Below are 57,053 nucleotides of genomic sequence, written 5' to 3'. Positions count from 1 at the left end.
CTCAGGCCGACCCGGGGGTCGGTGGTGCTGGACGGTGAGGACATCGTCAGGCTCAGGACCAGGGACGTGGCGAAGAAGCTCGGCCTGCTGCCGCAGTCGCCCGTCGCGCCGGAGGGCCTGACCGTGGCGGACCTCGTCGCCAGGGGCCGGCACCCGCACCAGAGCTGGCTGCGGCAGTGGTCCTCCGACGACGCCTCGGTGGTGGAGCGCGCGCTGGCCATGACCGGGGTGTCCGACCTGGCCGACCGCCCCGTCGACGCGCTGTCCGGGGGTCAGCGGCAGCGGGTCTGGATCTCCATGACGCTGGCCCAGGGCACCGATCTGCTGCTGCTCGACGAGCCCACCACCTACCTGGACCTCGCGCACGCGGTCGACGTGCTCGACCTGGTGGACGACCTGCACGAGTCGGGGTGCACCGTGGTCATGGTGCTGCACGACCTCAACCTGGCCGCCCGGTACAGCGACAACCTGATCGTGATGAAGGCGGGTTCGGTCCTGGCGCAGGGTCACCCGCGCGACGTGGTGACCCCGGAGCTGCTGCACGAGGCGTTCGGCCTGCGGGCCGAGGTGATCGACGACCCGGTGGGTGACCGGCCGCTCGTCGTGCCGATAGGCCGGACCCATGTCCGGGGACGGGGCGGGCGGGAAGCCGGAGCTTCAACTTAGGCTAGGCTCACCTCATCACCCCAAACCAAGGCTCACCTGCCGTCATGCGGGGTGTCGGACAGCACGACAGCAAGGGATTCCGGATGCTCCTCGACCGAACGACACGAACGAACGCCTGGCGGCGGCTGGCGGCGGGCGTGTCCGTCGCGGCCCTCGGCGTGGGCCTCCTCGCCGGCTGTGGTTCCGACGCGGGGGACAAGAGCGCGAACGACAGCGCCAACGCCCCGGCCGCCACCGGCGCGTTCCCCGTCACCGTCGAGCACGCCTTCGGGTCCACGAAGGTCGACAAGGCGCCCAAGCGTGTCGTGTCCGTCGGCTACACCGACGACCAGACGATCCTCGCGTTCGGCGTTAAGCCGGTCGGCATGGTCGACCAGTACCCGAACCCGGTGGGGCAGAGCCCCGACATCAACACGCAGTGGCCCTGGGTCAAGGACAAGTGGGGCGACGCGCGTCCCGAGGTGGTCCTGAACAACGGCGACGCCGGCCCCAACTTCGAGAAGATCGCCGCCCTGCGGCCCGACCTGATCGTCGCGGTCTACTCCGAGATCGACCAGGCCGCCTACGACAAGCTCTCCAAGATCGCCCCGACGGTCGGCCGTACGAAGGCCGAGAAGGAGCCGTTCAGCGCTCCGTGGCAGGACAACGCGCTCCACATCGCCAAGGCGCTCGGCAAGGCCGACGAGGGTAAGCAGATGGTCCAGGGCATCCAGGACAAGCTCGCCGCGGTCAAGACGGCCCACCCGGAGTTCGCCACCCAGACCGCCGTCGCGCTCTCCTGGTACAAGGACTCGGTCACACCCTTCACCACCACCGACGTACGGGGTCAGCTCCTCGCCGGGATGGGCTTCAAGGGCCAGACCGAGATCGACAGGATCGCGGGGTCCGGGTTCTCCACGCAGCTCTCCCCGGAGCGCATGGACCTCGTCGACGTCGACCGTGTCTTCGTCATCAACGACAAGGTCGACACCGACGCGCTGAAGAAGTTCGACCTCTTCACCAACCTGAAGGTGTCCAAGGCCGGCAAGGTGTCGTACCTGCTGGACAGTGAGGGACCGGCGGTCGGCGCGGCGATGTCGCAGGCGACCCTGCTCTCCCTGCCGTTCGCCATCGACGAGCTCGCCAAGTCGGTCGGCTAGGGATCGTCGGACAAGCCCCGGGTTCGCTCCTCCGGATCACGTCGGAACAGAGGGTGGCGCGGCCGGCGGGATCCGACAGAGAGGACCTGGGTGTGAGCACCACGGGAACACCGGCCGCTCCGGCCACCCTGCGCACCACGGGCGGCCGTGAGGCAGCCCGATGGGTCGCCGCCCACTGCCGCGACACTCCGTGGCTGACGGCCGCCACCGTGGTCGGCACGGTGGCCGGGGCGGCGCTCCAGATGCTCCCGGTCCTCCTGCTCGGCCGCGTGGTCGACGGCGTGGTCCGGGGCGAGCCGGGCTCGTCCCTGCTCCCGATCGGCGCGCTGATGGTGGCCGCCGCGCTGCTCGGTGCGGCGGCCACCGCGGCGTCGACGTACCTGATCGGGAGGCTCGGCGCCGACCTGCTCGCGCACCTGCGGGAGGGCGCCGTCCGGGCCGTGCTGGGCATGCCGATCGCCCGGGTCGAGCAGGTGGGCCGCGGCGACGTCCTCTCCCGGGTCGGCGACGACGTCGCCGTCCTGTCCAGGGGCATCCGTTCGGCCGTCCCCACGGTGTTCTCCGCGGGCGTGCTGGTGGCCGTCGCCACGATCGGCATGTTCGGGCTCGATTGGCGGCTCGGCCTCGCGGGAGCCTGCGCGCTGCCCGCGTACGGGCTGGCGCTGCGCTGGTACCTCCCCCGGTCAGCCCCGCTCTACCGCAAGCAGCGCGCCGCCCAGGCCGACCGCGCGCAGGCGCTGATCAGCGGTCTGAACGGCATCGACACCGTCAGGGCCTACCGCCTGGAGGAGAAGTTCCGGGAGAAGGTCGCCGACGACTCGCAGCGGGTGCGGGACCACGGCGTCGAGGTGTTCCGCTTCTTCGGCCGGTTCGTCGGCAGGGAGAACCGCGCGGAGTTCATCGGCCTCGTCCTGATCCTCGTGGTGGGCTACGTCCTCCTGGAGACCGGATCCGCCAGCCTCGGCGACGTGTCCGCGGCCCCCCTGGTGTTCCACCGCCTCTTCACGCCGCTGGGCGCCATCATGTTCACCTTCGACGAGGCGCAGAAGTCGGGCGCGAGCCTGACCCGGCTCGTCGGCGTGCTGACGGAGTCCGCGGCGGAGCGGCTGGTGGGCGACTCGGCCCCCGCGCCGCAGGACGGCACCCCGTATCCGGTGACGGTGGAGGGGTTGACGTTCGCGTACCCGGGCGCCGAGAAGCCGGTCCTGCGGGACGTCACCCTGACGGTCCCGGCCGGTGGCTCACTGGCCCTGGTGGGTGCCACGGGCGCCGGCAAGACGACCCTGGCCGCCCTCGTCGCGGGCATCGAGACTCCGCAGACCGGGTCGGTCCGCGTCGGACCGGTCGACCTCGCCGACCTGGACGAGGTCGGAGCGAGGGCGCTGGTGAGCGTCCTGACCCAGGAGACGCACGTGTTCTCCGGCCCGCTCGCCGACGACCTGCGGCTCGCCGCGCCGGAGTCGACCGACGCCGAACTGATGGACGCGCTGCGCACCGTGGGCGCCGAGGAGTGGGTGGAGGCGCTGCCCGACGGGCTGTACACGGCGGTGGGCGAGGGCGGTGAACGGCTGGGCGGCACCGAGGTCGCCCATGTCGCCCTGGCCCGCCTGGTGCTGGGACGGGCGCCGGTGGTGGTGCTCGACGAGTCGACCGCGGAGGCCGGCAGTGAGGGCGCCGCCGAACTGGAGCGGGCCGTTCAGGCCGCCTGCGCCGGCCGGACCACGCTGTTCGTGGCCCACCGGCTGACCCAGGCGATGGCGGCCGACCGGATCGCCGTGCTGGACGCGGGACGCGTCGTGGAGCAGGGCACGCACGGGGAGCTGGTGGCCCTGGGCGGCCGCTACGCGCAGCTCTGGCGGGCCTGGAGGGGCGAGAGCCAGGCGATCCCACGTCAGGTCGGTCCGGCCTGAGTTCCCCGGGGCGAGCGCGGTGGGCGACCTCCCGTCCCTCGGGAGACACTCCACGCCGGCCGTACGTCCGGTCGGACTCCTGCGCCGGGAGTTCGGCCCCCTGATCACGATCCGTGATCTGTTCACCCTGCGAACCCCGGAAGCGATTGCCCCCACATCGATGACAACTCCTGACGTCCAGCGATCCCGCCGCCCGGGGTCCGACATACTCCGGACCGCGATCCGCCGCAACGCCGGTGCCATGGCCCGGGGCACCCTCCTCATGAGCCTCTACCAGGCCGGCGAGACCGCCTTCCCCATCGCGCTCGGTCTGATCGTCGAGCACACGATGCGCGAACGCAGCCCCGGATCACTCGCCCTGTCGGTCGCGGCCCTGGCCGTGATCACGACGACGGTGTCCCTGTCGTGGCGCTTCGGCATGCGCGTCCTGCAGAAGGCCAACACGACCGAGGCCCACCGCTGGAGGGTGCGGGTCGCGGCCTGCGGCCTCCAGCCGGTGGCCCCGGACACCGGCCTCAAGTCCGGCGAGGTGCTCACCATCGCCACCGAGGACGCCGACCAGACCGCCGACATCGTCGAGGTGGTGCCGATGCTGATCAGCTCCATGGTCGCGGTGCTGGTCGCGGCGGTGGCCCTGGGCACGGCGAGCCTGCGGCTCGGCCTGCTGGTCATGGTCGGGACCGTCGCCATCCTCTCGGTCCTCAGCGTGATGTCCCGGCGGATCGGCAGCAGCACCAAGGAACAGCAGGCGCGGGTGGCACGCGCGGGTGCGAAGGTCGCCGACCTGATCACGGGCCTGCGCCCGCTGCACGGTTTCGGCGGCAACCACGCGGCGTTCCGCTCCTACCGGAGGGTCAGCACGGAGGCGAAGGAGCAGGCGATCACCGTCGCCCGGGTGAACGGCGCCTACGCGGGCGCCGCGCTGGCGCTGAACGCGACCCTCGCGGCCTCGGTGACCCTGACGGCCGGATGGCTGGCCTTCGACGGGCAGATCGGCATCGGGGCGCTCGTCATGGCCGTGGGCCTGGCGCAGTTCGTCATGGAGCCGCTCCGGCTGTTCTCGGACATGCCGAAGTACGTGATGACGGCGCGCGCGTCGGCCGAGCGGATGGCCCTGGTGTTGTCCGCCCCGCCGGTGGCGGCCCCGGGGTCGGAGCAGCCGGCCCGGGGCGGGGACCTGGAGGTCGACTGCGTCCGGTACGGCTCCCTGCAGGGCGTGAAGTTCCACGTCCCGGCCGGCGAGTTCACGGCGATCGCGGCCTACCAGCCGCGGGTGGCGGCCGACCTCGCGTCCGTCTTCGCCGTGGCCGTCCCGCCGGACTCCTACGAGGGAGTGGTGCGGGTCGGCGGCCGGGAGCTCGCGGAGCTGTCGGTCGAGTCGGTCCGTGAGCGGATCCTGGTCAACCCCTATGACGCGGAGATCTTCGCCGGCACGCTCCGCTCGAACATCGACCCGTCGGGGACGAGCCGGACGGTGCCCGAGGCGGTCGAGGCGTCCATGCTGACCGACGTGGTGGCCCTGCACCGGCAGGGGCTCGACTACGAGGTCCGTGACCGCGGCTCGAACCTCTCCGGGGGGCAGCGCCAGCGGCTGTCCCTGGCCCGGGCCCTGGCCGCCGACACCGAGGTGCTCGTCCTGCGTGACCCGACGACCGCCGTGGACGCCGTCACCGAGCAGCTCGTCGCACGCAACATCGCGACGCTGCGGCGGGGCCGTACCACCGTCGTGATCACCAGCAGTCCGGCGCTGCTGGACGCCGCGGACCGGGTCCTCGTTCTGGACGGCGGGGTCGTCACGGCCGAGGGCACCCACCGCAGGCTGCTGGACACCGATCCGGCGTACTGCCTGGCGGTGACCCGGTGACCCGGTGACCGGGTCACCGGTGGCGGGGGCGGGCGCCGCTCCCGTGGGTGTCAGTCGGCGAGCGTGAGCCGGATGCCGACGGTGCCGCGGTTGCCGCGCCGCAACTGACTGCCGAGGACGGTGACCACGCCGAGCAGGCCGTACTTCTGCCGCAGCAGCGTCCGGTAGGCGGCGGTGCGCCCGGGGCCGAGGATCTCGGCGGTGGCCGGGTACGACTCGCCGGTCGGGTTGCCCCGCAGGTCGCAGGGGCCGACCAGGACGTCGGCGCGGTTCCGGATCCGCTTGACCTTCCAGGAGTCCGCGACGGTCCAGACGCCGAGTGCCTCCCCGTCCCGCACCACCCAGACGGGGGTCGGCACGGTGGTGCCGTCCTTCTTGTACGTGGTGACCAGCAGATAGCTGCCGGAGGCGAGGTGGACCAGGCGTTCGAGCCGCTGCTTCTGACGCTCGGCCGGGTCCTGAGGGTCCTGAGGGTCCTGAGGGTCCTGAGGGTCCTGAGGGTCCTGAGGGTCGTTCGGGCCGGAGGGCGGGGTGGGGGCGCTCATGGCGGGAATTCTAGGGCGCCGACCAGGGGGCTCTCGCGCGCCGGAGGCGGCACCGCGCACGCGGTGCCCCGCCGGTCCGGGGTGTCGCGAGGAGGAGCCCCGCCCCGGCCGGTGCCTCGGTGCCCGGGGTCAGACCCGCCGCCCGGTCCGGCCCGTGGTGAGCCGGGTCCGGGCCGACACGGCCAGCCCCCGGGCCCGGCGGGCGAGCCGGCGGCGTCCACGTCCGCCGACCGCCGTCGCGCCCGTGGCCCTGGCACCCACGGCCGTGGCACCCGCACAGGCCGCGCGCCCCGGCACGGCGGCGGGACGGAACCGGGGAGCGGCGTCGGGCCGGGCGGGGGTGCCCGGAGGGAACGCCGGGAGGGCGGGCGGGTGCGGAGCGGCGGGGGCGTCGGGCCCGGTGGGCGGTGCGACCGGGAAGGGGAACGCGCTCCACCGGGCGTATGCGGGGTACTGGGAGAACACCGTCGGAGCGGGGGTCGGCGCAGAGCCAGGAACCGGGCCCGGCAGGGCGGTGCTCGCGGCGGTCCTCGGGTGCAGACGCCGTCGGGTCCGGACCCGGGCCGCCGCCCAGAGCGCCAGCGCCCCGCACAGGGTGACCGCCGTCCAGCCGGCCGGCCCCAGTACGTGGTCGGCCTGCCGGATCGCGTGCGGCAGTACACCCGAGGCCGGCGCCTCGGCGGCCTCCGAGGCCGCCGCCGGGGCGGAGGCTCCCGCCTCCTCGACCAGGTGCCCGACCGGCTCGACCTTGCCCGCCGCCGCGAACCCCCAGTCCAGCAGCGCCGCCGCCTCGTCGTACACCTTGGTCTGCTGCTCCGGGTGCATGACCGTCACGAGCAGGGTGCGCCCGCCGCGTTCTGCGGCGCCGGTGAAGGTGGCCCCGGCGTTGGTGGTGTAGCCGTTCTTCACCCCGATCAGGCCCGGGTACCTGCCGAGCAGTCGGTCGGTGTTGGCGATGTCGAACGAGGAGCGCAGGCCGGTCGCCTTGTCGACCCCGCCCGGGAAGCGGGCGGTGCGGGTCGAGCAGTACGCGCGGAAGTCCGGGTTGCGCAGCCCGGCCCGCGCGAAGAGCGTGAGGTCGTACGCCGAGGAGACCTGGCCGTCCTGGTCGTAGCCGTCCGGCGAGACGACCCGGGTGTCGCGGGCCTGGAGGGCGTCGGCCCGGCCCTGCATCTGTGCGACGGTCCTCGCGATCCCGCCGTTCATGTGGGCGAGCACGTGGACGGCGTCGTTGCCGGAGGCGAGGAAGACCCCCCGCCAGAGGTCCTCGACCCGGTACGGCAGGTTCTCCTTGATCCCGACCAGGCTGCTGCCCGCACCCAGCTCCGCCAGCTCGGCCGGCGTCACCCGGTGCTCCAGGGCGCGGTCGAACCGGGGTAGCACGGTGTTGGCGAAGAGCATCTTGAGCGTGCTGGCGGGCGGCAGCGGCAGGTGCGCGTTGCGGGCCGCGAGCACCTCGCCGGTGGCCGCGTCGGCGATCAGCCACGATCGCCCGGTCAGCGCGGCGGGGAGGTCGGGCGCACCGGCGCGGAGGGCCACCTGGACGGCGGGGCGGCCGAGCCGCTCGCCGCCGACCACGGCGGCGGCGTCCTGCGCGGCACCGGCGCCGGGGAGGACGGTCCCGGACGCGGCTCCGGACGCTCGGGCGGTGGCGGTGGCGGTGGCGGTGGCGGTGGGCGCGGTGGCGGTGGGCGCGGTGGCGGCGGTGGACGCCGGCGTGGTGGGCGCCGTCGGAGCGGCGGGCCGGGCGGACGCCCGTGTGGGTGTCGCCGTGGCAGCTGCCGTCGTACGGGCCGCGGCGGTGCGCGCCGCTGCCGTGGGCGTCGTCGTGGGCTTCGCCGTCGAGGACGCCGCGAAGGCGGCGGCCGAGCCGGCTGACGACCCGGCGGCGAGGACGAGCGCGGCGACGGCGCCCGCCGCCGGCCTACCGGCGCGGGCACGTCTGCTGACGTGGAGTGACCTCTGCTGCACACCGCGAACGTACCCGGGCGCCCGCCGCCCCGCCCTGCCCGCTGCTCCGTCCGGGCCCGTCCCCGGAGCCGCCGGGCGCCGTCCGGTGCCGTCCGTGGACCCGTGGCGGTGCGGCCGGGGCGCCCACCCGTGGGCCCGCCGGGGTGCGCGGGACGCAAGCCCGGGTGGTGCTGGTACGGTTCGGAACCATGTTCGCTCCTCGTGCGTGACCGACCCGCCACGACCGCGCCCGTTCGACCGGCGCGGCGCTCCGGTGTCCCCGTACGCACCCGGGCCGAGGGCCGTCACGCCCCGCCCGGTTCTCCCGAGGAACGATCCCGTGTCCACGCCTTCGCCCGCGCCCGCGCGCACCCCGTCCGACGGCGCCTCCCGCCGTCCCTCCTACCGCGCCGTGCTCGGTGCACCGCACGCCCGCCGCACCTTCGCCGCCGCCCTGCTCGGCCGCCTCTCCTACGGGACGGTCCCGCTGGCGCTGCTGCTCGCCGTCCGCGACGCCACCGGTTCGTACTCGGCGGCCGGCGTGGCCATGGCCCTGTTCGCGCTGGCCAGCGTGCTCCTCTCGCCGGCCAGGGCCGCCCTGGTCGATCGGTACGGACCCCGGCGCGCCCTGCCGCCGATGGCCGGCCTGTACGCCGCACTGCTCCTGGCCGTGGCCGGCGCCACCGCGAGGCCGGGGGTCGAGCCGCCGGCCGTCGGGATCCTGGTGGTCGCCGCCGGGGCCTGCACGCCGCCGCTCGGACCGGTCATGCGGACGCTCTGGCGCCGGCTGCTGCCCGATCCGGCACTGCTCCGCCGCGCCTACAGCCTGGACGGGGTGGCCGAGGAACTGCTCTTCGTCACCGGGCCGTTGCTGGTCGGCGTGCTGCTCCCGGTCGTCGGCCCGGCCGGTGCCGTGGCGGTGGGCGCGGCCCTGGTCCTCGCCGGGACGCTGCTGCTGGTCGCGGCTCCGGCCGCTGCCCGTGCACCCTCGGCCGACGTACCTGCGGTGGTCCCGCCCGTCCCCGCCCGGACCGCTCCCGCCGTACCGCCGGCCTCCGGGCAGGTGGCCGCCGGTGGGGCTCGGGGCGGGCGGCCCGGAGGCGGGGGAGAGCTGCGCCGCGCGGTGCTCGCGGCAGCCGTGACCGGTCTCGGGCTCGGCGCCCTCGACCTGATGGTGGTCGCCTCCGCCGAGCAGCAGGGCCGTCCGGGGGCGGTCGGCTGGGTGCTGGCCGCCCTCTCGGCGAGCAGTGCCGTCGGAGGTCTCGCCCTCGGTGCGATCGACCGGCCGATGCCCAACGCGGCCCGGTTGCCGCTGTTGACCGCCGGGCTGGGACTGTCGCTGGCCGTCGCGGGGCTCGCGCCGAACCTCCTCCTGCTCGGCGCCGGTGTCGCGCTCGCCGGACTCTTCGTCTCACCCGCCGTCACCACCGCCTACCTGGTGGCGGACGAAGCGGTCGCACCCGACGCCCGGACCCGGGCCGGGGCCTGGGTGAACACCGCGCTCAACGCCGGTTCGGCCGGCGGTGCCGCGACCGTCGGCCTGCTGGTCGGACATCTGCCGCTGTCCCTCTGCTTCGCCCTCGCCGCGGCCCCGGCCCTCCTCGCCGTGCCGCTGCTCTCCGCGCCGGCCTTCCGCGGGCGCGACTTTGGTGGCGGCCGCCCGCTCCGAAAGTCGGATTCGGGTGACGACCTGGCGCTCTAGCGTCCGGGGAATGAAGAACCTGCTCGGATTCGTGAGCTTCGTCCTCGTGGTCGGAGGCATCAGCGGTCTCGTCTCGGACCACCTGTGGGGCTTGCACGTCTTCGGCTCCCTGCGCTACCTGATCCCGGCCGGGTACGAGACGGTGGGCTACCCGGTGATGATCGTCCTGGGCGCGGTCCTCGGCGGGGTGGTGGCCCTCCTCGACCGTGCGGGGCGCAACGACTGACGCGGACTCTCCGGTTCCCCGTTGGGCGAGGGGAGTGAAATTCGTTCGTGGGCATCCGAGCCGACGGCCCCGCCTGAGGGCGACGGCGCGCTCTGCCGCGCACGATCGGGCGAGGATCTCATCGGACGAGGGGTAAATATGATCAAGAAGATCGTCGTCGTCGCCGCTGCCGGCGGCCTGGTGCTCGCGGGTGCGAGCGCGGCCGTCGCAGGCTCGGGAGCCCACCACGGGTATGGCGGCCACGACCGGAAGCCCGTCGCCGGCTGCGCAGTCGGCGGGGACGCGGGCGTGGCGAACATCTGCGGCAATACGAACGTCTACAGCCCCAACATTCTGGGCGGCCTTCTCAACCTGCTTCCCCTGCCGCCGGTCAACGGCGGCGGAGGCGGGGGCAACAACGGCGGGGGCAACAACTGACCCCGACCGGCGCCGTCCCGCGCGCCCCCGGCCCGGGTGACCGGGCCGGGGGCGCGTCGGGCGTCACGTCCCCGCGGGCCGGGCCCGGGCCGCCGTCGGCAGTCCGGGCCCGGCCGCGTCGTGCTCACGGCCCGGGCGGGCGGTGGAGACCGCCGTGATGCCGTCGACCAGGAGATCGAGGCCGGTGCGGAAGGCCTCCCGGGTGCGGTCCGGGGTGGGGTCGCCGGTCGCGGACTCCGGGGCGTCGGCCTGCTGGAGCGCGGTCAGGAGGGGGAAGTGGGTGGCGAGGTGGGTGGCGAAGTGGGGTGCAAGGCCGACGAGTTCGGTGGACCGGTCCCGCCGGCACAGTTCGTCGGCCACGCCGGTGGCGGTCGCGGAGGTGCGGGCGTCGGCGGTGACCTGGGCGCTGCCGCGGACGAACTGTCAGAGTGTGGCGACCGCCCCCCGCAGGTGCCGGGGGTCGAGGGAGGCGGCCCGGAAGACTCGCAGCAGCGCCTCCATGGCGCCGAGTTCGGCGGGGCCGAGACCGGGCGCGCCTGGGAGACCTGGAGTACCCAGGGGTGGCGCAGGTAGCGCGCGTGGGCGTCCTCGGCCCAGGCGGCGACGGCGGGGCGTCAGTCCGGGGTGAGGTCGTAGGCGGTCGGCAGTTCGGCGCGGCTACTGGCGGCACAGCCCGACCCAGGACGACGCGCCGACGGCTGAGGACCTGGCGGACGCCCGGGAGGCGGTGGCCCGCGCCACGGGCGGCTGACCCGGTCCCCGAGTGGGCGGGCCGGGGCGGGGGGTTCCCGGGGGACGTCGCTGGGCAGGGTGAGGGCGAACGGTCGGGCGCCGTCCGTTCGATCCGGTGGCGAGCCGCGACCAGGGAGGGCCGCATGACCTTGCAGGCGTACGGGCACATCGCACACCGTCGGGTCGAGGTGAACGGAGTCCGGCTGCACGTCGCGGAACAGGGGGAGGGGCCGCTCGTCCTGCTCCTGCACGGGTTCCCGGAGAGCTGGTACTCCTGGCGGCACCAGTTCGCCCCGCTCGCCGCGGCGGGCTACCACGTGGTCGCCGTCGACCAGCGCGGCTACGCCCGCAGCGAGCAGCCCGAGCCCGTCGACGCCTACACGCTGCTGCACCTGGTCGGCGACGTCGGCGCCCTGATCGGCGCCCTCGGCGAGGAGCGGGCCGTCCTGGTCGGCCACGACTGGGGCGCCCCCGTCGCCTGGACCACCGCCACCCTCCGCCCCGACCTGGTGCGCGCGGTCGCGGGGCTGAGCGTGCCGCCGCTGCCGACGCTCGGGCTGCCGCCGCTGGCGCAGCCCCGACAGCTGTACGGTGACGGCTTCTACCAGATCTACTTCCAGCGCCCCGGCGTCGCCGACGCCGAACTGGCGGAGGACCTGCACTCCACCTTCCGCCGCATGCTCGTCGGAGGATCCGGTGACCGCCCCGGCTCCGAGCGGCCGCAGGCCTGGACGGTGCCCGAAGGGCAGACCCTGCTCGACACCCTCCCCGATCCGGAGAAGCTGCCCGGCTGGCTCTCCGAGTCCGACATCGAGGCCTTCGTCGCCGACTACGCCGAGCACGGCGAGCGCGCCTTCACCGGAGGCCTCAACTGGTACCGCAACATCGACCGCAACAACGAGCTGCTCGCGGGACTCGTCGGCCGCCTGGTCGAGGTGCCGGCCCTCTACGTGGTCGGCGACCGGGACATGGTGTCGGCGATGATCCCCGAGGAGGCGCTGCGCCGGCTGCTCGCCACCATGGCGCCCAAGCTGTACCGCCACGTCACGCTCCCGGGGGCCGGGCACTGGACGCAGCAGGAGCGGCCGGCGGAGGTGACGGCGGCCCTGCTCGACTTCCTCCGGCACCTGGACGGCTGAGCGCGGCGGCTCGTCGGACCGGCGGGCTCGTCGGACCGGTCGCGGGTGGGCGAGGAAGTCGCCCGGGCGGCGGGGGTTGCGGCAGGAGTGCCTCTCCGCCACCTCGGCGTACACGGGGGTGGCGGAGTCGCCGGTACCCCGGGGCGAGCGCCGCTCGGGATTCGGCCGGTGGACGCGGCCGTCCCCAATGGCCACCCGGCAGCGGGCGCCCGGTGCCGGGCCGCGGTGTTCGGGCCGCGGTGTTCGGGCGCCGCACGCCGCGCGCAGGTGCCGAGGGCCCTGCCGGGGGCGATCAGTTGATGTAGATGTGCGGGTTGCCGGGCACCGAGCTGTCGGTCACCGGCCCGTAGGTCGCGCTGAAGTACCCGGTCGCGAAACAGGTGCTCGGGCCGGAGACCTTCGGGAACGCCTGGGAGCCGAAGCCGATGGTCTGGCCGACGTTGCTGGTGGTGCCGGCGATGCTGCCCGGTGCGCGGTAGACGCAGGTGATGGTGCCGAGGACGGTCTTCAGCACCACCGTGGTCTGCAGCGGCCCGGCCGCGGTCGGGCTGAGGCTGACCGGGTTGCCGGCCGCGTCACTGACCGAGTTGGTGTACGGCAGGTTGTTGACCGTGATGCTCTGCACGCTGGTCACGCCGATCACGTTGGCGGTGCAGGAGCCGAAGGTGTGGCTGTTGAGCTGCTCGGTGGCCACGCCCGGGGCGGCCGGGTTGCTGGTCACGGTCGCGGAGAACGACGAGGTGGCGCACTTGATGCCGCTCGTCCCGGTCGCGCTGGAGTAGAAGGTGGCGTAGCTGCCGGTCACCAGGTTGGCGGTGAGGACGTCGCCGACGGCGACGTTCGGACCGCCGGGAGCGGTGTGAGTGAGCACGGCGGGGCCGGCGGCCTGGGCGGGGGAGACGGTGCCGGCGGCCAGCACCGCGGCGGCGGCGAGGGCGGCGGTACCGAGGGTTCGGCGGATGCGCATGAGGGTGTGCCTCTCTCCTGGCGGAGTCGGGTGGGGGGAGCCCGCGAGGTCGCGTGGGGGTGGCGTGCGGCGGTGGCCGGCCGAGGAGCGACCGCGACGGGGTGGTACGGGTGGTGGGGCACCGCGGACGGTGACTCGGCGGGCCCGGCGCCACGGGCCCGCCCGTACGGCGAGGCAGGTCGAGGTACGTGCCGGTACGGCGCCGTGGTACGGCGGGGCACCGGGCGGTACGTCGACGTACGTCGGGTACGGCGGCAGTACGGCGAGGAGGGTGCGGGTGGTGCGGATGACGCGCGAAGGGTACGGGTGGTGCGAGGGCACGCCGGGTGCACGTCGGCGGCTGCCACCGCCGGGCATGCGTTCGCCATACTGGACAGTCGGAACGCGTGCGGGTCTCCGGCGGCCTGGCCGCAGATTGGAAACCCGTCAGTGTTGTAAACCGGACGTCACGTCAATGTCAAGACAAAACACAGGAGTTGGCGATGAAACCGGAGTCAGCTACTCGTCGTGCGGACGTACTCCTGCCCGGCGCGCGCACCGGCCGGGACCCGGCCCGATCGATCAAACGCGGTCCGAGCCGGCTGCCGCCCGACGTGGTCGCCGCCACCCAACGGGAGCGGCTGCTCGACGGGTTGGTGCACACGGTGGCGCAACACGGCTACCAGCGAGCCACGGTGAGCGACATCTGCCGCGCGGCGGGGGTGACCAGACCGGTCTTCTACGAGCTGTTCACCGGCAAGGAGGACGCCTTCCTGGCCGCTCACCGGCACGGGACGGGGGTCGTGATCCGCCGGATGGCGGCGGCCTTCGCGGTGGCGCCGGACTGGTGCACCGGGATCCGCGAGGCGCTCCGGGCGATGCTCGAACTGCTGGCCGGGGTGCCGGCCTTCGCCACCATGGCGGTGATCGAACTGGACGCCGTGGGGCCGGCCGGGCGCCGCGAGCGGGACCAACTCCTCACCCGGTTCCGGGCCTTCTTCGCCGAGGTGCCGCAACTCCCCGACGGGGTGGCGGCAGAGGCGTTGGTCGATGCGGTCGTCGGCGGCGTCTACAGCATGCTCCAACGCTGCATCGACGCCGGGCGGACGGAGGAACTGCCGCGCCTGCTGCCGACGCTGAGCCTGTTCTGTCTGGCGCCGTTCCTCGGTCCGGAGGAGGCGGCGCGGCGCCTTGCGGCGGTTCCGGCACTGCCGGAGCCCGGTGCGCCGGAGCCGTCGTCCCCGACCGGGTCGGGCCCGGTCGGGGGTGCCCCGGACCGGGTCCGAGCGGTCGATGATCCTTCGTGCACCCGTATTGACCCCTTGAATACCGGGCAGTAGCTTCCCAGTTACCCACTGCGGATCCGACGGCCCGCCCCGCTGCCGAGAGGCGGTCCACCCGGCCGGTCCGCAGAACGCTGTCCGCGCCAGGACAACGTGCCTGTGCCTGCCCGTCCCACCGTTCGAGGGAGCACACATGGCCACGTCCGATGACGCAGCCCGCACCACCGAGACCACCGAGACCGCCGAGGCGCCCACCGGGTTCAGAGGACGGGTCCGGCTGAAGCGCACCGCGCTGATGGCCGTTCCCGCCGTCGCCGCCGGCGCCCTGCTGATGACCCTGACGGCACAGGGCGTGCTCGCCGCCCAGTTCGCCATCTCCGGCATGCCGTTCACCGTCACGGCCGACAGCCTGGACGGCGTCGGCTTCGAGCAGTTCGGCAGCCTGGACCACATGATCGAGAACAGTCCCAACGAGGGGGACACCGGCGGGCAGGTGCTGGTCGCCGTCTCCGCGATCAAGGAGGCCTCGCTCACCAGGCTCTGCCAGAGCGTGGACCTGGGCGGCATCAACCTGCTGATCAAGGCCGGGGACGCCGGGACGCCCGTCACCGCCACCGACCTCACGACCGACTCCGACCTGCTCTCGGGCGACGCGGAGTTCAAGAACATCGAGATCGGCGGCGACGCGAGCACCTACACCAAGGCCGGTGTCAAGGGCCTGCCGGGCGTCTTCGGGCAGCAGGCCGACACCGTGAAGATCCGCAACCTGCGGCAGCACAACTACGCCACCACGGCCGGGGCCTTCAAACTGCCCAACCTCCGGCTGACCTTCAGCTCGGAGGGCTGCTGACGGTGGCCGAGCCCGAACCCACCGCAGGACCCGCACCCGGGAACGCCTCCGCCGGGCAGGACGGCCGGCCGAGCAGCGACCAGGACGGCCGGCCGACCGCCGGGCAGGCCGTCGAGGAACGCCCCGCCCGGACCGGAGCCCGCCCCGGTCGGCGGGGCTGGCGGGGCCGACGGCCCTTCTGGGGCGGGCTGCTGGTCCTCCTGGGCGGCACGGAGATCCTCTTCACCCTCCGGGCCCCGCTGCCCGTCGTCCTGCACATCGGGCTCCAGGGACTGGCCGGCTACCTCGTCCCGTCGGTGATGACGCTCTGCGGCCTGCTGATCCTCTTCAACCCGGCCCAGCGGCTGTTCTACTCGATCGTCGCCGTCCTGGCGTCGCTGGGCAGCTGGCTCACCTCCAACCTGGGCGGGTTCCTGATCGGCATGCTGCTCGGCGTCGTCGGCAGCTGCCTGACCTTCGGATGGCTGCCCGACCAGCCCCCGCGCCGCCGCCTGCTGCGCCGGGGCTCCGGCCGCCGCAAGGCGGCCCGCCCGGCCGGGGCGTGAGCCGGGCGGGCGCCGTACCTGCGCCCCGCCCCCGGTGATCGGAGAGCACCGGGGGCGGGGATCCGGGTACCGGCTGCGCAGCCGGACCGCGCCGGACCGCGCCGCCGGACCGGGGAGGTCGGGACGGAGGCGGGGGACCGGGAGGTCAGATCGTCGCGGTGTCGATCACGAAGCGGTACCGCACGTCACTCGCCAGCACCCGGTCGTACGCCTCGTTGATCTGCTCCGCCCGGATCAGCTCGATCTCCGCGCCGATGCCGTGCTCGGCGCAGAAGTCGAGCATCTCCTGCGTCTCCGGCAGGCCACCGATCATCGAACCGGCCAGCGACCTGCGTCCGACGAGCAGCGCGTGCGCGTTGATCGAGACCGGCTTCTCCGGCGCCCCGACCTGGACCAGGGTGCCGTCGGTCCGCAGCAGCCCGAGGTAGCCGCTCAGATCGAGGTCGGCCGAGACGGTGTTGACGATCAGGTCGAAGGTGCCGGCCAGCTCGGTGAAGGTGGCCGGGTCGGAGGTGGCACGGTAGTCGTGGGCGCCCAGCTTCATCCCGTCCTCGCGCTTGCGCAGCGACTGGCTCAGCACGGTGACCTCCGCCCCCTTGGCACGGGCGATCTTCACCCCCAGGTGGCCGAGGCCGCCCAGACCGACGATCGCGACCTTGCGGCCGGGACCGGCGCCCCAGCGCGTCAACGGGGAGTACAGGGTGATGCCCGCGCAGAGCAGCGGCGCGGCGACGTCCAGCGGCAGCGCCCCGGGGATGCGCAGCGCGTAGTTCTCGTCGACCACCAGCTGCCTGGCGTAGCCGCCGTAGGTGGGCGCGCCGTCCCGGCCGACCGCGTTGTAGGTGAAGACCGCGCCGCTCCCACCGGTGCAGTACTGCTGGAGTCCGGCCCGGCAGCTGTCGCACTCCCGGCAGGAGTCGACGAAGCAGCCGACCCCGACCCGGTCGCCGACCGCCCAGCGGGTGACCTCCGGGCCGACCTCGCCGACCACGCCGGCGATCTCGTGGCCGGGGACCATGGGGAAGATCCCCGGACCCCAGTCCTCGGCGACCTGGTGGATGTCCGAGTGGCAGATACCGGCGTAGGCGATGTCGATCAGGATGTCGTGGGCGCCGAGCGCCCGGCGGGGGACGGTGGTCCGCTCCAGGGGGGCCTTCGGGGCCGGGGCGGCGTACGCGGCGACGGTGCTGCCGCCCGCCTCGGTGCGGGGGGCCTTGACGTCGCCGGCCTCGGCGTTCGTGTGGATGGTGTCCGTGACCGTGGTGTTCGTCATGCCTCAAGGCTCGGTCCGGCGGCCCGGGGTAGACAGACCAGTGCCTAACGTAGGCACGGCCTTCCTACCACCGGCAGTATCACCCTCCAGCACTCGCCGGGAGCCCGGTCGCACGCATACTGCAGACGTGGACCAGCGCACCGAACTCAGCGAATTCCTCCGGTCCCGGCGTGCCCGGCTCCAGCCGTCCGACGTCGGCCTGCCCGACTACGGCGGCCGGCGACGGGTCCCCGGGCTGCGCCGGGAGGAGCTGGCCCAGCTGGCGGGCGTGAGCACGGCGTACTACGTCCGGCTGGAGCAGGGCCACGGGGAGAACGTCTCGGCCGCCGTCCTGGACGCGATCGCCCGCGCCCTGCGGCTCTCCTCCGCCGAGCGCGAGCACCTGCGCCGCATCACCAAGCCCGCGCGCCGCCGCCCTGGTCGCGGCCGTTCCACCCGCCCGCAGCAGATCCGCCCCGAGTTCCAGCAGCTGCTGGACGCGATGGAGAGCGTCCCGGCCTACGTGCTCGGGCGGCGCCTCGACGTGATCGCGTGGAACCCGCTCGGCAACGCGCTGGCGGGGGACTTCGCGGCGCTCCCGCCGGAGCACCGGAACATGGCCTGGCAGGTCTTCCTCGATCCGGCCGCCCGCGAGCTCTACCTGGACTGGGAGACCAAGGCCGCCGACGTGGTCGGCATTCTCCGGCTGGACGCGGGCCGCGACCCGGACGATCCGAGGCTGACCTCGCTGATCGGCGAACTCTCCCTCAAGAGCGGCGAGTTCCGTCGTCTCTGGGCCGCGCACGACATCCGGGACAAGGGCCACGGCACCAAGGAGCTGCACCACCCGGTGGTGGGCCGGCTCACGCTGCGCTACGAGACGCTGCGCCCGGCGGAGGAGGCGGACCAGGTGCTCGTCGCCTATCACGCAGACCCGGGCTCGCCGTCGGCCGAGTCGCTCCGGCTGCTGGCCAGCTGGACCGCGACCGGGCCGGCACGGCCGTCCTCGCCGGCCGTCCGGCCGGACGGTGCGCCGCCGCCGGACGCCTCGCCGGTGCACGGGGACGCGGGGCGGCCCCCGACCCCGCCGGTGTAGCTCCCCGGGGAGTCCGGCGGCCCTGCCGGCAGCTCCCGCCCGGCCTGGCAGGCGTCGCCGCCCCCGCGTCCGGGCGTTGCCGGCGGCCGGGGCCCGTCGGGACGGCCGGGCCTCCCGGAAGCGTGCTGTCATGGCGGCACCCCGGTAGCCGCGCGGCCGCGGCCGTGGCGGCGATGGGTCGGGAGTCCTCTTTGTGGCGGGGTCGTTGGTCCGGTGGTCCCGGGAGGGCCGGGACCACCGGCCCTTTCCCGGTGGCGCGTCCTGCCGTCTACTGGACCGGGAGCCACCCCCGGGCCGCCGCCTGCCCGAAACCCGGTCGGGGCGGGTCTGTTGCCGGTCGACGGCGTGAACGGGCCTGTGCTGTCATGTAACTGACAGGTAGTTAGGCTGCCGGTCATGGAGATCAGCAGCACCACCACCGAGTACGACCGCCTGATCGCGCGGCACCATGCCATGCGCCTTCGCCGGCAGATCCTCACGCCGGCGTCGTCCCCGCTGGACTCCTTCCCCGACGCCCGTCCCGGCTCGCGCCCCGGCGGCGTCGGCCCCGGTGCCCTCGACGCCGGTGCGGGCGGGGACTTCGACGCCGCCGCCGACCAGCGGCTGATCATGGGAGCCCTCGGCCTGGTCGCCCCGTTCGCCGACCTGATCGACCACCTCTACGCGTGCATGTTCCGCCGCCGCCCGTACCTCCGGGCGCTCTTCCCGGACTCGATGGAGTTCCAGCAGGCCCACCTGGAGCGGATGTTCGACTACCTGGTCGAGAACCTGCACCGGCCCGCCCAGCTGTCCGCCACGCTCGCCCAACTCGGCCGCGACCACCGGAAGCTCGGGGTCCGGCCGGTTCACTACCGGGCCTTCGAGGAGGCCCTCTGCGAGGCGATCCGGCACCGGGCCGGATCCCGGTGGAGCGCCGGACTGGAGGACGCCTGGGTGCGGATGCTGCGGTTCGCGGTCGAGGCGATGGTGGCCGGCGCCGAGTCGGCGCTCACCGAACCCCCGTACTGGCACGCGGTGGTGGTCGGCCACGAGCGCCGCCGACCCGATATCGCCGTGCTGCGGGTCCGCACCGGCGAGCCCTACCCGTACCGGGCCGGCCAGTACGGGACGGTGGAGCACCCGCGGCTGCCGCACACCTGGCGGCAGTACTCGATGGGCTGTGCGCCGCGCGCCGACAACGAGTTGGAGTTCCACGTGCGCCGCACCGGCCCGGGCGGCGTCAGCGAGGCGCTGGTGGAGCACACGGCCGTCGGCGACCGGCTTCGGCTCGGGCCGCCGCGCGGCACGCTGATGCCGGACGACGACAGCCGGGACCTGCTGCTGGTGGCCGGCGGCACCGGACTCGCCCCGATGAAGGCGATCGTCGAGCAGCTGGTCGAGCACCGCCCGCGCGGTCGCCGGGTCCACCTCTTCGTCGGCGCCCGGGCCCGGGCCGACCTCTACGACTGGCCGTCGCTCGCCGAACTCGGCGGCCGTAAGCCCTGGTTGGAACTGGTGCCGGTGGCCGACGACGCGGCCGGCGGGCGACCGGGTGCCGGCCCGGGCCGCCGGCTCGCCGAGGCGGTCGGCCGGGCCGGCGACTGGTCCGAGCACCTGGTCTGCGTCAGCGGCCCGGCCGGCCTGGTGACCGAGGTCCGGACCAGGCTGGCCGCCGACGGCCTGCCGGCGAGCCGGATCCACCACGACCCGGTGCTCGGCCGGGTCTGACCGCCGCCGACGGCCAGGGCGACCGGCGGCGGGCCCTTCGGCACCGCCGCCGGAGGGCCCGCCAACGGCCGCGACACCCCTGCTCGGGGACCGCGAGCGGGACCGCGGCCAGCGACGGGGACCGCGACCGCCCGGGACTACCGGTAGCAGTACGAGTCCGAGGAGGCGTCCCCGCCCGCCAGGTGGGTCTGGTGCACGCGCAGCCCGCGGAACTCCTCGCCGTGCGGGAAGAAGCGCCGGTCCACGGTCAGCCCGCCCGCCTCCGGGTCGGCGTCCAGCTTGACGATCCACGGCTCGATCCCGTCGGGGTAGAACTGGTCGTCCCACGCCCCGTACAGCGAGTTGGTGACGTAGAGCCGCCGACCGTCCCGGCTGATCTCGACCATCTGCGGCGCCCCGCTCAGCGGTCGGCCGGGCTGGGCCGGGTGCGGCGTGCGGGCCGCGACCCCGCCGAGCCGCACCGAGGCCGTGAGCCGCGGGTGGAACGGGTCCGACACGTCGTACTGGAACAGCTCGCCGGTGCCCCAGGCCGAGACGTAGAGCCAGCGGTCGTCGACCGACAGGTTGATGTCCGTGATCAGCGGCGGCACCGCGCCGAACGGCTGGAGGGCCGGCGGCAGGTCCTCGGCCTTGGCCTCCTCGGCGGGTATCTCGATCACCTTCCGTGCCGTGAACGCCTCGCCCTGCCGGTACCAGAGCCAGACCGACGCGGAGAGGTCCTCCACGTTGGTGACCACCCCGGCGAACCCCCACTCCGCCTGCGGATCGTGCGCCGGGCGCAGCTCCAGCACCATCTGGTACTGGTCGCCGAGGTCGATCCGCTGAAGGTGCCGGCCCGAGTCGAGCTCCCAGAAGTGCAGCGCGTGCCCGTACTTGCGACCCAGCAGCAGCTCCGGGACGACGCCGTCCTCGACCATCCACGGGGTGCCCCACTCGCTGGTGACACCCACGTTGGTCCCGAGGTGCCACCACACGTCGTAGGCGAAGTTCTGCGGTCCGCGCTCGGTTTCCCAGGGGCGCAGCACCTCGAAGGTGGTGTGGTCGAGCAGCGCCACCCCGCCGGGCCCGTCCGCGCCCTCCGCCGCACCGAGGCAGGAGAGGAACACGCCGTCCGGTCCGCAGTGCAGCGTGTGCGGCCGCGAGTAGCCCGCTCTCTTCGCGAGCTCCTCCGCCTCGACGGTCTTCACCAGCCGTGGCCGCACCGGATCCGGTCGGGTGTCCAGCACGTGCAGCTTCGACGACCGCAGCCCGGGCAGCAGCAGGTACCGCCGCTCCGGGTTGTCGTGGCAGGCGTGCGCGAGCGCGCTGGAGCAGGCGTTCCACCCGAAGTGGTGCAGCTCGTCACCGACCCCCGGCATGGCGGTGAAGTTGAGGACCCGCCCGTAGCTCGGCGACTCCGGGTCGGCGTCGACGGTGATCAGCGCGTCCGGCTGCTGCGCCGACCGGTCGAACCCGGCGACGTACGCGAGCTTCTCCGGCGGCGCGGCGATCGCCTCGGCGGGCGTGCGGTAGAGGGAGGGGTCGCTGTGTCCGTCCTGGTGGTCGTCGTGCGGGCCGTGTCCGTGCGGCATGCTGGCTCCTCAACTCGCCTTCTCGGCAAGGGAAGTGACAGGGGCCCGGGTAGCCTTCCACAGATTCACGGGCGCACAGCAGGCGCACGGGGGAGCGGGCGGGGGGTATTCCCGTGGCACGGGCTCCGCCATCCGGACGGTCGCGGTCCGCCCGGCCCGCCGCACGCCGGTGCGGCCGGCCCCACGGTCGGCCCTGCGGCCGGGACCGCGGGGGCCGCGCCCGCGCAGACGACTCCGCCGGCACCCGGGCGGGTGCCGGCGGAGGGGGAGGCGCGGAGGCGAACGGGTCACGCGTCCTCGGGCCGCGGGCCGTCGGAGCACGGGGGCCGTCGGAGCGCGAGGGCCGGTGTGTGGCGAGGGATCAGTGCACGGCGAGGGGGAAGTAGGCGTCGAGCCAGCGGTCGAGTTCGGCGAAGACCTGGGTGCGGGCCTTCTCGCCGGAGAGGACGAGGTCGTGCATGCCGCCCTCGATGCGCACGATGGTGACGTGGCGGCCCAGGTGGGGCCCGGCGGCGGCGATGTCGTCGGCGCGCAGGATGGCGTCCGCGTGGTGGAGGGCGTTGTGCCAGCGGGTGGTGGAGATCGAGGCGGTGGAGGCCATCAGCAGGATGGGGACCTCGACGCCGAGGCCGCGCCGCACCTCGCGGTGGCCGCGCTGGACGGCGGCGAGCCAGCCGGCGAACAGAGGGACGCCCTCCGCCGGCTTGAGACGCAGGTCGAAGTCCCACGCGCCGCGGTGGTCCTGGTGCAGGCTGTGCACGTAGTGCGGGTTGAGGGCCGACGGCAGCACGCGGGTCGGGGCGAAGCGGCCGAGGGCGTCCAGGGCGGGGGCGCCGAGGGTGCGGACGGCGGGGGCGGCCGGCATGGAGAGGAAGGGGCTGTTGAGGAAGAGCGCGTCGACCAGCCCGCGCCCGGCGCGGCGGCCGGCCCAGAGGGCGGCGATCAGGCCGCCGGTGGAGTGGCCGTTGATCAGCAGCCGGGTGTGCCCGTCCAGCTCCCGGACGACCCGGACCGCCTCGTCGAGCTCCTCGTCGTAGGCGGCGAGGTCGCGGACGAAGTTCGGGGACTGGTGCGGTCGCAGCGAACGGCCGTACTTGCGCAGGTCGAGCGCGTAGAAGGAGAAGCCGGCGGCGGCGTAGTGGTCGGCCAGGTGGGTCTGGAACCAGTAGTCGTTGTAGCCGTGGATGTAGAGGACGGCCCGGTCCGAACCGGGGACCAGCCGCCGGACGAGCGTGGCGGAGACCTCGCCCTCCTCGTCCGGGCGGAGCGGCAGTTCGGCCGCCTCGTAGGGGGCACCCAGGATGTCTTCGCGGAACTCCATGTCCAGTCGCACCCAATCTCTGCTCGGTATCGCTGCCTCGGGAACCCCGACGATACCGGCCGGTAGCCTCGGGCGTGACGGCGACTCGGGCAAGCCGCCTATGCTGCCGTCATGCCCGAGATGCCCGACACGCCCAGACCGTCCGCGGACGACGACCCCGTACCGGTCGTGCGGCGGACGGACCTCGGGCAGGCCAAGCTGCTGCCCGACATCGACCACGACGGCGGCTGGCTGCTCACCCTGGACGACACCCCGCAGTCCTACGTCGACCTCGGGGACCCGACCCACCTGGAGTTCGAGTACACGCAGCGGTTCGGCCACCTGGTCGACGCGCTCGCCCCGGCCGGGCAGCCGCTGGACGCGCTCCACCTGGGCGGTGGCGCGCTGACCGTCCCCCGCTACCTGGCCGCCACCCGTCCGGGCTCCCGCCAGCGGGTGGTGGAGGTCGACGGCCCGCTGCTCGCGCTGGTGGCGGAGCACCTTCCCTGGCACGGGCCGGGCGCCGACATCACGGCCGTGGTCGGTGACGCCCGGGCGGCGCTCGCGGAGGCCGCACCCGGCTCGCTGGACCTCGTCGTCGCCGACGTCTTCCACGGTTCGCGGACCCCCGCGCACCTGACCTCGGTGGAGTTCCTCCGGCTGGCGTCGGCCGCGTTGCGCCGCGGCGGCTGCTACGCCGCCAACCTCGCGGACGGTCCGCCGCTCGCCTTCGCCCGCGCGCAGGCGGCGACGGTGCGGGCCGTCTTCCCGGAAGCCTGCCTGATCGCGGAGCCGCCGGTGCTGCGCGGGCGGCGGTACGGCAACATCCTGCTCGTCGGCTCGACCGGTCCACTGCCGGTCGCCGACCTGGTCCGGCGGCTGGCCGGCGACATCTTCCCGGCCCGGCTGACCGACGGCGCCGACCTCGCGGCCTTCGTCGCCCGGACGGAGCCGGTGACGGACGCCACCGCCACCGACTCCCCGCCCCCGCCGGAAGGGGCGTTCAGCGTCGGCTGACCGGGCGCGCGTCCCGGGCACGGTGCGCGCGGTCGCGCGGGGCGGCGCGCCGGGGCTTCGCGCGCTCTGTTCACGCCCCCGGCAGTGTCAGAATCGGCGGGTCCGTCCCGGGGTCCGAGGATGCAGAGGAACGACCGAGTGATGAACAGCATGGAACGGCCGGATCTGACGGCGGTCCCCGAGACGGCACTGTGGACGCTCTACCAGCGCTCCGTCGAGGCGCGCAGGCCGGACACGGTGCTGCACGACCCGAAGGCGGTCGAGCTGGTGGACCGGATCGACTACCCGTTCGCCGAGCGCTTCGGAACCAGCGGCGTCCAGGCCCAGCTGCAGGCGCTGCGGGCGGCCTGCTTCGACCGCGAGGTGGCCGACTTCCTGGCCCGGGAGCCGCGCGGCACCGTGGTCTGCCTGGGGGAGGGCCTGGAGACCCAGTACTGGCGGGTCGACAACGGCCGTGCCCGGTGGATCGGGGTGGACCTGCCCGAGTCGGTCGCCCTGCGGGAGCAGCTGCTGCCGCCCGGGCCGCGTCGGCGCTCCGTGGCCGCCGACGTCACCGACCTCGGCTGGGCCGAGGAGGTGGACCGGAGCCGGGCGGTGCTGATCACCGCGCAGGGTCTGCTGATGTACCTGCGGCCGGCCCAGGTGCGGGCCCTGATCGCGGGTTGTGCCGAGCGGTTCCCGGGCGGTTCGCTGGTCCTGGACGCGGTACCGCGCTGGTTCGGCCGGCTCACCCTGAGCGGCAGGGTGCGGACCCGGGGCTACGAGGCGCCCCCGATGCCGTGGGCGATGGACGCGGGCGAGCGGGCCAAGCTGCGCAGCGCCGGTCCTGCGGTGGCCGCGGTGCGGGACGTCCGGCCGACCGGCGGACGCGGACTCGTCGGCGCCCTGCTCCCGATCGCCCTCGCCGTTCCCCCGCTGGCGGACCGCCGCCCCTCGGTCACCGTCGTGGACTTCGCGGACCGCCCCGCGCAGCCGTAGCCGACCGGGTCGTGGGGCCGGGGCCCCGGCCGGTGCCGGGTCGGGGGCGGCTGCACGGGGCCGGCGAGGGTCCCCGGGCGGAGGCGCGGTGGAGGCGCGGTGGGCGGCCCGGTTCCCGGGGACGCCGGAACCGCCGCAGGCCGCCACGCGTCGTAACCAGGGGTGATCGGCCAGGGGGACGGGCCGCCCGGCACGTTAGGCTGCCTTCTCGGGGAGCGGCCTGGTGCCGCCATTCGGACGACGTCGAGACCGGCGCGCGGGCTGCGGACACCTGACCGGGCCTGCCGTGGGTCTCGTCCTGCCACGGAGGTACTGGCCTTGCTGCACATCGACGCCTGGATCGAGGGCGTGCCACCGGGCGCGGTGTATGCCCTTGTAGGTCTGATCATCGGACTGGAGTCGCTGGGCATTCCGCTCCCCGGCGAGATCGCCCTGGTGTCCTCGGCGCTGCTGGCCGCGCGCGGCGTGGTCAGCCCGGTCTGGGTGGCGGTCTTCGCGATCCTCGGTGCGATCATCGGCGACTCGATCGGCTACTCGATCGGACGCAAGGGCGGCAAGCCGCTCTTCGAGAAGCTGGGGCGACGGTTCCCCAAGCACTTCGGCCCGGACCACCTGGCCAGCGCCGAGCGCTCGTTCCAGAAGTGGGGCATGTGGGCCGTCTTCTTCGGCCGCTTCATCGCCCTGCTGCGCATCTTCGCCGGGCCGCTCGCCGGCGCGCTCAAGATGCCGTACTGGAAGTTCCTGATCGCCAACGTCCTCGGCGGCATCGTCTGGGCCGGCGGGACGACCCTGCTCGTCTACCAGGTCGGCAAGGTCGCCGAGCAGTGGCTGTCGAAGTTCTCCTGGATCGGCCTGCTCCTGGCCGCCCTCGGCGGCGCCTTCTCGGCCTGGCTGATGAAGCGCCGCGCCGCCAAGTCCGCCCGGGCCCGTGAGGCGGAGGACGCGGCGGCGGAGGCGGCCTCGGCCGCCGAGGCCCCGATCGGAGCACCGTCGGCGACTGCCGCCGCCACCACGGCCACCACCACCACCACGGCCACCACCACGGCCACCACCACGGTCACTGCCGCCGCCACGGCGACGGCGACCGCACCGGGTGCCGGCGCGCAGACCGCCGCAGCACCCGCCGGGCCCGTCGCGGACTGACCCGCAGGCCAGGGCCGCCGTCGCCCCGGGGGAGCGACGGCGGCCTTCGTGCGACCGGGCACGGACCCGACCGGCCGCGGTACCCGCCGGGCACGGACCCGACCGGGCGGCGGAGTACGGTCGAGCACCATGGCAGTACGGCACAGCACGGCAGCACACGAGATCGACATCGACGCACGACCGAACACCCGCGCACGACCGAGGAGCGAGACCACCATGCGGATCGGACTGCTGGGCACCGGCCCCTGGGCGGAGCGGGTGCACGCACCCGTCCTGGCGGAGCACCCCGCCTTCGAGTTCGCGGGAGTCTGGGGCCGCCGCCCCGAGGCCGCCGCAGCGCTCGGCGCGCAGCACGGCGTCCCCGGCCAGGCCGACCTCGACCGGCTGCTCGCCGAGGTCGACGCCGTCTCCATCGCACTGCCGCCGACCGTCCAGGCGGACCTCGCCGTACGGGCCGCCGAGGCGGGCTGCCACCTGCTGCTCGACAAGCCCGTCGCGCTGACCGTCCCCGACGCCCGCCGGGTGGTCGAGGCGACCGGACGCAACGGCGTCGCCTCGGTGGTGTTCTTCACCGTCCGCTTCGGCGGCGACCAGATCCCGTGGATCGAGGCGCAGGCCGCCGCCGGCGGCTGGTTCACCGGCCGCTCCGACTGGCTCGGCTCGGTCTTCGCCCCGGACTCCACCAGCCCGTACGCGGCCTCCGCCTGGCGCAAGGACAAGGGCGCGCTCTGGGACGTCGGCCCGCACGCTCTCTCCGTGCTGCTCCCGATCCTCGGCGACGTCACCTCCCTGACGGCCGTGGCCGGCCCGCTGGACACCGTCCACCTCGTGCTGCGCCACGTCGGCGGCGCGTCCAGCACCCTGGCGCTCAGCCTCACCGTCCCCGTGGCGGGCGGCGGCACCGGGATGGAGCTGCGCGGCGAGGCCGGCACCGTCCACCTGCCCGAACGCGGCGAGGGCCCGATCGCGGCCCTGCACCGCGCCCTCGACGCGCTCGACGAGTCCGTCCGCACCGGTGAGCCGCACCCCTGCTCAGCCGCCTTCGGCCTGCGGACCGTGGAGATCCTCGCGGCCGCCGAACGCTCCCTCGCCGCAGGCACCACGGTCGCCGTCTGACCACTGGTCCCGCATCCCCCCGCCGCCGCGTGCGCCGGACCCGCAGCAGCGGTCCGGCGCACGCGGCGTTCAGCTCGGGGCGCCGGGATCGCCGAAGCGGCCGGTCCGGGGAAGGGCGGACGCCCTGTCGCGGCCGGGGCGTCAGATGACGTCCGGGCGGCGGTCGGTGGGGCGGGCCGGGGGCACGGTCGGCGCCCGGAAGTCGCGGGGGCCGGTCCAGAGGGCGGGGACGGCGTCGCTGCGGCGGGCGAGCTCGTGGGCGAGGTGCTCGTAGTTGACCCGCCAGCCGCGGAAGTGCGGCCAGGCCTCGGCGGCGGGCCGTTCGTGCGGGAACCCGGCGGCGGCGATCAGGGCGACGGCGGCGTCGAACTCGGTGTAGCCGAGGCGGATCGGCGCCTCGGGGGACGGGTCGGGGTCGAAGTCGACGCGCAGCGAGCGGCCGATGTCGCGCAGCGCGGTGAAGCCGGCCCGCAGGACGAGGCGGGCCTCGGGCGGGGCGGTGCGCGGGGCGATCGCGAGGTGGAGGGCGGCGGCGTCCATGACGGCGGTCAGACCGACCACCCAGCTGCGCTCGGGCTGCGGGGAGCGGAACGAGATGAGAACGGGGTAGTTGGAGTGGCTCTCGCCGAGGTCGGCGGCGAGCCGTTCCCAGTCGCGGTACAGCTGGGGGAGGGCGGTCTCGGTGTCGACCAGTGCCTGCCGGGCGAGCAGTTCGGGACCCCAGGCGGGTTCGCCGGCCCGGGACTGCAGGAGCGTCACCTCCAGTTCGCGGCGGTTGTAGGCGGCGTAGAGGGTGGGGAGGTACGCGATCTGCAGGGCGATCACGAGGGGGCCGCTGGCGGCGGCGAGGAAGTCGATGACGGAAAGGTGGAGGCGGTCGCCGCTGGCGAAGCCGAGGGTCAGCAGGCTGGAGCCGGCCTCGCGGAAGGAGACCGACCAGTCCAGTCGCGAGGTGCCGTGCAGTATCAGCGTGTAGGCGGTCAGCATGGCGCCGAGCCAGACCCCCAGCATGCCGAGCAGCATCAGCGGGGCCAGCCAGGTCTGCGCCCGGTCCTGCGCCCGGTAGGTGCCGAACGGGGCGGCGGTCAGCCGCAGGACGGACCGCAGTGCCCGCCACAGGCCGTGCACCAGGGAGGAGTACAGGCCGCGCGGCACGACCAGCGTGCGCAGGATGCTGCCGATGGTGAGCAGCAGGAGCAGCACGCCGGCCACGGTGTGGATCAACCTCATGGGCACATTGTGGCGGGCGGGTGGGATTGACAGGTGAACGCGGTCGGCTGAATGCTGAGCAAGCGCTTAGTCAGCGGATCGCCGCCAGGCCACCGGGCCGACAGGCCGACAGATCGACAGGCCGGCGAGCCGCCAAGGTCCGCCGACGGCCGACGAGGAGAGAGCCCGTGCCGGAGAACCACCCCGCCGATCCGCCCGGGCTCGACCTGGGCCGGCTCCGCGCCCACCTCGACCGGGTGCTTCCGGGCACGGTGAACGGCCCGCTGCGGGCCGAGCTGATCGAGGGCGGCCGTTCCAACCTCACCTACCGGCTCACCGACGGCCGCTCCCGCTGGGTGCTGCGCAGGCCGCCGCTCGGGCACGTCCTCGCCACCGCGCACGACATGGGCCGTGAGCACCGGGTCATGACTGCCCTGCACGGCACCGGCGTGCCGGTGCCCGCCACGCTCCACCTCGACCCCGGTACGGCGGTGCTCGGCGCGCCCTGGTACCTGATGGCGTACGTGCCCGGCACCGCGCACCGGGACGCGGCGCCGCTCGCGGCACTCGGCGAGGGGCGCGTCCACGCCATCGGCCTGTCGCTGGTGGAGACCCTCGCCGCGCTGCACCGGATCGATCCGGCGGAGGCCGGGCTCGCCGACTTCGGGCGCCCGGAGGGCTACCTGGAGCGGCAACTGCGCCGCTGGTCCACCCAGCTGGACGCCTCGCGCAGCCGCGACCTGCCCGGCATCGACCGGCTGCACGAGCTGCTCGTCGCCCGCCGGCCGGTCTCGCCGGCCCCGGCGCTGGTCCACGGGGACTACCGGCTCGACAACGTGCTGATCGACGACGGGGACCGGATCGCGGCCGTCCTGGACTGGGAGATGTCCACCCTCGGCGACCCGCTCACGGACGTCGGCCTGCTGGTGATGTACACCCAGCTCGCCGGTGCCGGCGGTGGCCTGATCCCCGGCGCCGCCACCGCCCCGGGCTTCCCGCCGGCCGGTGACCTGGCCGCCCGGTACGCCGGGGCGACCGGACGGGACGCCGCCGACCTCGACTGGTACGTCGCCTTCGCCTCGTACAAGCTCGCCGTCGTCGCGGAGGGCATCCACTACCGGTTCCGGCAGGGCAGCACCCTCGGGGCCGGGTTCGAGCGGGCCGGCACCATGGCGCCCGTCCTCGTCGAGCACGGCCTCACCACTCTCGAAGCACCCCAGGAGCGCTGAACGATGGACTTCGCCCACGATGACCGGACCCTCGAACTCGTCGACCGGCTGACGGAGTTCATGGACCGCCAGGTGTACCCGGCCGAGTCCGTGCTGGCCGCCCAGCTGGCCGACCCGGACCGTCCCGCCTGGGCGGTGCCCCCGGTCGTCGCCGGCCTGCGGGCGGAGGCCAGGAAGCAGGGCCTGTGGAACCTCTTCCTCCCCGGCGAGCACGGCGCCGGCCTCACCAACCTCCAGTACGCCCCGCTCGCCGAGATCACCGGGCGCAGCCCCCAGCTGGCCCCGCCCGCCCTCAACTGCGCCGCGCCCGACACCGGGAACATGGAACTGCTGGCCCAGTTCGGCACCGCCGAGCAGCGCGAGCGGTGGCTCGAACCGCTGCTCGACGCCGAGATCCGCTCCGCCTTCGCGATGACCGAGCCCGACGTCGCCTCCTCCGACGCCGCCAACATCGCCACCCGGATCGAACGCGACGGCGACGACTACGTGGTCAACGGCCGCAAGTGGTACATCAGCGGAGCGATGAACCCCGAGTGCCGGATCCTCGTCGTGATGGGCAGGACCGACCCGGAGGCCGAACCGCACCGCAGGCAGAGCATGATCCTCGTGCCCCGAGACACCCCGGGCGTGACCGTCCGGCGCGGCATGACCGTCTTCGGCTACGACGACGCCGAGCACGGCGGGCACGCCGAGATCGACTTCGAGGACGTCCGGGTCCCCGTCGGCAACCTGATCGGGGAGGAGGGCTCCGGCTTCGCGATCGCCCAGGCGAGGCTCGGGTCCGGCCGGATCCACCACTGCATGCGGGCGATCGGCACCGCCGAGCGCGCCGTCGAGCTGATGTGCCGCCGCACCCTCGACCGGGTGGCCTTCGGTCGTCCGCTCGCCGAGCAGGGCGTGATCCAGGACTGGATCGCGGAGTCCCGGGTCCGGATCGAGCAGTTGAGGCTGCTGGTGCTCAAGACCGCCTGGCTGATGGACACCGTCGGCAACCGCGGCGCGCACACCGAGATCCAGGCCATCAAGATCGCCACGCCGCGCACCGTCGAGTGGATCCTGGACAAGGCCGTCCAGGCGCACGGCGCGGCCGGGGTCGGCCAGGACACCCCGCTCGCGCAGCTGTGGGCCGGCAACCGCACCCTCCGTCTGGCGGACGGGCCGGACGAGGTGCACAAGCGCTCGCTGGCCCGGCGGGAGCTGAAGCGGTACCGGTGAGCCCCGGCCTGAGGAGCCGGCGCAGGCACGCACCGGTGCCCGCCTGCGCCGTCCGGGTGCCGTGCGTCGCGCATCCGCGCAGGTCATCGGATGTCATACCCGGGTAGCACCCGGCGGGTTGGCTCCGCGGTATGACGCCCCCCGCCCCGCCCGGCCCGTACTGTCGCGGTACGGGCCGGCCGGTCGGCGGCGGTCCCACGGAACGGGGAGCGGGGAGACATGCGCAAGCGGGGACACGGAGGGGGCGTGCGGACGGGGATCGCCGCCGTACTGGTGGCCGCGACGGCGACGGCCGTCCTGGGCGCGGGGGCGGTGGCCCCGGCCGCGGCGGCGGCGCCGTCCGCCGCGGAACGCCAGGCACGGGCCTGGCTGCCCAGGCCCGTCGGGCCGTACGCCGTCGGGACCACCTCGCTGCGACTCACCGACGCCGGGCGGCAGGACCCGTGGCAGCCGGACCGCGCCCGCGAGCTGATGATCAGCCTCTGGTACCCGGCCACCCGTCCGGTGTCCGGGAACGAGCAGCCGGCCCGCTACATGGTGCCGCGTGCGGCCGAGCACTTCGGGGGTACGGGCGGCGCGTCCGTCTTCAACTACGGTACGGAGCCCGGCCGCACCGATTGGTCGGGGGTCCGCACGCACGCCCGGCAGGACGCGCCCGCGTTGCCCGGAGCCGGCCCGCGCCCGGTGGTCCTGTACTCGGCCGGGCTCGGCGACCCCCGGACGTGGGGCACCGGTCTGGTCGAGGACCTCGCCTCGCGCGGCTACGTCGTCGTCACCGTCGACCACACCTACGAAGCCTCCGAAGTGGCCTTCCCCGGGGGCGCCCTGGCCACCTCGGTGCTCCCGGCGATGGTGGGCCGACCCGGTCTGGACATCGGCGCGCTGCTCCGCAAGGCCCTGCAGACGCGGGTCGACGACACCCGCTTCGTCCTGGACGAGCTGGGCGCGCTGCGGACCGACGGGCGGCTGCCGGCGGCCCTCGCGGGCTCGCTGGACCTGGGCCGGGTGGGCATGGTCGGCCACTCGGCCGGAGGGTTCACCGCGGCCCAGAGCATGCACGACGACCCGCGGATCAAGGCCGGCGTGAACATGGACGGTCAGCTGCACTTCCCCGGCCCGGACGGGACGGGGGTGCACCTGAGCAGCGTGGCCGAGAACGGCCTCGACCGCCCGTTCCTGCTGATGGGCACGGGCAGCCCGGACTCCGGCGACTACCGGAACCAGCCCGGCTGGGCCTCGTTCTGGCAGCACACCCGGGGCTGGAAGGCCGACGTCACCCTGACCGGATCCCGGCACGGCTCCTACACCGACGCCCAGTCCCTGCTGCCCCAGCTCGCCCGGCAGGGCGCCGTCTCCGCGGAGGCCCTGCGCGGCGACGTGGGCGAGGTCCGCCCCGACCGCGCGGTGCTCGCCACCCGGTCCTACGTCGCCTCGTTCCTCGACCGCTGGTTGCGCGGACACGACGACCACCTGCTGGACGGGCCGTCGCCGAGGTTCCCGGAGATGGAGTACGCGCGCTGACCCTCCGCGCGTACCGCGGCCGGGCCGGGCCGGGGGGCGGGCCGGGCGGGGCGACCGCCGTCCGGCCTCGTGCGCCGTTGCGGTCCCGTCCGGCCTCGCGCGGTGCTCCCTGCGGGCTACCGGATGTCCGAGTCCGGGTTGGCGGCGTCCCAGTCCTGCCGTGACGCGACGATCGAGTCGTGGTGGTCGTAGGACCAGTCCACCATGGCGCGGACCAGGTGGGTCAGGCTGTGGCCGACGGGCGTCAGCTCGTAGTCCACCTGCGGGGGGACGGTCGGATGGACCGTCCTCGACACCAGGCCGTCCCGTTCCAGCCGGCGGACCGTCAGCGTCAGCATCCGCTGCGAGATCCCCGGAACGGCGCGCTGGAGTTCGCGGAACCGCCGTACGCCCCGGGCGAGTTCGACGACCACCAGGACGGACCACTTGTCGCCGAGCCGGTCCAGCAGACCGCGGATGCCGCAGTCCACGCCGTCCTCGCACCAGACCACCGGACGGGCGGTGGCCGGGGTGGTTATGCCGGTGTGCCCTACTGACATGCAAGTGCCTCCTTACGCCGAACGCCCAGGTTATCGAGGATGGACGCAGTGCAGGGCGCGGCGGGGACCGCCGGCCCGGGGCGGACCGTCGGCGTCCGCCGACCGCTTCTCGATCACGGAGGAACCATGCTTCTCGTCACCGGCGTCAACGGCGGTCTGGGCGCCCTGGTACTGGAGCGGCTGGCCCGGCTGTCGGCCGGTGGGCCGGACAACGGCCCGGGCGGTGTGGTGGCCGGGACCCGGAACCCGGAGCGGGTGACCGTGCCGGGCGTCCCGGTCCGGGCCGTGGACTTCGACCGGCCGGAGACCCTGGACGAGGCCTTCGACGGCGTGCGGACGCTGCTGCTGATCTCGGCCGGCTACGGGGAGGACGACGTGGTGATCGCCCGCCACCGGGCGGCCGTCGAGGCGGCCGAGCGGGCCGGGGTCGAGCACGTCGTGTACACCAGCCTCTCCGGTGACGGCGACCACCTCGCCTACGCGCTGGCCCACCGCTGGACCGAGCGCCGGCTGCGCGCGTCGGCGACGCTGCGCTGGACGATCCTGCGCAACGGCCTCTACGCCGAGCTGCTGGGCGCCCTGGCCGCTCCGGACCGGCACGGTGTGATCACCGCACCGCTCGGCGACGGACGGCTGGCGGCCGTCGCACGGGAGGACCTGGCCGAGGTGGCCGTGACGGTGGCGCTGGCGCCGGCCGGGCACGCGGGGCGGGTCTACGAACTGGTCGGCGAGGAGGCGGTGGGCGGCGCGGACGTCGCGGCGGCGCTGAGCCGGGCCGGGGACCGGCCGGTCGAGTACCGGCCCGGGTCCCTCGCCGAACTGCGGGCGGCCGTCGTGGCCTCCGGTGCGGAGTCCTTCCAGGTGCCGATGACGGCCGGCACGTACTCGGCCGTCGCGCACGGCTTCCTCGCAGGGCCGGGCGGGCCGGGGGACCTCGCGGCGCTGCTCGGCCGCCGCCCCCGTCCGGTCCTGGAGGTGATCGCCGCCGGCGCGGCGGGCCGGGGCACCGACGGCTGAGCCGGTCGGCGGGGCGCCGACGGGCGGTGACGGCCGGGGCGGCGGAGTCCCGGCCGCCCCGCGCCGTCAGGGCAGCACCACCAGCCGTCCGGTGGTGGTGCCGTCGGCGACCCGCTGGACGGCGTCGGCCGCCTCCGTGAGCGGCAGGCGGGCGGTGACCACGGGGCGGACCACGCCCCCGGCGGCGAGTGCGGTGAGCTCCTCGTGGGCGGTGCGGACCGCCTGCGGGTCACGGGTGGCGTAGAGGCCCCAGTGCAGGCCGAGGACGGTGTAGTTCTTCACGAGCACATGGCTGAGCGGGGGCTCCGGGATCCGCCCGGAGGCGAAGCCGACCACCACGATCCGGCCCTCGAACGCGACGCACCGGGTGGAGCCGGTGTACGCCTCGCCGCCGACCGGGTCGAAGACGACGTCGGCGCCCCGGCCGTCGGTGGCCTCCCGGACGGCCGCGACGAAGTCCGTGGCCGTCCGGTCCACCACCAGGTCGGCGCCCGACTCCCGGGCGGCGGCGGCCTTTCCGGGCCCGCCGACCACCGCGATCACCCGCGCGCCGGCCGCCCGGCCGAGCTGGACGGCGGCGCTGCCGACCCCGCCGGCCGCGGCGTGCACCAGCAGCGTCTCGCCGGGGCGCAGCGCCGCCCGGCGGTGGAGGGCGAACCAGGCGGTCTGGTGGCCGATGTGCAGCGCGGCGGCCTCGGCGTCGTCCAGCGCCGCGGGAGCGGGGAAGGCGGCGGTCGCGTCCAGCAGGGCGTACTCGGCGAAGGCGCCGTGCGGCAGCAACGGGGTGCCGATGACCCGGTCGCCCGGACACCACGGTCCGTCGGCGCCGACGACCTCGCCGCACAGTTCCACGCCGGGTGTGAACGGCAGCGGAGGGCGCACCTGGTACTGGCCGCGTGCCATCAGCGCGTCCGGGAAGTTGACGGCGGCGGCCCGGACCCGGACCAGCAGCTGTCCCGGTCCGGGGACCGGCCGCGGGACGCCCCCGGCGAGTCGCAGCACCTCACGCGGTTCGCCCAACTCCCTGACCTGCCAGGCCCTCACAGTGCTCCGCTCCTCTCCAGTCCCTGTTGCAGCCGGTTCATCCCGGCCAGCCAGCGGTCCGGGTCGCCCGCCCGGACGGCGGTGTACTCCGCGACCTCGGGGTGCGGCAGGACGAGGAAGCGGTCGGCCGCCAGCCCGTCCAGCAGCGCCTCGGCGACGTCGTCGGCGTCCAGTGCGGTGGGTGCGAGCAGGGCCGCGCCGACCGGGCCGGTGCCGTCCAGCATCGCGGTGCGCACGCCCTGCGGGCAGAGCGCGTGCACCCGGAGGCCGCGGTGCCGGTAGGTGGCGGCCAGCCATTCGGCGAAGGCGAGGGCGCCGTGCTTGGAGACGGCGTACGGGGCCGAGCCCAGCATGGTGAGCAGCCCGGCGGCCGAGACGGTGGCGACGAAGCGCCCGGTGCCGCGTTCCAGCCAGCGGGGGAGGAGGAGCTCGGCGGCCCGGACGTGGGCCAGCACGTTGACCTCCCACGCGGCGGCCCACGCGGCGGGCGGTGCGTCGGCGCCGCCGGTCGGGGCGACGCCCGCGTTGGCGCACCAGACGTCGATCTCGGCACCGCGCTCGGCAAGCGCCGTCCGGGCGGCGCCGACGAGGGCGGCCAGCCCCTCGGCGGAGGCGGCGTCGCCGGGGACGGCGGTGCCGGCGCAGTCGGCGGCGACCGCGCGGGCGGCCCCGGCGTCGAGGTCGTTGACCACGACATGGGCGCCGGCGGCGGCGAAGGCACGGGCCACGGCGGCGCCGATGCCCCGCCCGGCGCCGGTGACCACCACGCCCTGGCCGGCGTACGGGGGCGCGGCGGCGTGCGGCGAGGGGTCGGCGGCCGGATGCCGGCCCGGGTCGGGGCTCACAGGCCGCCGCCGAGCGTGACGCCGCCGTCCACGACGAGCGTCTGGCCGGTGATCCAGGCCGCGTCCGGGGAGAGCAGGAAGGCGACGGCGCCCGCGACGTCCTCCGGGACCCCGAGCCGGCCCAGCGGGTAGGCGGCGGCGACCTCGTCCTCGCGGCCCTCGTACAGGGCCTCGGCGAACCTGGTCTTGACGACGGCCGGCGCGACCGCGTTGACCCGGATGCCCTGCTCGCCGAGTTCGGCGGCGAGTTCGGCGGTGAGCCGGATCAGCGCGGCCTTGGAGACGCCGTACATGCCGATGCCGAGGGAGGCACGGATGCCGGCCACGGAGGCGACGTTGACCACCGAGCCGCCGTGCTCGCCCATCCAGGCGGCGTGCGCGCGGCGGGTCCAGGCGAGCGGGGCCAGCACGTTGACGGCGAGGATCTTGGCGGCGGCGGCCTCGTCGGTGGCCAGCACCGGGCCGTGGACCGGGTTGATGCCGGTGTTGTTGACCAGGCAGTCGAGCCTGCCGAAGACCTCCAGGGTGCGGGTGACGGCCTCCTCCTGGTGGGCCGGGTCGTCGGCCTTGCCGGGGACGCCGACGGCGACCTCGGGACCGCCCAGGTCGCGGACCGCCTCGGCGAGCGGTCCGGGGGTGCGGGCGGTCAGGCAGACCCTGGCTCCCCGGGCGACCAGCTCGCGTGCGATGCCGAGGCCGATGCCCCGGCTCGCTCCGGTGACGACGGCCACCTGGCCCTTGAAGGAGTGCACCACGGGGTCCTCTCGGCGGGGGTCGGCCCTGTGCGCGGCTCGGCACGGCCGTGACTAAGCGCTTGCTTAGCATGGTGTCGGCGGGTGACCCTGTCAACAGCCGTCGGGCCGGGGCGGCCGCTGGTCCCGGGCCGCCGGTCCGTCCCGCCCGAGCCGGCCCTCGTGGGCTCTTACGGGCTCTCGCGGGCTCCTGCGGGGCGAATGTCCGTACGATCGATCTGCGAGGATGGCGCCATGACCAGCACGCCCATCGCCGAGCTCTGGCCCACGCTGCCCGGTGGCGCCGACACCCGCCCCGAGGCGGCGCACCGGCTGCTCCGGGCCGCCGTGGAGTCCTTCGCCGAGCGCGGCTTCCACGCGACCACGACCCGGGACATCGCCACCGGTGCCGGGATGAGCCCGGCCGCGCTGTACATCCACTACCCGTCCAAGGCCGCGCTGCTGGCCGAGATCAGCCGGGTCGGCCACGCCGCCACCCTCGCGCTGGTCCGGACGGCGGTGGCCGGCGAGGGTGACCCGGTGACGCGGATGCGGCGGCTGGTCGAGGAGTTCACCGCCTGGCACGCCCGGGCCCGGACGGTCGGCCGGGTGGTCAACTACGAGCTGCACGCGCTCCCCGAGGACGCCTACGCGGTGGTCGCGGCGCTCCGCCTGGACATCGAGCGCGAGGTCACCCGGCTGATCGAGGCGGGCCTGGCGGCGGGCGTCTTCGAGGTCGGCGAGGTGCGGACGGCCGCCCGCGCGGTCACCTCGCTGGGCATCGACGTGTCCCGCTGGTACACCGACCGAAGCAGTGAGACGCCCGAGGAACTGGGCCGCCGGTACGGTGAGTTGGTGCTCAGAATGCTGGGCGCGCAGCTGCCGGGGGCCGGTCCGTCGACGCCGGGGCCGTGAACCGGCTCACGGCTTGACGGCGGTGTGCACCAGCCAGGCGATGTGGTCCCGGAGCGCGTACATCTCCACCGTCGACCGCAGCGCCAGCCACTGTTCGGTCGCCCCGAACCGCCGCAGCACCGCGTACGGGATCCGGAAGTAGGCGTACAGCGCCTCCGTGGTGGGCCGGTAGTAGGAGCTGGCGTCCAGCTCCTCCTCGATCCGGAAGCCGGCGTCGGTGATCAGCCCGCCGAGCGAGCGGGTGTCGTAGCGCTTCGCGCCCACCATCGTCATCGCGTCCAGGTACGGCTCCAGTAACGCCCGCTTGTCCGCCGGGACTTCCGCCGCGGGAAACCCGACGGGGCCGAGCAGGACCAGCCGCCCGCCCGGGCGCAGCAGCCGGTGGAACTCCGCCAGCGCCCGGGCCGGGTCGTAGGAGTGGCAGAGCGTCTCCATCGAGTAGATGCCGTCGAACGAGCCGTCCGGGTAGTCGAGTTCGTGGAAGTCGCCCCAGCTGAACGTGGTGCGTTCCTCCAGCGCGGCCAGGGCGCTCAGCCGGCGTGCCTCGCGGACGTGGAAGTCCAGGACGTCGACGCCGGTGATCCGCAGGCCGAGGCGGGCGGCGAGCCGGCGCGCGACCACGCCGGAGCCGGCTCCGGCGTCCAGGACGCGCGAGCCGGGCGGCAGCGCGAGTTTGCGGCCCAGGACGGCCTCCAGCCGGCGCTGTGCCTGCCAGCAGCGCCACTTGGACTGGCCGGGTTCGGTCCAGCCCCAGTGCCGGGCGTTGCGGCAGACGAGCGCGTAGAAGAGCCGGTGGCCGGGCCGCCCGTAGACGCGTCGCAGCCCGGTGAGATCGAGTTCGCCGCCGATGTCGCTGACCATCGCTCCCGCCCCGCCTTCCGCTGCTCGCTGCCCTTGCCGTCCCGGCCACGCTACCGACGGGTGGGGGCGGTCGCCGGTCCGGTGCGGCCGGACGGGCGACGGGCGCGAGGGGTGCGGACTGCGGGGGTGCGGACTGTGGGAGCACGGGCGGTAGGGGTGCGGAGAGGGTGGGCGACGGGCGGGCCGTCGACGGGGACGACGGCCCGCCCGCGTTCCGCCGCCCCCGGTGCGAGCGGGGGCGGCGGGGCCCCGGGTACGGGGGGCCCGGGGCCGTTCAGGGGCGGGGGTGCGACCCCCGCCGGTCAGGGGCTGTCCGGGGTCCAGTCGGCGACGAGTCCGAGGAGCCCGGGGAATCGGGCGTCCAGGTCGTCGATCCGCACGTGGCTGCGCCGCTCCAGGCCGTACTGGCGCTGGCGGATGACGCCCGCCTGGCGCAGCGCCTTGAAGTGGTGGGTCAGCGAGGACTTGGGCCGGTCCAGCCCGAACCAGCCGCAGGGGTGGTCGAACCGCTCCCGTTCCAGGAGGAGCTTGCGGACGATGGTGAGCCGCAGCGGGTCGCTCAGGGCCCCGAGTACGAGCTCCAGCCTGAGCTCCTCGACGGCCGGCTCGGGAAGCGCCTCGGGCAGGTCGGCCGGTTCCGGCAGGACGACGAAGGGCGGGGCCTGGCGCAGCGTCGAAGGCATGGGCGACTCCTCGTGGGCCGAAAGGATTTCGGACTCTCCTGTACGAGTCTCATCGTACTGCATGCTATGTTCGAGTTAACTCGTACTACGTCTGGCGGAGGGAGCGACCATGTCGGAGAGTCGGACGGTGTCGGTGCAGGGGGTCGCCGAGGCGGACCTGCCGACGCCCGGGAGGGAGCAGGGGGCGGCCGTGGGGACGCCCACCTGGTGGGTGTGGCTGGCCGCGTGGCCGGTGACCGCGGTGTTCGTCCTGTCCAACGCGGCGACCCCGCTGTACGTGGTCTGGCAGCGGGACATCGGGTTCTCCAAGGGCACCCTGACCGTCGTGTTCGCGTTCTACATCGTCGGGCTGCTGGGCTCGCTGCTGGTCTCCGGCGTGGTCTCCGACCGGCTCGGCCGCAAGCCGGTGCTGCTGCCCGCGCTGGGTCTGGCGGTGGCCGCCTGCGCGATCTTCGCCACCGCCTCGTCGGTCGCCGCGCTGATCGTGGCCCGGCTGTTCACCGGCATCGCGGTCGGCGCCGTGGTCTCGGCCGGCATGGCGGCCGTGACCGACGTGGCGGGCCCGGCCCGCAAGCGCCTCGCCGCCCTGCTCGCCTCCTGCGCGATGGTCTTCGGCGCGGGCCTCGGCCCGCTGCTCGCCGGGGTGCTCTCCGAGACGGCGCCCGGCCCGACCGTGACCGTCTTCGTGGTCGAGGCGGTGCTGCTGGCCACCGCGGTCTTCGCGGTGCTGCGGATGCCGGTCCGCCGGCCTGCCGCGCCGGCGAAGGGCGCCTGGATCCGGGTGCCCGGGGTCCCGCGCGGCAACGGCCTGCAACTCGCCCTCGGCATCGCGGTGTTCGCGCCCGGCATCACCGCGACCTCGTTCGTGCTCTCGCTCGGCCCGTCGCTGCTCTCCGGCCTGCTCGGCACGACCAGCCGGATCGTGGCCGGCGCGATGGCGTTCGTGATGTTCCTGACCGCCACCGCCGTGCAGTTCGCCGTCCAGAAGCTGCGCCGGCGCACCATCCTGATGGCCGGCGCGGTCTCCACCACGCTGGCCATGGTGACGCTGATCGCCGCCGTCCACGCCTCCTCCGTTCCCGTGCTGGTCGCCTCGGCCCTGCTCGCCGGAGCCGGCCAGGGCATGGGCCAGCTCGGCGGTCTCTCGCTGCTGAACTCCGCCGTCCCGCCGCGGCGCCTGGCGGAGGCCAACGCCGCGCTCAACGTGGGCGGTTACGTGCCGGCCGGGCTGCTCCCGGTGTCGGCCGGCTACCTCAGCGACTCCGTCGGGCTCACCGACGGGGCGACGGTCTTCGGCGTCGTCCTGCTGGTGCTGGCCGTCGCCGGCGGCCTGATCGTGGCCGGCAGCCGGGGCCGGCGGCCGGAGACCACCTGACCGGTCCGGCCTCCCCGACCGGCCCCCGTCCGGCCGGGTCGACCGGACCCGGGGTCCGACGGACCCCCGGTGAAGCGCACCGCGGCGATGCCCGCGGTGCGCTTCCGCGTGCGCCGGCCGCGCCCGCCGGGCCGGCCCGCCCGGGGTGCTACCTCGCGCTGATCGCGTGGAACAGCAACTCGGCGGTCTCGGACCAGCGTTCCACCACGTCGGCCCGCTCGTGGAGCACGTCCGAGATGTGCTGGGTGCCGAAGAACGCGGCCACCAGCGACCGCGCCGCCGCGTGCGGCGAGACCCCCTCCCGCAGCTCGCCCGCCGTCCGGGCGCTGATCAGCAGCGCGGTCAGCAGCTCGGTCCAGTCCACGTACGGGGTGGGCAGCTCGGCGTCTATCTGCGGCCGTTCGATCTGCAGCCGGGCGCCCGCCTGGACGACGATGTCGTCCCGGAACGCCGCCGCCGCACCCGCCAGCAGCCGTGCGGCCGTCTCCAGCGGCCCGCGCCCCTCGGCGGTGACCTCCTCCAGGAGCATCGGCCACCGGGCGTAGTGCTGTTCCACCACCGCGATGGCCAGCGCCTCCTTCGTCGGGTAGTGGAAGTAGACGGCGCCCTTGGTCATCTCGACCCGGTCCGCCACGTCCTTGACCGAGGTGTGGCGGAAGCCCTGTGTCGAGAAGAGTTCGGCGGCGGCGGTCAGCACCAGCAGTTTGGTGCGGGCCGCCCGGTCCTGTTTGGGGTCGGGGCCCCGCCGGGTGGTGATTCTGCGCACAGGGAACGGGGAGGTGGTCTGCGGCTCGGGCATGGACGGCTCCTGTGATGGTGGGGTCAACGGTGGTGCCGGATCGTCAGGGCGGGGGCGATTTGGACAGAGTGGCGCAAAATTTCGCCTCGACGGTAAACCTTCCAGAAGGTATGTTCCTGAGCTGTCGCTCCGGTAGGCACCGAAAGATAGCGGGCCTGCTCCCGTCGCCGCGACATGGGGGAGGAAGAATTCATGAACGTCCTGTCATCCCAGGTGCCCGGGCAGCGCCGTCCGCTGCTCCGGGAGGGCTGGAACGGCCTGCGGTTCGACCGGCACCTGCCGCGGGAGGCGGTCCACAAGCACGCCGACCCCGAGGTGCTCCTGACGGACGCCGTGCGGCTGGAGGAGGAACGGTTCGCGGTCGCCGCGCGCTGGCTCCGCGACCACCACCTCGGTCACCGGCGGGGAGCGGCGTCCGACCCGATGATGCTGGCCGAGACGGTCCGCCAGACCGCGATCCACCTGGCCCACCGGTTCCACGGCAGCACCTACGGCCACCCGTTCGTGCTGAACGAGCTCACCGTCGACCTCGACGAGGCCCTGCCGCCCACCGGCCCGGACGGCCTGGACGTCGGCCTCGACCTGCGCTGCCCGCCCGCCGCTCCCCGGCCCGGCCGGGAGCGGTTCGCGCTCGAGGGCCTGGCCTGGGCCGGCCACCGGCCGGTGGGGCGGGTCCGGATGCGCTGGGAGGTGCTGGAACCCGGCCGCTACGCGTCCCTCCGGCGGCGGTCGGCCGACGCGGCGGGGGAACCCGGGACCGCCCCGACCGCGCCCGTGCCGCCGGAGCCCCGGCGGGTCGGGCAGACGACCGACCGTGACGTGGTGATCGCCGCCGACCCGGCCCGCCCCGACCGCTGGTGGCTGCGGCCCTTCGAGGACCACCCGGTCCTGTTCGACCACCCGGTGGACCACGTACCCGGCATGGTCCTGATGGAAGCCTTCCGGCAGGCGGCCGCCGCCGCGTACGGGGCCGGTGACGCGGTCCGTGAACTGCGGGAACTCGCCACCGTGTTCACCGCCTTCGGCGAGCTCACGACGCCGGTCGCGATCGTCGCCGAGCCGGCGGACGGCGGCCCGGCCGGGGCGCTGCGCCTGACGGCGGTGCAGGACGGCCGGCCGATCGCCGCCGCCCGGGTGCGCCGGACGGCGGCACCGGGCCCGGCCGGTGCGGGCCCGGTGGGCGCGGGTGCGGACGCGGCGGCCGGGCCGGCCGGGGCGGAGGGCACGGCATGCTGAGCGATGTCCGGGCCGAGGGGCTCGACGCCGGGGTGCTCGACGTCCGGGTGCTCGGCGAGCTGGCCGGGACCGCCCGCCGGGACGCCGGGCGGGCCGAGGAACTGCGCCGGCTGACCGGCGAGGTCGCCGACGGGATCACCCGGGCCGGCTTCCCGCGCCACTTCGTCCCGCGCCGGTGGGGCGGCACCGCCGGGGAGTTCGGGGCGCTGGCGACCGGGGCGTCGACGCTGGCCGAGTCCTGCGCGGGCGCCGCCTGGTGCGCCGCCCTGTACGCGGCGCACGGCCGGCTGGCCGCCTACCTTCCGACGGAGGGGCAGCGCGACCTCTGGGGCGGCGGTCCCGACGTCCGGATCGCGGCCGCGGTCGTCCCGCCGCAGGGCCGGGCCGAGCGGGTGGGGGACGGCTGGCGCCTCGACGGCGAGTGGCGGCCGGCCAGCGGCGCGGACCACGCGGAGTGGATCCTGCTCGCCTCCTGGACCGAGGGTCCCGCAGGCCGCGAGCACCGGGTCTTCGCCGTGCCCCGCTCGGAGTTGACGGTGCTGGACACCTGGCACTCGGCCGGGCTGCGCGGCAGCGGCAGCACGTCCGTGGCCGCCGACGGGGTCCGCGTCCCGGACCACCGCACGCTCACGCTGGACGCGCTGCTCGTCCCGCAGCAGGACGCCGCCCGCTGCCACACCGTGCCGTACCCGATGGTCGCGGCCCTGGTGTTCGCCACGCCGCTGCTGGGCATCGCCCGGGCCGCCCTGCGCGAATGGACTGCCGGCGCCCGGCGCGCGGCCGACCCGCACCCGGCCGCGCACACCGTGCTGACGCACGCCTCGGCCAGGATCCACACGGCGGGGCTGCTGCTCGACGGCGCCGCCGCCCGGGCCGACCGGGGGGAGATCACCGCGCTCGCGGTGGCCGAGAACCGTCGTGACGCGGCGACCGCCGCCGTGCTCTGCCGTGAGGCGGTGGACGCGCTGTTCCTCGCGGCCGGTGTCGGGGCGCAGGCCCCGGGCTCGGTCCTGCAACGCGCCTGGCGGGACGCGGCGGCGGTGGCGGTGCACCGCACCCTCGACCCGGACGCGGCGGCCCGGGGCTACGCGGAGACGGTCCTCGGCGCCGGCGGCGGTGCGGCGTGAGCGGTACGGCGCCCGCCCCGATCGCCTTCTTCGACGTCGACGAGACGCTGATCGCGGCCAAGGGGATGCTCGCGTTCTGGGACTTCTGGACGGCGGACCTCGCCCGTACGGACCTCGCCCGTACGGACCCCGCCCGTACGGACCCCGGCACCGCCGGGCCCGCCCCGACCGGGCCGGCGCGGCGACCCGGGGCGACGCCGCCCGGGGCACCGGACCTCCGGGCGGCGATGGCCGCGGGCGTGCCCCGCGAGGAGCTGAACCGGATGTACTACCGCCGGTTCGCCGGCGTGCCCGCCACCGCGCTGCGGTCGGCGGCACGCCGGTGGTACGAGGAGTACCGCCGGGGCGCCGCGGCCTTCGTCACGGCGAGCCTCGACGCGTTGGCCCGCCACCGGGACCTCGGGCACGAGGTGGTCCTGGTGTCCGGGTCGCTGCGCCCACTGCTGGAGGCGGTGGCGGAGGACTTCGGCGCCGCCGCGGTGCGCTGCACCGAGCAGCTGGCGGCGGGGGGAGTGCTGACCGGGGAGGTGGACCGGCCGATGATCGGGCAGGCCAAGGCGGACGCGGTGGCGGCGCTGGTCCGGGCGCGGGGCGTCCGGCCGGCCGACTGTTTCGCGTACGGCGACCACGAGAGCGATCTCGCGATGCTCCGCACGATCGGGCACCCGGTGGTGGTGAACGGCTCGGCGGAACTGCTGGCGGAGGCCGGGCGCGCGGGCTGGCCGGTGCTCGACGGGCGGCGCGGTCCGCGCCGCCCGCCGGGGCCGCCGGCCCGTCCGGCCGTCGCACACCGATCGGTTTCCGTCTGATGTGCGGACAGCCGGGCGGGCGTGCCCCCTGTCCTGAGAACATTCCTTTAGGAAGGTATGTTCTTGACCAGGAGGGCGCCCGCATGATCAAACAGGAGCGAGCACGGCGTACGCGGGAGAAGGTGCTGGACGCCGCCGCAGAGGAGTTCTCCGCCCAGGGGTACAGCAGGGCCACCCTCAACGCGGTGGCGCAGCGGACCGGCATGACGAAGGGGGCCCTGTACGGGCACTTCGCCTCCAAGCGGCTGCTGGCCGGGGCGTTGCTGCTGCAGTCCCGCAAGGTCTGGGAGGAGATGCGCCAGGCCCGGGACGTCCCGGGTGCCGCGGCCGGCGCGGTGCTGGAGTCGCTCGTCCTGGACCTGGCGCACCGGCTGAAGGAGGACGTCAGGCTGCGGGCGGCGCTCCGGCTGGCGACCGACTGTCCGGCGCTGGCCCAGATGGTGCCGGACATCTTCGAGGACGTGCAGCGGGGCCTGGCGAACCTGATCCGTCGGGCCCAGGGGGAGGGGAGCATGGCGCCCCGGCCGCCCGAACTCGTCGCCCAGCTGCTCCTGGCCGTGATGCACGGCGCGCCGCACGTGTCGTTCGGGCCGCCGGGCGCCTGCGGTTCGGCCGGCGCCTACGAGGCGGCGTGGCGGTTACTGCTGGAGGCGCTCGCCGGCCCGCCCGCCGGGACCGCCGGGGCCCCGGTTCCGGAGGGCGGGACTCCGGCGGGGTGCAGCCTGTGCCCGGATCCACGGGTCGTATGAGGGTTCCGTTACGGAACCGTTGAAAATACCCTCGTGAAGGTATTTTTAGGGAGAATGTGGCTGCCCCGGACCTCCGGGGCAGCCCACCGCCCGGCGGCGGACAGGCCGGTCGCGGGTCGCGAACCGAGACGATGTGACGGAGGGGTGTCATGAGTGTGCTGCACGAAAGGATCGGATCGTCCGCCCTGTACCAAACGGAATTCGGTCACGCCCCGGAGGATTCGGCGCGGGTCGCCGCCCGGCGCGCGGCGGGTCATGCCGAGCACGTCGACGACTTCGACATGCGGCACCTCCGGTATTTCCTCACGGTGGTCCGGGCGGGGACCGTTTCGGCGGCTGCCCAGGAACTCCGGATATCCCAGCCGAGCCTCAGCCAGCAGATCAAGAGACTGGAAAGCCGGGTCGGTGCCTCGCTCTTCAATCAGGAGTTCACGCGGTGTCGAACTGACGGCGAGCGGGCGGGCATTCCTGCGGGAAATCCAGTCCATTCCCGGGCAGCTCCGCTCGGCGATCGCCGCGGCTGCCCCGACCCCCCGGGTCTGGCCGGTCGGGGTCTGCGGCGGGGTGCCGACCGAGGTCCTCGCCGAGGTGCAGAACGGACTGGCCGGCGAGCAGGCCGACGGGGCCGCCCGGGCGGGCGCCGAGCTGCGCATGCGGCACGTGGGTGCGGCCGACCAGCCGGAGCTGCTGCACCACGGCGAGCTGGCGTTCGGCATCGTCCGGCTTCCGGTCACCACACCCGGTCTGGTCGGTGCGGTGGTCTGGGACGAACCGCTCGGGGTGGTCATGCGCCCCGACCACCGGTTGGCCGCCCGACCCGGCCTGACCTGGGACGATCTCGCCACCCAGCGGCTGCTCTGGTACGACGAGGGGTGTGCGCCGGGCTACGCCGAGACGATCCCGGCCCAGCTCGCCGCACTCGGCTGGCGGGCCGAGCTGCACCCCGTCGACGACCAGCAGGCGCTCTTCGTGCACACCCTGCAGACCGCCTGCGACCTGGTGGCGCTGCGTCCGCGGCTCGCCGTGCAGGGCGAGACACAACTCCACTGGCGCCCGCTGCCCACCAGTGCGGCGCCGCGTGAACGGCTGGCGGTCACCGCGCTGGCCGGCGGCCGGGCCGCCCGGGTGCTCGCCCAGGTCGCCGAGCGGCAGGGCTGGCCCTTCCTCGCCTGAGGCGTTCGCCTTCCGCCGGTCCGCTGCCGTCCCACCCCCACCTCCCACCGCTGTCGCCACCTCTGCCCCCACCCGTACGCCCGGCCCGGAGAATGTTTTCTCCGGGCCGGGTGATTTTTTGCCCCGGGGTCATGGAAGGTTCACTTCCGGTGCCCGGGCGACTCCTTGCGGTCCCCCTCGTAGGGCGGCCCATAGGACCGGTCCTATGGCTTCCACGCATTTTCTGTCTTGGCCCTCGGAACGCCGTTCGAACTATGGTTTGAGTGCGGAAGCGGGCAGGCCGGAACGGGGAACGGAAAACCCCGGAGGCCGTGCCGGTGACCCGCCGCCCGAGGAATTCCGGGCCGGGCGCCGGACGGTATTCACCGGCCGATCCACTGGTCAATCTACCGGCCGATCCACTGGCCGATCCACCGGTCGATCCGTCGTCGTCCATGTCGTTCCCGACGACGTTCAGGCCGCCGTTCCGTCCGCCACACCGACATTCGAGCTGGGAGCCGGGGAAGTCGTGATCTCGACCAAGTTGACAGCATTGCTGGGAATCGACCATCCGATCGTCAGCGCACCGATGGGCGGCGTCTCCGGCGGCCGGCTGGCCGCCGCCGTCACCCGCGCCGGGGGGCTGGGTCTCGTCGGCGTCAGCTACGGCGACGCCGCGTTCATCGACGAGCACCTCCCGCAGGCCGCCGAGGGCGGCGGCGTCTGGGGCGCCGGCTGCGTGATGTTCACCTTCGACGAGCGCCCCGGCCTCTGGGACAAGGTGCTCGGCTACGCGCCGCCCGTCATCGCCCTCTCCTTCGGCGACGCCGAGCAGGTGGGCCGCTACGTCTCCTCCGCCGCCGGGAGCGGTGCCCGGGTCGTGGTGCAGGTGCACGACACCGAGCAGGCCGTCGTGGCGCTGCAGGCCGGCGCGTCGGTGCTGGTGGTCCAGGGCGCCGAGGCCGGCGGCCACCACAAGACCCGGGCCACCCTCCCGCTCGTCCCGGCCGTGCTGGACCTCGTCCGGGGCGCCGTCCCGGTGGTCGCGGCCGGCGGTTTCGCGGACGGCCGGGGCCTGGCCGCGGCGCTGGCGCTCGGCGCCGACGGCGTGATGATGGGGACCCGCTTCGCGCTCACCGTCGAGTCGATCGCGACCGCCGGCTTCAAGACCTCGCTGACCGCCGCGGGCACCACCGACACCGTCAACACCCGGTCCTTCGACGTGCTCCGCGGCATCCCGTGGGACGAGGTCTACCAGGCGCGCTCGGTGAGCAACGCCTTCACCCGCGAGTGGACCGGCCGCGACGACGACCTCGCCGCCCGGCGCGCCGACGTCGAGCCCGGCTGGACCGCCGCCGTCGCCCGCGACGACGTCAGCCAGCGTGCCCTGTTCGCCGGCGAGGTCCTCGACCTGGTCAAGGACGTCCGGACCGCCGCCGCGATCGTCGAGGACACCGTCTCCGAGGCGGAGACCGTCCTGCGCGGCCTGGCGACGCGCATCGGCCGCTGACACCGGCTCCGCAACCGGCTCCGCAACCGGCGCCGGCTCCGGCCGGCCCCTCCCCGCGTCCCTCCTCCCCGTGTTCGCCCTCCCACCGTCCGTCCTCCCACCGCACCGGAGAACACCGTGATCCACGTCCTCACCCTCACCTACCTGAAGCCCCGTGAGACCGTCACCGCCCACCTGCCGGAGCACAGGGCCTGGCTGCGCGACCACGCCGACCGAGGTCGCATCCTGCTCAGCGGCCCCCGGCCGGACGGCGGCGCCGTCATCGTCACCGCCGACCTCGACGACGCCACCGTCACCGAGCTGATCGAGAGCGACCCCTGGCACACGCTCGGCATCGCCTCCTACGAGCGGACCCCGTTCACCGTGGGCTTCGCCGGCCCCGGCGTGGTCACCACCCCCGAGCCCGGGAACGGCGTGCTGCTCATCAACGTCGCCACCACCGAGACCGCGCCCGCCACCGTGGCCGCCCTCGCCTCCGCCGTCGAGCACGTCGCCGCCACCGCCGAGGGCTTCCGCGGCTCGCGCCTGCTGACCAGCGTCGAGGGCGACGCGGTGGTGAACCTCGCCGCCTGGTCCGACGAGAAGAGCTTCGACGCGATCTTCGACGACCCGGAGTTCACCCGCCGCTACCAGCAGTTCGCGACCACCACGACGGGTGCCAAGTACCGCCTGTACCGGACCAGCCGGGTCATCACCCCCAACCGCTGACCCGGCGTCCCGGCCGGGCGAGGTCGCCCCGCCCGGCCGGGAGGCACACCCCCGCGCATCGCCCCACACCCTCCCACCGCGTAGGAGAACCATGTCAGGCACGTCCACCCCGGCCCCCGCGTACGACCTGATCGTCGTGGGCTTCGGCGCCGCCGGCCTCTCGGCCGCGCTGTCCTTCGCCGAGGCCACCGACGGCCGCGACCGGCCGGCCAGGATCGCGATCCTGGAGCGCTCCGGCAAGGAGGACCGCGGCGGCGCCACCCGTTGGACGGGCGCCTTCCTGCGGATCGACCAGCAGCGCCGGCTCGACACCGACTGGGCCGAGCACGTCCACCGGGTCTCCGGCGGCCTGGCCGACCTCGACTACTGCCGCACCGTCGAGCGCGACACCCCCGGCACCCTCGCGTTCGTCGAGAAGCACGGCGTCGAGATCGCCTTCCAGGACTTCCCGCTGCCGCACACCTTCGCCGCCGGCGTCCCGTCCATGGTCCCGCCGGCCAGCCCGCGAGGTGGCGGCGCCGCCATCGTCGAACACCTCGGCGCCGCCCTGGAGGCGGACCCCCGGGTCGACATCCGCTACCTGACCGAGGCCCTGCGCCTCTCCACCGACGAGGACGGCGTCGTCGACGGCGTCGTCGTCCGCGGCCCCGACGGCCTCACCCGCACGCTGGCCGGCCGCGCGGTCGTGCTCGCCTGCGGCGGCTTCGAGGGCAACCCCGAGATGCTCACCCGGTACGTCGGGCAGAACGCCTGCGACCTCCCGCTGATCGCCCCCGGCATCGCCGCCAACCGCGGCGACGCGCTGCGGATGGCGCTGGAGCTCGGCGCCGACACCGCCGGCCAGTTCGACGGCATCCACGCCGAGCCGGTCGACACCCGCACCGACAAGGCCGACGCGGTCCTCTACGGCTTCGCCGCCGGCATCTTCGTCAACGGCCGCCTGGAGCGGTTCTTCGACGAGGGCCGCGACACCTGGGACAACACCTTCGAGCACGTCGGCTACGAGATCTGGAAGAACCAGGACCAGGAGGCGTACTGGATCGCCGACGCCAAGACCCTGGCCATCCCCGGCATCGCCGGTTCGCTGCTCACCGACGTGCCCCCGGAGCAGGCCGACACCCTGGCCGGGCTCGCCGCCAAGCTCGGCATCGACGCCGAGGGCCTGGAGAAGACCGTCGCCGGGTTCAACGCGGCCGTCTCCCCGGGCGAGTTCGACCCCACCCGGCTGGACGGCAAGCACACCGTCGGCCTCACCCCGGCCAAGTCCAACTGGGCCACGCCGCTGGACACCGCGCCGTTCATCGGCATCCCGGTGACCGCCGCGATCTGCTTCACCTACGGCGGCGTCCGCACCGACCTCGACGGCCGGGTCGTCACCCCGTCCGGCACCGCCATCCCCGGCCTGTACGCGGCGGGCGAGGCCACCGGCCTCTTCTACCACGCCTACCCGCCGGCCACCTCGGTGCTGCGCTCGCTGGTCTTCGGCCGCCGCGCCGCGCACCACGTGGCCGCCGGCCAGTCCGCCTGACGCGCACCCGACGTGTCCGCCGGACCCTTCCCGATCCAACCCGCACGTCCGCTTTCTGGAGGAGCCATGAGGATCACCAACATCGACGTCACTCTCCGGGACGGGGGGTACCGCACGGGATTCCACTTCCCGCTCTCCTACGCCCTGGAGCACGCCCGGCTGAGCGTCGAGGCCGGCTTCGACTGGGTCGAGATCGCCTACCGCAAGGGCTCGTTCACCCCGATCCCCGACCTGGGCCTCACCGGCATCGGCGGCGACGACTTCATCGCCGCCACCGCCCGCGAGATCGGCCCCCACCGGGTCGCGATGATCCTGCACCCGAAGAACATCACCCGCGACGACCTGCCCGCCATGTACGCGGCCGGTGCCCGTCTCGTCCGCATCATCCTGCCCGCCAAGGGCTACGGACCCGGCCTGGAGTACATCCGCCAGGCCCGCGACCTCGGCTTCACCGTCGGCGTCAACTTCGCCCGGATCAGCCAGTGGCCGGCCCGCGAGGTGGTCGAGGTGGCGACCGCCGCCACCGACGCCGGCGCCGAGGTCGTCTACCTGGCCGACTCCAACGGCAGCCTCTCCCCGCTGGACACCACCGACCTGACCACCCTGACCCGCTCGGTCACCGGCGGCGCGGTCGGCCTGCACGCCCACAACAACCTCGGCCTCGCGCTGGCCAACGCCATCAGCGCCGTCGCGGCCGGTGCGACCTGGATGGACTCCTCGATCCAGGGCATGGGCAAGGGCCCCGGCAACCTCATCGCCGAGCAGTGGCTGGCGCACCTCGACCGCACCGACCCGGAGAAGGCCGGCCACATCGACCTCGCCCCCGTCCTGCGGCTGGCCGAACTGCTGCTGGCCACGGTCCCCGAGGGCCGGCCGTCCCTGCCGCTGCCCGACCTCGTGCTCGGCCGCTACGACCTCTCGGTCGAGCACCGCAAGGAACTGCTCGGCGAGCACGGCGAGGCCATCGCCACCGCGCGCACCCTCGCGGGCGTCCGGTGACCACCCGGTGACCACCCACGCCGGACCGGTCGTGCCGGCGGCGGTCTTCTTCCCCCGGACCGCCGTCGGCACGGCGCACGCCCTGGTCCTCGCCCCGGTGACCCCGGGCTGGGACGGCGGCGCCTTCTTCACCCCGGTCGTCCGCACCCTGGTCGGGGCCGGACTGCGGGTCACCGTCGCCGACACCCTCGCCCTCTGGGACGAGGAGGTGACCAGCCTGGCCGGTCTGGCCGCACGCTGGCGCGAGGTGCTGCCGACCTTCGGGCCCGTCGACGTGCTCTGCGGCAACGCCCTGGGCGGCGCCGTCGCCCAGGCGCTGCTCCCCGACATCGACCCCGCCACCGCCGCGCTGTTGGTCTCCGGACCCGCGCGCAGCGACACCGCCCTCGCCGAGCGGCTCGGCGCGATCGCGGACCTGGCCGCCGCCGGCCGGCCCGCCGCCGCCCTCGACCTGCTGTCCCGCCGGATCCTGCCGGAGGGCCGGACACCGGACACCGAGGGCGTCCCGGCGCCGGCCACGGAGCCGGACCCCAGGACGGCTCCCGCGACGGAGACCGACACGGACCCCGCGACGGACACCGAGGCCGGGCGGCGCCTCGCCGGCGGCCTGCGGCTGCTCCGCGACATCGACCTCACCGACGCCGTCCGCGCCCACCCCGGCCCGCTGCTCCAGATCGTCGGCGGCCGGTCCCAGCTCGTCACCCGGCGGCACACCGCCGCCGCTCCCCACCACCTGGTGCACGTCGTCCCCCGAGCCGGCATGCGCCCCCACTTCGACCAGCCCGCAGAGGTCTCCGCACGCGTCGAGGCACTCCTGCGCGAGAAAGGACTCGGGTAATGCCCGCCGCACCCGTCGCACCCGCCGCATCCGCCACCAGGAGCATCGCCGTCCTGCCCGGCGACGGCATCGGACCGGAGGTCGTCGAAGCGGCCCTCGCCGCCGTCGAACGCCTGGGCCTCCCGCTCGACCTGCGCTTCGGCGACATCGGCTGGGAGTGCTGGCGACAGGAGGGCGACCCGGTGCCCGCGCGCACCTGGAAGCTCCTGGAGGAGACCGACACCTGCCTGCTCGGCGCCATCACCAGCAAGCCGCTGCGCGAGACCGAGGCCGAACTCGTCCCCGAACTGCGCGGCACCGGCCTCGGCTACGTCTCGCCCGTCGTCCAGCTCCGCCAGCGCCTCGGCCTCTACGCCAACATCCGGCCCGTCACCGACCTCGACCACGGCCGCTTCGACTTCACCGTCATCCGGGAGAACACCGAGGGACTCTACGCCGGGCTCGACCTGCACGGCCTCGACGGGGCGCTCTGGGACGCGGTGCGCCACCACCCGAACGCCGCCGCCTCCGGCCCCGAGCACACCAGCGTCACCCTGCGCCTCCAGACCCGGTTCGGCATCGACCGGCTGCTGCGCTTCGGCCTCGAACACGCCCGGGCCCGCGGCAAGCGCCTGCTCACCCTCGTCGACAAGCCGATGGTCCTCCGCAACAGCAGCAACCACCTGCGCGAACGGCTCGAACTGATCGCGGGCGAGTACCCCGGGATCGAGACCGAGATCCTCAACGTGGACGCCGTCGCGCTCTGGATGGTCCGCCGGCCGGAGCGGTTCGGCGTGCTCGTCGCCGAGAACATGTTCGGCGACATCCTCTCCGACCTCGGGGCCGGGGTCATGGGCGGCCTCGGCCTCGCCCCCAGCGGCAACATCGGCGACCAGGGCAGCTACTTCGAGCCCGTGCACGGCTCCGCCCCCGCGATGGCGGGCCGCGGCCGGGCGAACCCGATGGCGATGCTGCTGACCGTCGCCCAGATGCTCGACCACCTCGGGCTGACGGTGCCCGGCGAGGAACTGCGCGCCGCCGTGCGCGGCGTCGCCCGCGCCCGGACCACCGTCACCTACGACCTCGGCGGGACGGCGGGCACCCGCGAGGTGGCCGAGGCCGTGGCCGGAGCCCTGGACGCCGCGGCCTCCCGGCCCGCCGCCGGGGCCTCCGCCGGGGCCGCTGTACGGCGGCCGGGCGCCGGTGATCCACCGTCGGAGACCGACGAGGTCGTCGACCGGCTGGCCCGCCTCGACACCGCCTCGGTCTCCGACGCGCTGGACAGCCTCGGCCTCCCGGGCGTCCTCGCCGGTCTGGCCGCCCGCGTCCCCGGGGCCCGCACCGCCGGACGCGCCTACACCGTCACCTACCGGCCCGTCGACGACACCCGGGGCGGCTTCCGCAACGCGGCCAACTACCTCGACGAGGTACCCGCCGGCTCCTTCGTCGTCGTCGACAACGGCGGCAGCACCGCCTGCACCAACTGGGGCTCGCTGCTCACCGCACTCGCCCGGAGCCGGGGCGCGCGCGGCACCGCCGTGTACGGGTCGGCCCGCGACGTCGCCGAGATCCGGGCGGCCGGGTACCCGCTGTTCAGCACCGGCGTCACCATGGTCAGCGGCAAGAACCGCGTCGAACTCGACGCCACCGGACGGGACGTCACCATCGGCGAGGTCACCGTCCGCCCGGGTGACGTGATCGTCGCCGACGACAACGGAGTCCTCGTCGTGCCCGCCGGACAGGCCGTCGAGGTGGCCGACCGGGCCGAACGCGTCGAAGCCACCGAGGCCGCGATCGCCGAGGCGGTGGCCGGCGGGCTGCGCCTCGACGAGGCCCGCCGGACGTTCGGCTACGCCGAGCCGTGGGAGGGTCCGGCGCGCAGGACCGGCGATGCCTGACGGCCCGCGGCCCCCGGCGGTCCGGTCGGTGGCCGGGTCGGCACCCCGGTCGGCCGGGCCGGCGGCCGGGCCGGCGGGGCCGCCGCCCTCAGAGGGGGCCGCGGCGGGGGAGCGGTCCCGGACCGGGGAGCGTCCCCCGGCCGACCGGCAGGTGGTGGACGTCCACTACCACGCCGGACCGGACCTCTACCGGCGCCGGCTGACCGCCGCCGGCGCCGGGCGGGCCTACGCCGGGATCGACGGCTGGGTCGCCGTCAAGAGCCACCTCGGCTCCACCGCCGCGTCCGCCTGGGAGGCCCGCCAGGAGGGACTTCCGGTCTCCGGCGCCGTCGTCCTCAACGAGCTCGCCGGCGGCGTCCGGACCAGGGTCGTCGAGCAGGCCGTCTACGCCCACGGCCCCGACAGCCCCGCCCGGTTGCTCGTCCACCTGCCCACCCACATCGGCCCCGCCCATCCGTCCCCCCTCCACCGCGCCCCCTTCCACCCGCTGCTCGACCTCGAACGGTGGCGCGGCCCACGGATCCTCGACGGCACCGGCCGGCTCGCCCGGCCGGTGCGCGAGGTGCTCCGCGCCGCCCGGGACCTGCCGGTCGTCCTGGCCACCGGTCACTGCGACCGGGAGGAGACCCTCCGGGTGGCCGACGAGGCCGCCCGGCTCGACGTGCCCCGGCTGCTGCTGACCCACGCCACCCACCCGATGTCCGGCCTCACCCCCGCCGACCTCGCCGACCTGGCCGACCTGCCCGGCCTCTACGTCGAACTCACCGCCCTGATGCTGCTGCTGGGCCACCGGAGCCCGGGCCACCTGGCCGAACTGGTCCGCGCCCACCCCCGGATCGTCTTCAGCTCCGACCTGGGCCAGCCCGACCAGCCGGACCCCGCCGGCTGGCTGGTCCGCAACGCGGAGTGGTTCCGTGCCGCCGGCCTCACCGGAACGCAGGTCCGCGCCGTCACCCGGCTGAACCCGGCCGCGCTGTTGGCGCCCTGAACCCCGGGCCCCCAAACCCGCCCCCGCCCGTTGCCCTGTCGATGGGCCTGCCTGCCTGCCGGACGGCCCGCCTGCCCGTCGGCCCTGGGCCGACCCGAAACCGCCCCACCAGGGAGAACCCATGAACGCCCCGATCGCGAACGCGGCCCTGCGCGCCGACATCCGGCGCCTGGGCGACCTCCTGGGCGAGACACTGGTTCGCCAGGAGGGCGCCCACCTGCTCGGTCTGGTCGAACAGGTCCGCCTGCTCAGCCGCACCGACGGTGAGGCCACCGCCGAACTCCTCGCCGGCGTCGACCTGGAGACCGCCGTCGAGCTGGTCCGCGCCTTCTCCACCTACTTCCACCTCGCCAACGTCACCGAACAGGTCCACCGGGGGCGCGAGTTGAGAGCGGCCAGGGAGCGTAGGGAGTCCCCGCTCGGCCGCGTCGTCCGGGAGGCGGCGGAACGCTCGCCGGAACTCCTCGCCGACGCCGTCGCCCGCCTCAACGTCCGCCCCGTCTTCACCGCCCACCCCACCGAGGCCGCGCGCCGCAGCGTCCTGCACAAGCTCCGCCGGATCGCCGCCCTGCTCGACACCGCCGGCACCCCGTCCCACGAGGCCGACCGCCGCCGCCTCGACACCCGGCTCGCGGAGCACATCGACCTCGTCTGGCAGACCGATGAACTGCGCGTCGCCCGCCCCGAACCCGCCGACGAGGCCCGCAACGCGGTCTACTACCTCGACGAACTCCACGCCGGCGCCGTCGGCGACCTCCTGGAGGACCTCGCCGCCGACCTCGACCAGGCCGGTGTCCGCCTGCCCGACGACACCCGCCCGCTCACCTTCGGCACCTGGATCGGCGGCGACCGGGACGGCAACCCCAACGTCACCCCCGACGTCACCTGGGAGGTCCTCCTCCTCCAGCACGAGCACGGCATCGACGCCGCCCTCCGGACCGTCGACGAACTGCGCGGCCTGCTCTCCCACTCCGTCCGGCACACCGGTGTCACCGAGGACCTCCTCGCCTCGCTCCGCACCGACCTGGCCGCCCTCCCCGAACTCAGCCCCCGCTACCGGCGCCTCAACGCCGAGGAGCCCTACCGCCTCAAGGCCACCTGCGTCCGCCAGAAGCTCGAGAACACCAAGCGGCGCCTCGCCGAGAGCACCCCGCACACCGAGGGCCGCGACTACCTCGGCACCGCGGACCTCCTCGCCGACCTCCGCCTCGTCCAGGACTCGCTGCGCGAACACCGCGGCGGCCTGCTCGCCGACGGACGGCTCGCCCGCACCGTCCGCACCCTCGCCGCGTTCGGCCTCCAGCTCGCCACCATGGACGTCCGCGAGCACGCCGACGCCCACCACCACGCCGTCGGCCTCCTCGTCGACCGCCTCGACGAGGAGTCGTGGCGCTACGCGGACATGCCCCGCGACTACCGGCAGCGCCTGCTCGCCAAGGAGCTGACCTCCCGCCGGCTGCTGGGTCCGGCTCCCCTCGACCCGGCCGCCGCCCGCACCCTGGACGTCTTCCACACCGTCCGGCGTGCCCTGGACACCTTCGGCCCCGAGGTCGTCGAGTCCTACGTCGTCTCGATGTGCCGCGGCGCCGACGACGTCCTCGCGGCCACCGTGCTCGCCCGCGAGGCCGGCCTGATCGACCTGCACGCCGGGACCGCCCGGATCGGCCTGGTGCCGCTGCTGGAGACCACCGACGAACTGCGGGCCGCCGGTCACATCCTGGAGGACCTGCTCGCCGACCCCTCCTACCGCCGGCTGGTCACCCTGCGCGGCGACGTCCAGGAGGTCATGCTCGGCTACTCCGACTCCTCCAAGTTCGGCGGCATCACCACCTCCCAGTGGGAGATCCACCGGGCCCAACGACGGCTGCGCGACGTCGCGCACCGGTACGGCGTCCGGCTGCGCCTCTTCCACGGCCGCGGGGGCACCGTCGGCCGCGGCGGCGGCCCCTCGCACGACGCGATCCTCGCCCAGCCGTGGGGCACCCTGGAGGGCGAGATCAAGGTCACCGAGCAGGGCGAGGTGATCTCCGACAAGTACCTGCTGCCCTCGCTCGCCCGCGAGAACCTCGAACTCGCCGTCGCCGCAAGTCTCCAGGCCACCGCCCTGCACACCGCGCCCCGGCAGTCCGCCGAACAGCTGGCCCGCTGGGACGCCGCCATGGAGGTCGTCTCCGCCGCCGCCCACACCGCCTACCGCCGGTTCGTCGACCACCCCGACCTGCCCGCCTACTTCTTCGCGGCCACCCCGGTCGACCAGATCGCCGAACTCCACCTGGGCTCCCGGCCGTCCCGCCGCCCCGACTCGGGCGCCGGTCTGGACGGCCTGCGCGCCATCCCGTGGGTGTTCGGCTGGACCCAGTCCCGCCAGATCGTCCCCGGCTGGTACGGCGTCGGCGCCGGCCTCGCCGCCGCCCGCGAGGCCGGTCTCGGCGACGTGCTCGACGAGATGTACGGC

The 57,053-nt window shown here is 74.7% G+C and carries 51 protein-coding genes and 1 pseudogene (1 of these 52 running past the window's edge); 37 read left to right on the top strand and 15 right to left on the bottom strand.

Annotated elements, in window-relative coordinates:
- The 4 genes from PUR61_RS21665 to PUR61_RS21650 form a co-directional block, all read left to right on the top strand.
- Positions 1 to 666, top strand: partial view of an ABC transporter ATP-binding protein gene (locus PUR61_RS21665; RefSeq protein WP_329880881.1) — the 3' portion only. The gene continues 264 nt to the left of window position 1, outside the view; the window shows 666 of its 930 coding nt (coding positions 265-930); the start codon falls outside the window, past its left edge; its stop codon occupies positions 664 to 666.
- Between the two features lie 83 nt (positions 667 to 749).
- The gene (locus PUR61_RS21660; RefSeq protein WP_329880879.1) at positions 750 to 1,805 is read left to right on the top strand and encodes an iron-siderophore ABC transporter substrate-binding protein; all 1,056 of its coding nucleotides are present in this window, start codon (positions 750 to 752) and stop codon (positions 1,803 to 1,805) included.
- 92 nt (positions 1,806 to 1,897) lie between these two features.
- Positions 1,898 to 3,715, top strand: a complete 1,818-nt coding sequence (locus PUR61_RS21655) for an ABC transporter ATP-binding protein (RefSeq protein ID WP_329880877.1) — start codon at positions 1,898 to 1,900, stop codon at positions 3,713 to 3,715.
- Between the two features lie 160 nt (positions 3,716 to 3,875).
- A complete protein-coding gene (locus PUR61_RS21650) occupies positions 3,876 to 5,579 on the top strand; it encodes an ABC transporter ATP-binding protein (RefSeq protein WP_329880875.1) in 1,704 nt (567 codons plus the stop codon).
- Between the two features lie 50 nt (positions 5,580 to 5,629).
- Here PUR61_RS21650 and PUR61_RS21645 read toward each other — a convergent pair whose 3' ends face one another.
- Together PUR61_RS21645 and PUR61_RS45480 are read right to left on the bottom strand one after the other, a co-directional pair.
- The gene (locus PUR61_RS21645) at positions 5,630 to 6,001 is read right to left on the bottom strand and encodes a PPOX class F420-dependent oxidoreductase (RefSeq protein WP_329880888.1); all 372 of its coding nucleotides are present in this window, start codon (positions 5,999 to 6,001) and stop codon (positions 5,630 to 5,632) included.
- Between the two features lie 252 nt (positions 6,002 to 6,253).
- On the bottom strand, positions 6,254 to 8,095 hold the full coding sequence (locus PUR61_RS45480; protein WP_443035218.1) for a D-alanyl-D-alanine carboxypeptidase family protein: 1,842 nt from the start codon (positions 8,093 to 8,095) through the stop codon (positions 6,254 to 6,256).
- A 319-nt stretch (positions 8,096 to 8,414) separates the two neighbouring features.
- On the opposite strand from PUR61_RS45480, the gene PUR61_RS21635 reads away from it, so the two are divergent.
- The 3 genes from PUR61_RS21635 (at position 8,415) to PUR61_RS21625 (ending at position 10,419) form a co-directional block, all read left to right on the top strand.
- Positions 8,415 to 9,776, top strand: coding sequence for an MFS transporter (locus PUR61_RS21635; protein ID WP_329880874.1), 1,362 nt, complete (start codon positions 8,415 to 8,417; stop codon positions 9,774 to 9,776).
- A 10-nt stretch (positions 9,777 to 9,786) separates the two neighbouring features.
- On the top strand, positions 9,787 to 10,002 hold the full coding sequence (locus PUR61_RS21630) for a hypothetical protein (RefSeq protein ID WP_329880872.1): 216 nt from the start codon (positions 9,787 to 9,789) through the stop codon (positions 10,000 to 10,002).
- A 138-nt stretch (positions 10,003 to 10,140) separates the two neighbouring features.
- Complete coding sequence (locus PUR61_RS21625; protein ID WP_329880871.1) at positions 10,141 to 10,419, top strand: chaplin; 279 nt, start codon at positions 10,141 to 10,143, stop codon at positions 10,417 to 10,419.
- 63 nt (positions 10,420 to 10,482) lie between these two features.
- On the opposite strand, the gene PUR61_RS21620 is transcribed toward PUR61_RS21625, so the two are convergent.
- Positions 10,483 to 10,779 carry a hypothetical protein gene (locus PUR61_RS21620; protein WP_329880870.1) on the bottom strand — a complete coding sequence of 99 codons (297 nt, stop codon included), beginning with the start codon at positions 10,777 to 10,779 and terminating at the stop codon, positions 10,483 to 10,485.
- Between the two features lie 515 nt (positions 10,780 to 11,294).
- On the opposite strand from PUR61_RS21620, the gene PUR61_RS21615 reads away from it, so the two are divergent.
- Entirely contained in the window at positions 11,295 to 12,290 is a 996-nt protein-coding gene (locus PUR61_RS21615; protein WP_329880869.1) for an alpha/beta fold hydrolase, read from the top strand.
- A 292-nt stretch (positions 12,291 to 12,582) separates the two neighbouring features.
- On the opposite strand, the gene PUR61_RS21610 is transcribed toward PUR61_RS21615, so the two are convergent.
- Entirely contained in the window at positions 12,583 to 13,257 is a 675-nt protein-coding gene (locus PUR61_RS21610) for a Tat pathway signal sequence domain protein (protein ID WP_329880867.1), read from the bottom strand.
- 482 nt (positions 13,258 to 13,739) lie between these two features.
- Between PUR61_RS21610 and PUR61_RS21605 the strand changes: the two genes are divergently transcribed.
- The 3 genes from PUR61_RS21605 (at position 13,740) to PUR61_RS21595 (ending at position 15,914) form a co-directional block, all read left to right on the top strand.
- Positions 13,740 to 14,576, top strand: a complete 837-nt coding sequence (locus PUR61_RS21605; RefSeq protein ID WP_329880866.1) for a TetR/AcrR family transcriptional regulator — start codon at positions 13,740 to 13,742, stop codon at positions 14,574 to 14,576.
- 136 nt (positions 14,577 to 14,712) lie between these two features.
- Entirely contained in the window at positions 14,713 to 15,369 is a 657-nt protein-coding gene (locus PUR61_RS21600; RefSeq protein ID WP_329880864.1) for a DUF6230 family protein, read from the top strand.
- A gap of 2 nt (positions 15,370 to 15,371) precedes the next feature.
- Entirely contained in the window at positions 15,372 to 15,914 is a 543-nt protein-coding gene (locus PUR61_RS21595) for a DUF6114 domain-containing protein (RefSeq protein WP_329880863.1), read from the top strand.
- A gap of 145 nt (positions 15,915 to 16,059) precedes the next feature.
- Here the strand turns inward: PUR61_RS21595 and PUR61_RS21590 are convergent, their stop codons facing one another.
- A complete protein-coding gene (locus tag PUR61_RS21590) occupies positions 16,060 to 17,187 on the bottom strand; it encodes an NAD(P)-dependent alcohol dehydrogenase (protein WP_329880862.1) in 1,128 nt (375 codons plus the stop codon).
- 127 nt (positions 17,188 to 17,314) lie between these two features.
- Here PUR61_RS21590 and PUR61_RS21585 point away from each other — a divergent pair, with 127 nt between their 5' ends.
- Both PUR61_RS21585 and PUR61_RS21580 read left to right on the top strand, forming a co-directional pair.
- A complete protein-coding gene (locus tag PUR61_RS21585) occupies positions 17,315 to 18,262 on the top strand; it encodes a helix-turn-helix domain-containing protein (RefSeq protein ID WP_329880860.1) in 948 nt (315 codons plus the stop codon).
- A gap of 396 nt (positions 18,263 to 18,658) precedes the next feature.
- Positions 18,659 to 19,969 (top strand): globin domain-containing protein, encoded by a 1,311-nt coding sequence (locus PUR61_RS21580; RefSeq protein WP_329880858.1) that lies wholly within the window; start codon positions 18,659 to 18,661, stop codon positions 19,967 to 19,969.
- A 137-nt stretch (positions 19,970 to 20,106) separates the two neighbouring features.
- Here the strand turns inward: PUR61_RS21580 and PUR61_RS21575 are convergent, their stop codons facing one another.
- Positions 20,107 to 21,540, bottom strand: coding sequence for a selenium-binding protein SBP56-related protein (locus PUR61_RS21575; RefSeq protein ID WP_329880856.1), 1,434 nt, complete (start codon positions 21,538 to 21,540; stop codon positions 20,107 to 20,109).
- Positions 21,541 to 21,901: 361 nt separating this feature from the next.
- Positions 21,902 to 22,861: an alpha/beta hydrolase gene (locus PUR61_RS21570; protein ID WP_329880854.1), complete on the bottom strand. Its 960-nt coding sequence runs from the start codon at positions 22,859 to 22,861 to the stop codon at positions 21,902 to 21,904.
- A 111-nt stretch (positions 22,862 to 22,972) separates the two neighbouring features.
- Here PUR61_RS21570 and PUR61_RS21565 point away from each other — a divergent pair, with 111 nt between their 5' ends.
- The 4 genes from PUR61_RS21565 (at position 22,973) to PUR61_RS21550 (ending at position 27,094) form a co-directional block, all read left to right on the top strand.
- Positions 22,973 to 23,857, top strand: a complete 885-nt coding sequence (locus tag PUR61_RS21565) for a spermidine synthase (RefSeq protein ID WP_443035217.1) — start codon at positions 22,973 to 22,975, stop codon at positions 23,855 to 23,857.
- A gap of 141 nt (positions 23,858 to 23,998) precedes the next feature.
- Positions 23,999 to 24,835 (top strand): class I SAM-dependent methyltransferase, encoded by an 837-nt coding sequence (locus PUR61_RS21560; protein WP_329880853.1) that lies wholly within the window; start codon positions 23,999 to 24,001, stop codon positions 24,833 to 24,835.
- Positions 24,836 to 25,153: 318 nt separating this feature from the next.
- The gene (locus PUR61_RS21555) at positions 25,154 to 25,978 is read left to right on the top strand and encodes a DedA family protein (protein ID WP_329880852.1); all 825 of its coding nucleotides are present in this window, start codon (positions 25,154 to 25,156) and stop codon (positions 25,976 to 25,978) included.
- Between the two features lie 216 nt (positions 25,979 to 26,194).
- Entirely contained in the window at positions 26,195 to 27,094 is a 900-nt protein-coding gene (locus tag PUR61_RS21550) for a Gfo/Idh/MocA family protein (protein ID WP_329880885.1), read from the top strand.
- Positions 27,095 to 27,235: 141 nt separating this feature from the next.
- Here the strand turns inward: PUR61_RS21550 and PUR61_RS21545 are convergent, their stop codons facing one another.
- Positions 27,236 to 28,324: a hypothetical protein gene (locus PUR61_RS21545; protein WP_329880851.1), complete on the bottom strand. Its 1,089-nt coding sequence runs from the start codon at positions 28,322 to 28,324 to the stop codon at positions 27,236 to 27,238.
- A 167-nt stretch (positions 28,325 to 28,491) separates the two neighbouring features.
- On the opposite strand from PUR61_RS21545, the gene PUR61_RS21540 reads away from it, so the two are divergent.
- From PUR61_RS21540 to PUR61_RS21530, 3 genes are all read left to right on the top strand, one after another.
- Positions 28,492 to 29,532: a phosphotransferase family protein gene (locus PUR61_RS21540; RefSeq protein ID WP_329880850.1), complete on the top strand. Its 1,041-nt coding sequence runs from the start codon at positions 28,492 to 28,494 to the stop codon at positions 29,530 to 29,532.
- 3 nt (positions 29,533 to 29,535) lie between these two features.
- A complete protein-coding gene (locus PUR61_RS21535) occupies positions 29,536 to 30,747 on the top strand; it encodes an acyl-CoA dehydrogenase family protein (protein WP_329880849.1) in 1,212 nt (403 codons plus the stop codon).
- Between the two features lie 246 nt (positions 30,748 to 30,993).
- On the top strand, positions 30,994 to 32,268 hold the full coding sequence (locus tag PUR61_RS21530) for an alpha/beta hydrolase family protein (RefSeq protein ID WP_329880848.1): 1,275 nt from the start codon (positions 30,994 to 30,996) through the stop codon (positions 32,266 to 32,268).
- Between the two features lie 116 nt (positions 32,269 to 32,384).
- Here the strand turns inward: PUR61_RS21530 and PUR61_RS21525 are convergent, their stop codons facing one another.
- Positions 32,385 to 32,807: a winged helix-turn-helix transcriptional regulator gene (locus PUR61_RS21525; protein ID WP_329880847.1), complete on the bottom strand. Its 423-nt coding sequence runs from the start codon at positions 32,805 to 32,807 to the stop codon at positions 32,385 to 32,387.
- A gap of 126 nt (positions 32,808 to 32,933) precedes the next feature.
- Here PUR61_RS21525 and PUR61_RS21520 point away from each other — a divergent pair, with 126 nt between their 5' ends.
- A complete protein-coding gene (locus tag PUR61_RS21520; protein WP_329880846.1) occupies positions 32,934 to 33,824 on the top strand; it encodes an NAD(P)H-binding protein in 891 nt (296 codons plus the stop codon).
- A 66-nt stretch (positions 33,825 to 33,890) separates the two neighbouring features.
- Here PUR61_RS21520 and PUR61_RS21515 read toward each other — a convergent pair whose 3' ends face one another.
- From PUR61_RS21515 to PUR61_RS21505, 3 genes are all read right to left on the bottom strand, one after another.
- Entirely contained in the window at positions 33,891 to 34,868 is a 978-nt protein-coding gene (locus PUR61_RS21515) for an NADPH:quinone oxidoreductase family protein (RefSeq protein ID WP_329880844.1), read from the bottom strand.
- On the bottom strand, positions 34,865 to 35,632 hold the full coding sequence (locus PUR61_RS21510) for an SDR family NAD(P)-dependent oxidoreductase (RefSeq protein ID WP_329880884.1): 768 nt from the start codon (positions 35,630 to 35,632) through the stop codon (positions 34,865 to 34,867). The genes PUR61_RS21515 and PUR61_RS21510 overlap by 4 nt, the downstream gene beginning before the upstream one ends.
- Positions 35,633 to 35,709: 77 nt before the next feature.
- The gene (locus PUR61_RS21505; RefSeq protein WP_329880843.1) at positions 35,710 to 36,468 is read right to left on the bottom strand and encodes an SDR family oxidoreductase; all 759 of its coding nucleotides are present in this window, start codon (positions 36,466 to 36,468) and stop codon (positions 35,710 to 35,712) included.
- A gap of 231 nt (positions 36,469 to 36,699) precedes the next feature.
- On the opposite strand from PUR61_RS21505, the gene PUR61_RS21500 reads away from it, so the two are divergent.
- Positions 36,700 to 37,359, top strand: a complete 660-nt coding sequence (locus PUR61_RS21500) for a TetR/AcrR family transcriptional regulator (protein ID WP_329880842.1) — start codon at positions 36,700 to 36,702, stop codon at positions 37,357 to 37,359.
- A 6-nt stretch (positions 37,360 to 37,365) separates the two neighbouring features.
- Here PUR61_RS21500 and PUR61_RS21495 read toward each other — a convergent pair whose 3' ends face one another.
- Both PUR61_RS21495 and PUR61_RS21490 read right to left on the bottom strand, forming a co-directional pair.
- Positions 37,366 to 38,220 (bottom strand): class I SAM-dependent methyltransferase, encoded by an 855-nt coding sequence (locus PUR61_RS21495; protein ID WP_329880840.1) that lies wholly within the window; start codon positions 38,218 to 38,220, stop codon positions 37,366 to 37,368.
- Between the two features lie 302 nt (positions 38,221 to 38,522).
- A complete protein-coding gene (locus tag PUR61_RS21490; protein WP_329880839.1) occupies positions 38,523 to 38,903 on the bottom strand; it encodes an ArsR/SmtB family transcription factor in 381 nt (126 codons plus the stop codon).
- 109 nt (positions 38,904 to 39,012) lie between these two features.
- On the opposite strand from PUR61_RS21490, the gene PUR61_RS21485 reads away from it, so the two are divergent.
- Positions 39,013 to 40,278, top strand: coding sequence for an MFS transporter (locus PUR61_RS21485; protein ID WP_329880837.1), 1,266 nt, complete (start codon positions 39,013 to 39,015; stop codon positions 40,276 to 40,278).
- A 148-nt stretch (positions 40,279 to 40,426) separates the two neighbouring features.
- On the opposite strand, the gene PUR61_RS21480 is transcribed toward PUR61_RS21485, so the two are convergent.
- On the bottom strand, positions 40,427 to 41,077 hold the full coding sequence (locus PUR61_RS21480; protein ID WP_329880835.1) for a ScbR family autoregulator-binding transcription factor: 651 nt from the start codon (positions 41,075 to 41,077) through the stop codon (positions 40,427 to 40,429).
- 192 nt (positions 41,078 to 41,269) lie between these two features.
- On the opposite strand from PUR61_RS21480, the gene PUR61_RS21475 reads away from it, so the two are divergent.
- The 14 genes and pseudogenes from PUR61_RS21475 to PUR61_RS21410 form a co-directional block, all read left to right on the top strand.
- A complete protein-coding gene (locus tag PUR61_RS21475) occupies positions 41,270 to 42,313 on the top strand; it encodes a ScbA/BarX family gamma-butyrolactone biosynthesis protein (RefSeq protein ID WP_329880834.1) in 1,044 nt (347 codons plus the stop codon).
- Positions 42,307 to 43,440: an oxidoreductase gene (locus PUR61_RS21470; protein WP_329880832.1), complete on the top strand. Its 1,134-nt coding sequence runs from the start codon at positions 42,307 to 42,309 to the stop codon at positions 43,438 to 43,440. Before PUR61_RS21475 ends, PUR61_RS21470 begins: the two co-directional genes overlap by 7 nt.
- The gene (locus tag PUR61_RS21465; protein WP_329880831.1) at positions 43,437 to 44,249 is read left to right on the top strand and encodes an HAD family hydrolase; all 813 of its coding nucleotides are present in this window, start codon (positions 43,437 to 43,439) and stop codon (positions 44,247 to 44,249) included. Before PUR61_RS21470 ends, PUR61_RS21465 begins: the two co-directional genes overlap by 4 nt.
- A gap of 83 nt (positions 44,250 to 44,332) precedes the next feature.
- Positions 44,333 to 44,998 (top strand): TetR/AcrR family transcriptional regulator, encoded by a 666-nt coding sequence (locus PUR61_RS21460; RefSeq protein WP_329880830.1) that lies wholly within the window; start codon positions 44,333 to 44,335, stop codon positions 44,996 to 44,998.
- A 149-nt stretch (positions 44,999 to 45,147) separates the two neighbouring features.
- A pseudogene (locus tag PUR61_RS45475) lies at positions 45,148 to 45,363 on the top strand (LysR family transcriptional regulator); the annotation flags it as partial.
- Positions 45,364 to 45,562: 199 nt separating this feature from the next.
- On the top strand, positions 45,563 to 46,171 hold the full coding sequence (locus PUR61_RS21450) for a LysR family transcriptional regulator substrate-binding protein (protein WP_329880828.1): 609 nt from the start codon (positions 45,563 to 45,565) through the stop codon (positions 46,169 to 46,171).
- A gap of 508 nt (positions 46,172 to 46,679) precedes the next feature.
- The gene (locus tag PUR61_RS21445; protein WP_443035216.1) at positions 46,680 to 47,660 is read left to right on the top strand and encodes an NAD(P)H-dependent flavin oxidoreductase; all 981 of its coding nucleotides are present in this window, start codon (positions 46,680 to 46,682) and stop codon (positions 47,658 to 47,660) included.
- 117 nt (positions 47,661 to 47,777) lie between these two features.
- A complete protein-coding gene (locus tag PUR61_RS21440) occupies positions 47,778 to 48,368 on the top strand; it encodes a YciI family protein (protein WP_329880824.1) in 591 nt (196 codons plus the stop codon).
- A gap of 91 nt (positions 48,369 to 48,459) precedes the next feature.
- A complete protein-coding gene (locus PUR61_RS21435) occupies positions 48,460 to 49,896 on the top strand; it encodes an FAD-binding protein (RefSeq protein ID WP_329880823.1) in 1,437 nt (478 codons plus the stop codon).
- 66 nt (positions 49,897 to 49,962) lie between these two features.
- Positions 49,963 to 50,895 carry a hypothetical protein gene (locus PUR61_RS21430; protein ID WP_329880822.1) on the top strand — a complete coding sequence of 311 codons (933 nt, stop codon included), beginning with the start codon at positions 49,963 to 49,965 and terminating at the stop codon, positions 50,893 to 50,895.
- Between the two features lie 7 nt (positions 50,896 to 50,902).
- Complete coding sequence (locus PUR61_RS21425) at positions 50,903 to 51,733, top strand: alpha/beta fold hydrolase (protein ID WP_329880821.1); 831 nt, start codon at positions 50,903 to 50,905, stop codon at positions 51,731 to 51,733.
- Positions 51,733 to 53,610 (top strand): isocitrate/isopropylmalate family dehydrogenase, encoded by a 1,878-nt coding sequence (locus PUR61_RS21420; RefSeq protein ID WP_329880820.1) that lies wholly within the window; start codon positions 51,733 to 51,735, stop codon positions 53,608 to 53,610. Before PUR61_RS21425 ends, PUR61_RS21420 begins: the two co-directional genes overlap by 1 nt.
- Before the next feature lie 154 nt (positions 53,611 to 53,764).
- The gene (locus PUR61_RS21415; RefSeq protein WP_329880819.1) at positions 53,765 to 54,598 is read left to right on the top strand and encodes a DUF6282 family protein; all 834 of its coding nucleotides are present in this window, start codon (positions 53,765 to 53,767) and stop codon (positions 54,596 to 54,598) included.
- Positions 54,599 to 54,719: 121 nt separating this feature from the next.
- Positions 54,720 to 57,053, top strand: a 2,334-nt coding sequence (locus tag PUR61_RS21410) for a phosphoenolpyruvate carboxylase (protein WP_329880817.1), incomplete at its 3' end; no start/stop codon positions are given.

Source organism: Streptomyces sp. BE20, assembly GCF_036322525.1.
Taxonomy (GTDB): Bacteria; Actinomycetota; Actinomycetes; order Streptomycetales; family Streptomycetaceae; genus Kitasatospora.
Note: the sequence above shows the minus strand (reverse complement) of the source record. Positions and strands in the feature narration are given on the sequence as shown.

Coding starts and splice junctions, on each gene's coding strand:
- PUR61_RS21660 (WP_329880879.1), top strand. CDS start 750: ATGCTCCTCGACCGAACGACACGAACGAACGCCTGGCGGCGGCTGGCG.
- PUR61_RS21650 (WP_329880875.1), top strand. CDS start 3,876: ATGACAACTCCTGACGTCCAGCGATCCCGCCGCCCGGGGTCCGACATA.
- PUR61_RS21630 (WP_329880872.1), top strand. CDS start 9,787: ATGAAGAACCTGCTCGGATTCGTGAGCTTCGTCCTCGTGGTCGGAGGC.
- PUR61_RS21625 (WP_329880871.1), top strand. CDS start 10,141: ATGATCAAGAAGATCGTCGTCGTCGCCGCTGCCGGCGGCCTGGTGCTC.
- PUR61_RS21615 (WP_329880869.1), top strand. CDS start 11,295: ATGACCTTGCAGGCGTACGGGCACATCGCACACCGTCGGGTCGAGGTG.
- PUR61_RS21610 (WP_329880867.1), bottom strand. CDS start 13,257: ATGCGCATCCGCCGAACCCTCGGTACCGCCGCCCTCGCCGCCGCCGCG.
- PUR61_RS21605 (WP_329880866.1), top strand. CDS start 13,740: ATGAAACCGGAGTCAGCTACTCGTCGTGCGGACGTACTCCTGCCCGGC.
- PUR61_RS21600 (WP_329880864.1), top strand. CDS start 14,713: ATGGCCACGTCCGATGACGCAGCCCGCACCACCGAGACCACCGAGACC.
- PUR61_RS21590 (WP_329880862.1), bottom strand. CDS start 17,187: ATGACGAACACCACGGTCACGGACACCATCCACACGAACGCCGAGGCC.
- PUR61_RS21580 (WP_329880858.1), top strand. CDS start 18,659: ATGGAGATCAGCAGCACCACCACCGAGTACGACCGCCTGATCGCGCGG.
- PUR61_RS21575 (WP_329880856.1), bottom strand. CDS start 21,540: ATGCCGCACGGACACGGCCCGCACGACGACCACCAGGACGGACACAGC.
- PUR61_RS21570 (WP_329880854.1), bottom strand. CDS start 22,861: ATGGAGTTCCGCGAAGACATCCTGGGTGCCCCCTACGAGGCGGCCGAA.
- PUR61_RS21565 (WP_443035217.1), top strand. CDS start 22,973: ATGCCCGAGATGCCCGACACGCCCAGACCGTCCGCGGACGACGACCCC.
- PUR61_RS21560 (WP_329880853.1), top strand. CDS start 23,999: ATGAACAGCATGGAACGGCCGGATCTGACGGCGGTCCCCGAGACGGCA.
- PUR61_RS21550 (WP_329880885.1), top strand. CDS start 26,195: ATGCGGATCGGACTGCTGGGCACCGGCCCCTGGGCGGAGCGGGTGCAC.
- PUR61_RS21545 (WP_329880851.1), bottom strand. CDS start 28,324: ATGAGGTTGATCCACACCGTGGCCGGCGTGCTGCTCCTGCTGCTCACC.
- PUR61_RS21535 (WP_329880849.1), top strand. CDS start 29,536: ATGGACTTCGCCCACGATGACCGGACCCTCGAACTCGTCGACCGGCTG.
- PUR61_RS21525 (WP_329880847.1), bottom strand. CDS start 32,807: ATGTCAGTAGGGCACACCGGCATAACCACCCCGGCCACCGCCCGTCCG.
- PUR61_RS21520 (WP_329880846.1), top strand. CDS start 32,934: ATGCTTCTCGTCACCGGCGTCAACGGCGGTCTGGGCGCCCTGGTACTG.
- PUR61_RS21500 (WP_329880842.1), top strand. CDS start 36,700: ATGACCAGCACGCCCATCGCCGAGCTCTGGCCCACGCTGCCCGGTGGC.
- PUR61_RS21495 (WP_329880840.1), bottom strand. CDS start 38,220: ATGGTCAGCGACATCGGCGGCGAACTCGATCTCACCGGGCTGCGACGC.
- PUR61_RS21490 (WP_329880839.1), bottom strand. CDS start 38,903: ATGCCTTCGACGCTGCGCCAGGCCCCGCCCTTCGTCGTCCTGCCGGAA.
- PUR61_RS21485 (WP_329880837.1), top strand. CDS start 39,013: ATGTCGGAGAGTCGGACGGTGTCGGTGCAGGGGGTCGCCGAGGCGGAC.
- PUR61_RS21480 (WP_329880835.1), bottom strand. CDS start 41,077: ATGCCCGAGCCGCAGACCACCTCCCCGTTCCCTGTGCGCAGAATCACC.
- PUR61_RS21475 (WP_329880834.1), top strand. CDS start 41,270: ATGAACGTCCTGTCATCCCAGGTGCCCGGGCAGCGCCGTCCGCTGCTC.
- PUR61_RS21470 (WP_329880832.1), top strand. CDS start 42,307: ATGCTGAGCGATGTCCGGGCCGAGGGGCTCGACGCCGGGGTGCTCGAC.
- PUR61_RS21460 (WP_329880830.1), top strand. CDS start 44,333: ATGATCAAACAGGAGCGAGCACGGCGTACGCGGGAGAAGGTGCTGGAC.
- PUR61_RS21435 (WP_329880823.1), top strand. CDS start 48,460: ATGTCAGGCACGTCCACCCCGGCCCCCGCGTACGACCTGATCGTCGTG.
- PUR61_RS21430 (WP_329880822.1), top strand. CDS start 49,963: ATGAGGATCACCAACATCGACGTCACTCTCCGGGACGGGGGGTACCGC.
- PUR61_RS21420 (WP_329880820.1), top strand. CDS start 51,733: ATGCCCGCCGCACCCGTCGCACCCGCCGCATCCGCCACCAGGAGCATC.